This window comes from Escherichia sp. E4736 (genome assembly GCF_005781225.1).
Classification (GTDB): Bacteria; Pseudomonadota; Gammaproteobacteria; order Enterobacterales; family Enterobacteriaceae; genus Escherichia.
The window spans coordinates 1-57,671 of the sequence record NZ_VATT01000003.1; the positions used below are offsets into that span (position 1 = coordinate 1).

The 57,671-nt window shown below is 50.8% G+C and carries 46 protein-coding genes, 1 tRNA gene and 1 pseudogene (1 of these 48 running past the window's edge); 14 read left to right on the forward strand and 34 right to left on the reverse strand.

What is annotated here, in order from left to right; all coding sequences use genetic code 11:
* Window positions 1-195 (reverse strand): annotated as a pseudogene (locus tag FEK46_RS02075) (glutamate decarboxylase); the annotation flags it as partial.
* Window positions 196-696: 501 nt separating this feature from the next.
* Here FEK46_RS02075 and FEK46_RS02080 point away from each other — a divergent pair.
* Complete coding sequence (locus tag FEK46_RS02080) at window positions 697-2,346, forward strand: alpha,alpha-trehalase (RefSeq protein WP_135559188.1); 1,650 nt, start codon at window positions 697-699, stop codon at window positions 2,344-2,346.
* Window positions 2,347-2,396: 50 nt separating this feature from the next.
* Here FEK46_RS02080 and FEK46_RS02085 read toward each other — a convergent pair whose 3' ends face one another.
* A complete protein-coding gene (locus FEK46_RS02085; RefSeq protein WP_064527789.1) occupies window positions 2,397-2,999 on the reverse strand; it encodes a response regulator transcription factor in 603 nt (200 codons plus the stop codon).
* A gap of 515 nt (window positions 3,000-3,514) precedes the next feature.
* On the opposite strand from FEK46_RS02085, the gene FEK46_RS02090 reads away from it, so the two are divergent.
* The 3 genes from FEK46_RS02090 to FEK46_RS02100 all read left to right on the forward strand — a co-directional run bounded on the left by FEK46_RS02090 (window position 3,515) and on the right by FEK46_RS02100 (window position 7,209).
* Window positions 3,515-4,414, forward strand: coding sequence for a LysR family transcriptional regulator (locus FEK46_RS02090; RefSeq protein ID WP_205712850.1), 900 nt, complete (start codon window positions 3,515-3,517; stop codon window positions 4,412-4,414).
* 48 nt (window positions 4,415-4,462) lie between these two features.
* Entirely contained in the window at window positions 4,463-5,476 is a 1,014-nt protein-coding gene (yhjD, locus tag FEK46_RS02095) for an inner membrane protein YhjD (RefSeq protein ID WP_130210132.1), read from the forward strand.
* A 410-nt stretch (window positions 5,477-5,886) separates the two neighbouring features.
* The gene (locus tag FEK46_RS02100) at window positions 5,887-7,209 is read left to right on the forward strand and encodes an MFS transporter (protein ID WP_130210130.1); all 1,323 of its coding nucleotides are present in this window, start codon (window positions 5,887-5,889) and stop codon (window positions 7,207-7,209) included.
* 109 nt (window positions 7,210-7,318) lie between these two features.
* On the opposite strand, the gene FEK46_RS02105 is transcribed toward FEK46_RS02100, so the two are convergent.
* Complete coding sequence (locus FEK46_RS02105; protein WP_135559186.1) at window positions 7,319-9,379, reverse strand: AsmA family protein; 2,061 nt, start codon at window positions 9,377-9,379, stop codon at window positions 7,319-7,321.
* A 68-nt stretch (window positions 9,380-9,447) separates the two neighbouring features.
* Complete coding sequence (pdeH, locus tag FEK46_RS02110; RefSeq protein ID WP_130210126.1) at window positions 9,448-10,215, reverse strand: cyclic-guanylate-specific phosphodiesterase; 768 nt, start codon at window positions 10,213-10,215, stop codon at window positions 9,448-9,450.
* A gap of 232 nt (window positions 10,216-10,447) precedes the next feature.
* Here pdeH and kdgK point away from each other — a divergent pair, with 232 nt between their 5' ends.
* The 3 genes from kdgK (at window position 10,448) to FEK46_RS02125 (ending at window position 14,748) form a co-directional block, all read left to right on the forward strand.
* Complete coding sequence (gene kdgK, locus FEK46_RS02115) at window positions 10,448-11,377, forward strand: 2-dehydro-3-deoxygluconokinase (protein ID WP_130260942.1); 930 nt, start codon at window positions 10,448-10,450, stop codon at window positions 11,375-11,377.
* Window positions 11,378-11,471: 94 nt separating this feature from the next.
* Window positions 11,472-12,677, forward strand: a complete 1,206-nt coding sequence (locus FEK46_RS02120; RefSeq protein WP_135559185.1) for a DUF3142 domain-containing protein — start codon at window positions 11,472-11,474, stop codon at window positions 12,675-12,677.
* Between the two features lie 442 nt (window positions 12,678-13,119).
* A complete protein-coding gene (locus FEK46_RS02125) occupies window positions 13,120-14,748 on the forward strand; it encodes a hypothetical protein (RefSeq protein WP_240731109.1) in 1,629 nt (542 codons plus the stop codon).
* Between the two features lie 124 nt (window positions 14,749-14,872).
* On the opposite strand, the gene FEK46_RS02130 is transcribed toward FEK46_RS02125, so the two are convergent.
* The 9 genes from FEK46_RS02130 to bcsR form a co-directional block, all read right to left on the reverse strand.
* Entirely contained in the window at window positions 14,873-16,369 is a 1,497-nt protein-coding gene (locus FEK46_RS02130) for a pitrilysin family protein (RefSeq protein WP_130210118.1), read from the reverse strand.
* Between the two features lie 219 nt (window positions 16,370-16,588).
* On the reverse strand, window positions 16,589-17,875 hold the full coding sequence (gene dctA, locus FEK46_RS02135; protein WP_130210116.1) for a C4-dicarboxylate transporter DctC: 1,287 nt from the start codon (window positions 17,873-17,875) through the stop codon (window positions 16,589-16,591).
* A gap of 182 nt (window positions 17,876-18,057) precedes the next feature.
* Complete coding sequence (hmsP, locus tag FEK46_RS02140) at window positions 18,058-20,046, reverse strand: biofilm formation regulator HmsP (RefSeq protein WP_130210114.1); 1,989 nt, start codon at window positions 20,044-20,046, stop codon at window positions 18,058-18,060.
* 82 nt (window positions 20,047-20,128) lie between these two features.
* Entirely contained in the window at window positions 20,129-23,602 is a 3,474-nt protein-coding gene (bcsC, locus tag FEK46_RS02145) for a cellulose synthase complex outer membrane protein BcsC (RefSeq protein WP_135559184.1), read from the reverse strand.
* Window positions 23,584-24,690 carry a cellulose synthase complex periplasmic endoglucanase BcsZ gene (gene bcsZ, locus FEK46_RS02150; protein ID WP_135559221.1) on the reverse strand — a complete coding sequence of 369 codons (1,107 nt, stop codon included), beginning with the start codon at window positions 24,688-24,690 and terminating at the stop codon, window positions 23,584-23,586. The genes bcsC and bcsZ overlap by 19 nt, the downstream gene beginning before the upstream one ends.
* A gap of 6 nt (window positions 24,691-24,696) precedes the next feature.
* Entirely contained in the window at window positions 24,697-27,036 is a 2,340-nt protein-coding gene (gene bcsB / locus FEK46_RS02155; protein ID WP_138194636.1) for a cellulose biosynthesis cyclic di-GMP-binding regulatory protein BcsB, read from the reverse strand.
* A 10-nt stretch (window positions 27,037-27,046) separates the two neighbouring features.
* On the reverse strand, window positions 27,047-29,665 hold the full coding sequence (gene bcsA / locus FEK46_RS02160) for a UDP-forming cellulose synthase catalytic subunit (protein ID WP_130210108.1): 2,619 nt from the start codon (window positions 29,663-29,665) through the stop codon (window positions 27,047-27,049).
* Complete coding sequence (gene bcsQ / locus FEK46_RS02165) at window positions 29,662-30,414, reverse strand: cellulose biosynthesis protein BcsQ (protein WP_130210106.1); 753 nt, start codon at window positions 30,412-30,414, stop codon at window positions 29,662-29,664. The genes bcsA and bcsQ overlap by 4 nt, the downstream gene beginning before the upstream one ends.
* Before the next feature lie 11 nt (window positions 30,415-30,425).
* The gene (gene bcsR, locus FEK46_RS02170; protein ID WP_064527810.1) at window positions 30,426-30,614 is read right to left on the reverse strand and encodes a cellulose biosynthesis protein BcsR; all 189 of its coding nucleotides are present in this window, start codon (window positions 30,612-30,614) and stop codon (window positions 30,426-30,428) included.
* A gap of 273 nt (window positions 30,615-30,887) precedes the next feature.
* On the opposite strand from bcsR, the gene bcsE reads away from it, so the two are divergent.
* From bcsE to bcsG, 3 genes are read left to right on the forward strand one after another with little or no spacing between them, the layout of a single operon-like run.
* Window positions 30,888-32,459, forward strand: a complete 1,572-nt coding sequence (bcsE, locus tag FEK46_RS02175; protein WP_130210104.1) for a cellulose biosynthesis c-di-GMP-binding protein BcsE — start codon at window positions 30,888-30,890, stop codon at window positions 32,457-32,459.
* Entirely contained in the window at window positions 32,456-32,647 is a 192-nt protein-coding gene (gene bcsF, locus FEK46_RS02180; RefSeq protein WP_130216286.1) for a cellulose biosynthesis protein BcsF, read from the forward strand. The genes bcsE and bcsF overlap by 4 nt, the downstream gene beginning before the upstream one ends.
* Window positions 32,644-34,323 (forward strand): cellulose biosynthesis protein BcsG, encoded by a 1,680-nt coding sequence (gene bcsG, locus FEK46_RS02185; RefSeq protein ID WP_130210100.1) that lies wholly within the window; start codon window positions 32,644-32,646, stop codon window positions 34,321-34,323. Before bcsF ends, bcsG begins: the two co-directional genes overlap by 4 nt.
* Window positions 34,324-34,408: 85 nt before the next feature.
* On the opposite strand, the gene FEK46_RS02190 is transcribed toward bcsG, so the two are convergent.
* The 3 genes from FEK46_RS02190 to FEK46_RS02210 all read right to left on the reverse strand — a co-directional run bounded on the left by FEK46_RS02190 (window position 34,409) and on the right by FEK46_RS02210 (window position 35,480).
* A complete protein-coding gene (locus FEK46_RS02190; protein ID WP_002431793.1) occupies window positions 34,409-34,516 on the reverse strand; it encodes a type I toxin-antitoxin system toxin Ldr family protein in 108 nt (35 codons plus the stop codon).
* Between the two features lie 374 nt (window positions 34,517-34,890).
* Complete coding sequence (locus FEK46_RS23370) at window positions 34,891-34,998, reverse strand: type I toxin-antitoxin system toxin Ldr family protein (protein ID WP_074399497.1); 108 nt, start codon at window positions 34,996-34,998, stop codon at window positions 34,891-34,893.
* Window positions 34,999-35,372: 374 nt separating this feature from the next.
* Window positions 35,373-35,480, reverse strand: a complete 108-nt coding sequence (locus FEK46_RS02210) for a type I toxin-antitoxin system toxin Ldr family protein (RefSeq protein WP_002431793.1) — start codon at window positions 35,478-35,480, stop codon at window positions 35,373-35,375.
* Between the two features lie 74 nt (window positions 35,481-35,554).
* Here FEK46_RS02210 and FEK46_RS23540 point away from each other — a divergent pair, with 74 nt between their 5' ends.
* Both FEK46_RS23540 and FEK46_RS02220 read left to right on the forward strand, forming a co-directional pair.
* Window positions 35,555-35,725, forward strand: a complete 171-nt coding sequence (locus tag FEK46_RS23540) for a hypothetical protein (RefSeq protein ID WP_167852363.1) — start codon at window positions 35,555-35,557, stop codon at window positions 35,723-35,725.
* Between the two features lie 230 nt (window positions 35,726-35,955).
* A complete protein-coding gene (locus tag FEK46_RS02220; RefSeq protein WP_130210096.1) occupies window positions 35,956-37,227 on the forward strand; it encodes an amino acid permease in 1,272 nt (423 codons plus the stop codon).
* 16 nt (window positions 37,228-37,243) lie between these two features.
* Here FEK46_RS02220 and FEK46_RS02225 read toward each other — a convergent pair whose 3' ends face one another.
* The 17 genes from FEK46_RS02225 to FEK46_RS02310 form a co-directional block, all read right to left on the reverse strand.
* A complete protein-coding gene (locus FEK46_RS02225; RefSeq protein WP_130260127.1) occupies window positions 37,244-38,251 on the reverse strand; it encodes a HipA domain-containing protein in 1,008 nt (335 codons plus the stop codon).
* The gene (locus FEK46_RS02230) at window positions 38,251-38,562 is read right to left on the reverse strand and encodes a HipA N-terminal domain-containing protein (protein ID WP_130210092.1); all 312 of its coding nucleotides are present in this window, start codon (window positions 38,560-38,562) and stop codon (window positions 38,251-38,253) included. Before FEK46_RS02230 ends, FEK46_RS02225 begins: the two co-directional genes overlap by 1 nt.
* Window positions 38,547-38,870 (reverse strand): helix-turn-helix transcriptional regulator, encoded by a 324-nt coding sequence (locus FEK46_RS02235; RefSeq protein WP_130260126.1) that lies wholly within the window; start codon window positions 38,868-38,870, stop codon window positions 38,547-38,549. The genes FEK46_RS02230 and FEK46_RS02235 overlap by 16 nt, the downstream gene beginning before the upstream one ends.
* Window positions 38,871-39,093: 223 nt before the next feature.
* On the reverse strand, window positions 39,094-40,107 hold the full coding sequence (gene dppF / locus FEK46_RS02240) for a dipeptide ABC transporter ATP-binding subunit DppF (protein WP_135495341.1): 1,014 nt from the start codon (window positions 40,105-40,107) through the stop codon (window positions 39,094-39,096).
* Entirely contained in the window at window positions 40,104-41,087 is a 984-nt protein-coding gene (gene dppD / locus FEK46_RS02245; protein ID WP_001196445.1) for a dipeptide ABC transporter ATP-binding protein, read from the reverse strand. Before dppD ends, dppF begins: the two co-directional genes overlap by 4 nt.
* 10 nt (window positions 41,088-41,097) lie before the next feature.
* Entirely contained in the window at window positions 41,098-42,000 is a 903-nt protein-coding gene (gene dppC / locus FEK46_RS02250; protein WP_135559183.1) for a dipeptide ABC transporter permease DppC, read from the reverse strand.
* Window positions 42,001-42,009: 9 nt separating this feature from the next.
* The gene (gene dppB / locus FEK46_RS02255; RefSeq protein WP_000938857.1) at window positions 42,010-43,029 is read right to left on the reverse strand and encodes a dipeptide ABC transporter permease DppB; all 1,020 of its coding nucleotides are present in this window, start codon (window positions 43,027-43,029) and stop codon (window positions 42,010-42,012) included.
* Between the two features lie 307 nt (window positions 43,030-43,336).
* A complete protein-coding gene (dppA, locus tag FEK46_RS02265; protein WP_016262652.1) occupies window positions 43,337-44,944 on the reverse strand; it encodes a dipeptide ABC transporter substrate-binding protein DppA in 1,608 nt (535 codons plus the stop codon).
* A gap of 809 nt (window positions 44,945-45,753) precedes the next feature.
* Window positions 45,754-45,830, reverse strand: a tRNA-Pro gene (locus tag FEK46_RS02270).
* A gap of 91 nt (window positions 45,831-45,921) precedes the next feature.
* A complete protein-coding gene (gene eptB / locus FEK46_RS02275) occupies window positions 45,922-47,613 on the reverse strand; it encodes a kdo(2)-lipid A phosphoethanolamine 7''-transferase (RefSeq protein ID WP_130260123.1) in 1,692 nt (563 codons plus the stop codon).
* 252 nt (window positions 47,614-47,865) lie between these two features.
* On the reverse strand, window positions 47,866-48,390 hold the full coding sequence (gene lpfE / locus FEK46_RS02280; RefSeq protein WP_135559182.1) for a long polar fimbrial protein LpfE: 525 nt from the start codon (window positions 48,388-48,390) through the stop codon (window positions 47,866-47,868).
* A 5-nt stretch (window positions 48,391-48,395) separates the two neighbouring features.
* Window positions 48,396-49,448, reverse strand: coding sequence for a long polar fimbrial protein LpfD (gene lpfD, locus FEK46_RS02285; RefSeq protein ID WP_240731110.1), 1,053 nt, complete (start codon window positions 49,446-49,448; stop codon window positions 48,396-48,398).
* Between the two features lie 10 nt (window positions 49,449-49,458).
* Window positions 49,459-51,990 (reverse strand): outer membrane usher protein LpfC, encoded by a 2,532-nt coding sequence (gene lpfC / locus FEK46_RS02290; RefSeq protein ID WP_130210076.1) that lies wholly within the window; start codon window positions 51,988-51,990, stop codon window positions 49,459-49,461.
* 23 nt (window positions 51,991-52,013) lie between these two features.
* Window positions 52,014-52,700 carry a long polar fimbrial biogenesis chaperone LpfB gene (lpfB, locus tag FEK46_RS02295; protein WP_130210074.1) on the reverse strand — a complete coding sequence of 229 codons (687 nt, stop codon included), beginning with the start codon at window positions 52,698-52,700 and terminating at the stop codon, window positions 52,014-52,016.
* An 83-nt stretch (window positions 52,701-52,783) separates the two neighbouring features.
* The gene (lpfA, locus tag FEK46_RS02300) at window positions 52,784-53,308 is read right to left on the reverse strand and encodes a long polar fimbrial major subunit LpfA (RefSeq protein ID WP_130210072.1); all 525 of its coding nucleotides are present in this window, start codon (window positions 53,306-53,308) and stop codon (window positions 52,784-52,786) included.
* A gap of 323 nt (window positions 53,309-53,631) precedes the next feature.
* Window positions 53,632-54,834, reverse strand: coding sequence for an MFS transporter (locus FEK46_RS02305; RefSeq protein ID WP_131161479.1), 1,203 nt, complete (start codon window positions 54,832-54,834; stop codon window positions 53,632-53,634).
* Between the two features lie 228 nt (window positions 54,835-55,062).
* On the reverse strand, window positions 55,063-55,761 hold the full coding sequence (locus FEK46_RS02310; protein WP_135559181.1) for an autotransporter outer membrane beta-barrel domain-containing protein: 699 nt from the start codon (window positions 55,759-55,761) through the stop codon (window positions 55,063-55,065).
* 157 nt (window positions 55,762-55,918) lie between these two features.
* Between FEK46_RS02310 and tag the strand changes: the two genes are divergently transcribed.
* Both tag and FEK46_RS02320 read left to right on the forward strand, forming a co-directional pair.
* Window positions 55,919-56,482: a DNA-3-methyladenine glycosylase I gene (tag, locus tag FEK46_RS02315; protein WP_135559180.1), complete on the forward strand. Its 564-nt coding sequence runs from the start codon at window positions 55,919-55,921 to the stop codon at window positions 56,480-56,482.
* Window positions 56,479-56,919, forward strand: coding sequence for an N-acetyltransferase (locus FEK46_RS02320; RefSeq protein WP_135559179.1), 441 nt, complete (start codon window positions 56,479-56,481; stop codon window positions 56,917-56,919). The genes tag and FEK46_RS02320 overlap by 4 nt, the downstream gene beginning before the upstream one ends.
* Here FEK46_RS02320 and bisC read toward each other — a convergent pair.
* Window positions 56,888-57,671 carry the 3' end of a biotin sulfoxide reductase gene (bisC, locus tag FEK46_RS02325; RefSeq protein ID WP_135559178.1) on the reverse strand. Its footprint extends 1,550 nt past the window's final position, so the window shows 784 of its 2,334 coding nt (coding positions 1,551-2,334); its start codon lies off the right edge, out of view — the gene reads right to left on this strand; its stop codon occupies window positions 56,888-56,890. The genes FEK46_RS02320 and bisC overlap by 32 nt on opposite strands.

Below are 57,671 nucleotides of genomic sequence, written 5' to 3' on the forward strand. Positions count from 1 at the left end.
CTGGCAAAAAGTTGCCAGATTCTGACGAGCGTTACCGTCGAGAAATAATTCATCATTGATAATTTGAAATGCGACATCATCACGCATTTCATGCAGCGGAAAACGTTTTGATTCCGCGATAGTAGAAATTGCCTTCGCGCCAAAACGCGAGTCGAGTAGTTCTGAGCGGAAATCCGTTAACAGCTTCTGGTCCATTTCGAACTCCTTAAATTTATTTGAAGGCAATAAAAAAGTAGGATTTATCTGGAATGGACGCAAGGGGTTACAGGTATAATTTAAATAACAAAATCCTAAGCATGAAATTGATTTATCTATATAACAAACTAACACCAATAATATTTACACCAGAAAACACCAGATTAATTTTAAATATATATTTAAGGAATTCCTGTTATTTATTTTAATAATCAAAAAGAGTTTACTTCCTTCTGCATTCTTACACTGATTACCGCTACTCTTATTTGTAATAACAGCGATACACCTGCTTTTATCATGGAGTAGCGTGAATGTTCCGAAAATGAAATTTTGCAAAAAAAACGTTTATCACTCATTTTCTTTGTATATTAATGGGTTATATTTTTTGACACATTAATAAACGTGATCTTCCGCACACTTCATCCCCCATCGACCGTAGCGAATGACTACTCTTAAAGGAAAGCCCGATAATTAGAGACGAATTTCGGAGGTCGGATCCTTATGCTCAATCAGAAAATTCAAAACCTTAATCCAGATGAACGGATGATCGAAGTCGATCTCTGCTATGAGCTGGATCCGTATGAATTAAAACTGGATGAGATGATGGAGGCAGAGCCAGAACCCGAGATGATTGAGGGGCTACCCGCCTCTGATGCGCTGACCCCTGCCGATCGTTATCTCGAACTGTTCGAGCATGTCCAGTCGGCGAAAATTTTCCCTGACAGCAAAACCTTCCCTGACTGCGCCCCCAAAATGGACCCGCTGGATATCTTAATCCGCTATCGTAAAGTGCGCCGTCATCGCGATTTCGACTTACGCCAGTTTGTTGAAAAGCACTTCTGGCAGCCGGAAGTCTACTCCAGCGAGTATGTATCGGACCCGCAAAACTCACTGAAAGAGCATATCGACCAACTATGGCCGGTGTTAACCCGCGAACCCCAGGATCATATTCCCTGGTCTTCCCTGCTGGCGCTACCGCAATCGTACATTGTCCCGGGGGGCCGTTTTAGCGAAACCTACTACTGGGATTCCTATTTCACCATGCTGGGGCTGGCAGAGAGCGGGCGTGAGGATTTACTGAAATGCATGGCCGACAACTTCGCCTGGATGATAGAAAACTATGGCCACATCCCCAACGGCAACCGCACCTATTATTTGAGCCGCTCGCAGCCACCGGTTTTTGCGTTGATGGTGGAGCTATTTGAAGAAGATGGTGTGCGCGGTGCACGCCGCTACCTTGATCATCTAAAAATGGAATATGCCTTCTGGATGGACGGCGCAGAATCACTGATTCCGAATCAGGCCTATCGCCATGTGGTGCGGATGCCGGACGGTGCCCTGCTCAACCGTTATTGGGATGACCGCGACACGCCGCGCGATGAATCCTGGCTGGAAGATGTGGAAACCGCGAAACACTCCGGTCGCCCGCCTAACGAGGTGTATCGCGATTTACGCGCAGGTGCCGCTTCTGGCTGGGATTACTCATCACGCTGGCTACGTGACGCGGGCCGTCTGGCAAGCATTCGCACTACCCAATTCATCCCCATCGACCTTAATGCTTTCCTGTTTAAACTGGAGAGCGCCATTGCCAACATCTCGGCGCTGAAAGGTGAGAAAGAGACAGAAACGCTGTTCCGCCAGAAAGCCAGCGCCCGCCGCGATGCAGTTAACCGTTATCTCTGGGATGATGAAAACGGCATCTACCGCGATTACGACTGGCGGCGCGAGCAGTTAGCCCTCTTTTCCGCTGCCGCTATTGTGCCGTTATACGTGGGCATGGCGAATCACGAACAGGCAGACCGCCTGGCAAACACCGTACGTAGCCGTTTACTGACGCCGGGTGGGATTCTGGCGAGCGAGTACGAAACCGGAGAACAGTGGGATAAACCCAACGGCTGGGCGCCATTGCAGTGGATGGCGATTCAGGGGTTTAAAATGTACGGCGATGACTATCTGGGTGATGAAATCGCGCGTAGCTGGTTGAAGACAGTGAACCAGTTTTACCTGGAACATCACAAACTGATCGAGAAATACCATATTGCCGATGGCCTTCCCCGTGAGGGCGGCGGGGGCGAATATCCGTTGCAGGATGGATTTGGCTGGACCAACGGTGTGGTACGGCGTCTGATAGGTTTGTACGGCGAACCGTAATATTTTAACAGCCAGCCACTAACAACCTGCTGGCTATAAAACTATCCTCTTCAGGAGGCGATATTTAACATCATCGCCGCCTGAGTGCGGTTTTTCACTTCCAGACGGCGATAAAGCGATTCCAGATGCGCTTTAACCGTTCCGGTACTGATATTTAACGCCCTGCCGATCTCTTTATTTGATTCACCTGCCGCCAGCATAGTTAAAATTTCCCGTTGGCGGGCGCTTAGCGATTTGAGGTCTTTTGTGTCTTTTTCCGGTGTCGTTCGCCAGTCTCCGGGCAGAAACATCATTCCCATTGCCGCGCTATTTACCGCCAATGCAAACGTCTCGACGGCTGAATCACGCGGTACAATTGCCATCACGTTAAAATGGATAACTTCCTGTAACCATCGTTTGCTGCAATCTGTCGCCGTTATCAACACTTTAACATCAGGAAATTGCACTACGGTTTTTTGCAGTAACCAGTAGCAAAACTCACCATCCTGATCGCCATCAAGCATGACCAAGGCTTCAGGGGAGCTTTCCAGTTTTTGCCACAGTTCATCTGCCTGATCGACGCCCTGAATACTCACTCCAGGAATACGCTGCTGTAAGCTGATTTTCATTCCGTGAATAAATATTGACTGCCTGTCAAACATGATTATATGCATTACTGAATCTCCACCTGGATACGTTAAAACTCTCAAGTAGGGGAAGGGTATTACCCGAGAGGCAAAATAAGAATTCGCCATTTGGCGGTGGCCATTCTACAGATATGCAATGTGGAAAATAGTTACCGATATAAATAGTTACAGCTGACAGCCTGAAATTACATGTCGAGGGCATTATTTAAAACATTTTTGAGGAAATCCTTATATCTTCGTCTGACAAGCATTCAAATAAACTGTGATTTTCGCGAGAGCTGGCTAAATACCTGACCGCAAAATGATTAAATTGCGCACGAAAAGCCAATACTGCATTTACTATTTTGCAGGAAATTGCTGAAAAGACAGTCCTTCAAGCGTTATTTTTCCTTTCCAGTGAAGCTTATCAGCCATTTCCTTCTAAAAAATACCGGTATTAATCATTACTACATTGTGAAACCTTGCATTAGATGCTAGAAAAAACAATAAATAATGCGCTATGCGCGTTACTGTTTCGCTGTGAACAACAATCGGTCAAAGAAATGGATAAAATTCACGCAATGCAGTTGTTCATTAAGGTCGCAGAGCTGGAAAGTTTTTCCCGTGCAGCGGATTTCTTTGCTTTGCCAAAGGGAAGTGTTTCGCGCCAGATACAGGCACTGGAACATCAGCTTGGCACCCAGTTGCTGCATCGCACTACGCGGCGGGTCAAACTTACCCCCGACGGCATGACCTATTACCAACGAGCGAAAGATGTGTTGAGTAATCTCAACGAACTGGACGGCCTGTTTCAGCAGGATACCACCAGCATCAGCGGCAAATTACGCGTCGATATCCCGCTCGGAATTGCGAAAAACCTGTTGCTGCCGCGCCTGCCAGAATTTCTTCATCAGTACCCAGGGATTGAACTGGAATTAAGTAGCAGTGACCGGGCGATTGATATTCTTCGTGATGGCTATGATTGCGTGATGCGCACGGGCTCGTTGCCCGACGAGGGTATTATTACCCGCCCCCTCGGCAAACTGACGATGGTCAACTGTGCCAGCCCGCACTATCTGACGCGTTTTGGTTATCCGCAAAGTGTGGACGATCTGACTTCGCACGCAGTGGTGCATTACACGCCGCATTTGGGCGCGCATCCATTAGGTTTTGAGGTTGCCACCAGTAATGGCGTCCAGTGGTTTAAGTCCGGCGGCATGTTGACGGTAAACAGTAGCGAAACCTATCTCGCCGCCGGCCTGGCGGGTCTGGGTATCATTCAAATCCCCCGCGTCGCCGTACGCGAAGCCCTACGCGCCGGGCGGCTTATTGAAGTGTTGCCCAACTACCGCGCCGAGCCGCTATCCATTTCTCTGGTTTATCCCCAGCGTCGGGAGCTTTCCCGCCGTGTAAATCTGTTTATGCAGTGGCTGGCTGGCGTAATAAAAGAGCACCTGGACTGACCGACTATACTTTTTAAGACAGACAACGACAGAAGGACTAAAGAGCGGATGACGCAGGAAAACGAGATCAAACGTCCCACCCAGGATCTGGAGCACGAGCAAATTAAACATCTGGATAATAGCGATAAAGGCAGCAAAGTCAGTCAGGCGTTGGAAACCGTTACCACCACTGCCGGGAAAGTCCAACGTCAACCCATCATCGCGCACCTGATACGCGCAACAGAACGCTTCAATGATCGGCTGGGTAACCAGTTTGGCGCGGCAATCACTTATTTCTCGTTTTTATCGATGATCCCGATTTTGATGGTGTCGTTTGCCGCAGGGGGCTTTGTGCTGGCCTCCCACCCGATGCTGCTGCAGGATATCTTCGACAAAATTCTGCAAAACATCAGCGATCCGACGCTGGCGGCCACATTGAAAAATACCATCAACACCGCCGTTCAGCAGCGAACGACCGTAGGGCTTGTCGGCCTGGCGGTGGCGCTTTATTCCGGGATTAACTGGATGGGAAATTTGCGTGAAGCAATTCGCGCTCAATCGCGTGATGTTTGGGAACGTTCACCGCAAGATCAGGAGAAGTTTTGGGTTAAGTATCTGCGTGATTTTATTTCACTAATTGGTTTATTGATTGCGCTGATTGTCACGCTTTCAATAACCTCGGTTGCCGGTTCGGCGCAGCAAATGATTATTAGCGCCCTGCACCTTAACAGTATTGAGTGGCTGAAACCGACGTGGCGGTTGATTGGCATGGCGATTTCTATCTTCGCTAACTATCTGCTTTTCTTCTGGATCTTCTGGCGTCTTCCGCGTCATCGCCCGCGTAAAAAGGCGCTGATTCGTGGAACATTCATCGCGGCTATTGGTTTTGAAGTCATTAAAATCGTGATGACGTATACCCTGCCGTCGTTGATGAAATCCCCGTCTGGCGCGGCATTTGGTTCCGTGCTGGGGCTGATGGCGTTTTTTTACTTCTTTGCCCGTCTGACGTTGTTTTGCGCGGCGTGGATTGCCACCGCCGAATACAAAGACGACCCGCGAATGCCGGGGAAAACGCAGCATTAAAATAGGTCGGATGCGGCGTAAACGCCTTATTCGGCCTACGAATTTATTCGACCTGGCTCGCCGTAGGCCGGATAAGATGCACCAGCATCGCATCCGGCTATGATGCGCACATAACCACCTGAAACTCTTCCCCTGGACCTCTTCAGCCATCTCTTTGGGAGCCAACAATTTCACATCAACTCATAAACCCAGCATATAAATCCAGTTGGTAACTTTTATTTAACCTGAAACCAGTTTTATCCACCATTTATGAAATTGTGTGAAGCATTTCATAGAAGAAAAATCACTAGTCTAAACATTATCCGCTTTTTGCCTGGTTTTTAACCTTTTCCGCGATTTGTTACACATTGAAATATCACTTTTGCTGTGCGTAATATGGCTATTCGTTCGCCAAAAAATAAGAAAAGATTATGCAAGCAACAGCCACAACACTCGACAACGAGCAAGAATACAAGCCGATAAACTCACGTAATAAAGTCCTTGTCGCCTCCCTCATTGGCACGGCCATTGAGTTCTTCGACTTCTACATTTACGCCACTGCGGCCGTTATTGTGTTCCCGCATATCTTCTTCCCGCAGGGCGATCCCGCGGCAGCGACGCTACAATCGCTCGCCACCTTCGCCATCGCCTTCGTCGCACGCCCAATCGGTTCTGCCGTATTTGGTCATTTCGGCGATCGCGTTGGGCGTAAAGCGACGCTGGTCGCCTCGTTGCTAACGATGGGGATTTCAACAGTGGTGATTGGTCTGCTGCCGGGCTACGCCACGATTGGTATTTTCGCCCCGCTGCTGCTGGCACTGGCTCGATTTGGTCAAGGTCTGGGATTAGGCGGTGAATGGGGTGGCGCAGCGCTGTTGGCAACCGAGAACGCACCACCGCGTAAACGTGCGCTGTACGGCTCCTTCCCACAGCTGGGCGCACCGATTGGCTTCTTCTTTGCTAACGGCACTTTTCTGCTGCTTTCCTGGCTGCTGACTGATGAGCAGTTTATGAGCTGGGGCTGGCGCGTGCCGTTTATCTTCTCGGCGGTGCTGGTCATTATCGGCCTGTATGTTCGCGTGTCGCTGCATGAGTCGCCGGTGTTTGAAAAAGTCGCTAAAGCGAAAAAGCAGGTGAAGATCCCGCTGGGTACACTGCTGACCAAACACGTGCGCGTCACGGTACTCGGCACCTTTATCATGCTGGCAACCTACACGTTGTTTTATATCATGACCGTCTACTCAATGACCTTCAGTACCGCCGCCGCGCCAATTGGGCTTGGCCTGCCGCGCAATGAAGTGCTGTGGATGCTGATGATGGCAGTTATTGGTTTTGGCGTGATGGTACCAGTAGCCGGATTGCTGGCCGATGCCTTTGGGCGGCGTAAAAGCATGGTGATCATCACGACACTAATCATCCTGTTCGCGCTGTTCGCCTTTAATCCACTGCTCGGTTCTGGCAATCCTATTCTGGTTTTTGCTTTCCTGCTGCTGGGGTTAAGCCTGATGGGGCTGACCTTCGGGCCGATGGGCGCGCTGTTACCAGAGCTGTTCCCGACAGAAGTGCGTTACACCGGAGCATCATTCTCTTACAACGTAGCGTCGATTCTCGGGGCTTCCGTTGCGCCATATATCGCGGCCTGGTTGCAAACTAACTACGGGTTAGGTGCGGTGGGGTTATATCTGGCGGCAATGGCTGGCTTGACGTTAATCGCCCTGCTGCTGACGCATGAGACGCGACATCAGTCGTTGTAATAAGACTGAAAAGCCTGATGCGCTACGCTTATCGGGCATGAACAAAGCGCACTTTGCCAACAATCTAAATCTGTTTAATTGCCGGATGCCAGATATCCGGCAATTTCCATCACTTCTTCATCTGCGACAAAATTGTCCGGCACTGATTAGCCTCCCCTTCGGAAGGCGAGATCAGCGCCAGCAAGGCCGCAGCTGGCGTCACCAGCGTTGCCAGTGCCGCCGCAACGGCACCTCGGGCAATCAACGGCCCGGCTTTCACCCCAGCCTGCGGATTTTTAAACGTCCCACGCACATACAGCGGCGAACGCAGTGTGATAATCCGAATCCCTTTACTCTCCGGATCAATAGTCAAATCCAGCTGTTCCGAAGCAAAACTTGCCGTGCCGGTAACATTAATCAACGCGTTCTCAGTATCAAAAGCAAAAATCTGCGGACGCGCCACGCCATTGGCAATATTCAGATTTGCTGCCGCGCAGTTCACCCGCACCTCATCATCACCGAAGATCGCACCGACAATGTAGTTACCGACGTTCAGCCCGACAATCTCCATCAGGTTGCGGCTCACCAGCCCGTCATTCATCAACAGTTTCAGGTTACCGTTACTGTTCCCCAAAAGCGCCGCCACTGAGTTACCGCTACCGCGTAGTTCCGCATCACCGTTCATTTCCCCCAGCGTCTTCTGCATCAATTCCACATCCGGCATCAGTTCTTTCAGTTTCAGTCGACGAGCCTGAATATCTGCCCGCCCTTGCATCGGCTTTTTATCGCCTTCCAGATGAATATTCGCCGCAATGCTGCCGCCCGCCATGCCAAATTTCAGCGGTTGCAGGCGTAGGTCAGCGTTTTTGAGGATGATATGGGTAGAAAGATCGCTAATCGGCAGGCTGCTGCCATGCTCAATACGACGGCCTTTGAATCGAACATCGGCATCCATGACGTCCCATTTATCGGTTTCGAAGCGGTCATACGGCAGCACTTTGCCCGCAGGCTGAACGCTTTTTTCGCCCTTCTTCTGTTCAGACCGTTTCGACTTTTCCGCCCCTTTACCGGAATCAACGCCAATTAACGGTCCTAAATCTGCCAGCCGCAATTGGCGCGACTCGACGTCACCTTCCAGTTTTGGCCGTGGCTTACCGGTGGTGTAGACCAGAGAACCGTGAATATCGCTATCGCCAATACGCCCGTTAAAGCCACGATAATCAAAGACCGACGGTTTTTCCGTGTCGATTTTCGCTACCAGCCGACCATCGGTTTCAAACGGTGGGGTATCAGGCAGCAGAACGCCCGTCAGTTCATAGAGATCGCCCAGCGAATCGCCGGAAAATTTAAGCCGTAAATCGACGCCGCCCATTTTCATTGGGTCATTCACGACGCCATCAAAAGCAACACGGGTGTTACCAGAGCGGAAATCAGCCTGTACCGGAAACGGCGTCCCTTCGCCACGCAGCGCCAGCATGCCGCCAATTTTTCCCGTGCCTGTGAGCGGTTCGCCGTTATAACGTCCCTGCGCCTTCAGGCCAAAAACATAATCGCCCACCTTTTCTTTCTCGTTCTTACCTTTCGATCCGCTGACTTCACTGAACGGTAACGGCTTGCCTAATGGATCGACAAAAATTTCCAGATCCGCTTTGCTTACTTTGTCATCAATGGCGATCCGCCCTTGATCGAACAGAATATTATCCAGCCGAAACGACCACGCCGACGGCTTTGCATTCGCGTCTTTGTTGTCATCGCTGGCGAGATTAAACGTCCAGTTGTTATTCTTTTCTGAGAGGCGAATCAGGCGTGCGTCGGGCTTTTCCAGTTTGATCCACGGTAGCCAGACCGTTTTGGTCAGCAGCGCCAGAGGGGCCAGCGTTGCTTCTACCCGTGGCAGATGCACCATTGTGACTTCGGGAATGTCTGGCGGGTTGCCGAGAATGATGTCTTCCGCGTGTACATGGGGCCACGGCACCCAGCTGCGCCAGCCGGTTTCCTGTTTTTGCCGCTCCCATACCACGCTCAGATCGCCACGAATAGCGAACGGGCGATTCAGCTCCGCAGAGACTTTCTGGTTGATGGTCGGTTTGAGTCGATTCCAGTCAAAAGTCGCAATCAAAATGATCGCCACGACGAGCAACAACAAGAAAGCACCTGAAATCGCGGCGGTTATTTTGCCTGCCTTGCTCATAGTTCGCTTCCTCATATTCTTCCTGGGCCAGTCCTAAAGATAGTCCAGCCAGGCGGAAAATGAGGCGGCTACACCACCAGAGCCACCGTATCCAGCGTTTCTATCGGTGCCGGACGCGAAAGAAACCAGCCTTGTGCGGCGAATGCGGGCGAGTTCTGTACATCGCGCCACTCTTCCGGCGTTTCCACGCCTTCGACGATCACCCCGCGACAATAGCGATTCATTAGATGTAAAAGCTGCGAAAAGAGCGTGCGGCCTTCCGGCGACTGGCGCAGCATCACAAACAGTTCGCGAGCGATTTTAATGTAGTCATAACGGACTTCACTGAGCGCGGAGAAATTTGCCATCCCAGTGCCAAAATCATCAAGCCATAGCGGACCAAATTCGCACATCGAGGCAAAGGTTGAATCTTTTGGCAGGCGGATATGTTCTACCAGTTCAAAACGCAGCCAGGGAAGGCGGTCAATCTGACGCAAAATTTCCGGCTGCTGACGTAGGGCGAGAAGTGTCGGACCATCGATATTAACCGATGCCAGCAGGCCATGCTCAACAAAGAACACGGCTTTTTGCGCCAGCAAATCAATCTGTTCTTTCACCACATCCATACGATGTCTGATGGTGATTTCAGCAAAATAACGATCCGGCGGCAATCGTTGCGAAGGATCCTCGGGATGAGTAACGACCGTTAATAGCTCTACGGCCATCAACCGACCGGATGTCTGGTAAATCGGTTGCCAGGTGTAAGCACGTTCACACTGCAACCAAAAGCGTCGTTCCTGCAAGCTTTCGATACTTGCTTCAGGATGGCTTATTCGCTGAATAACCTGCCTTATCATCGAAGATGTCCTGTGTTTAAAAGTGATGCTGCCCGGACTCGACAAATGTTATCGGCGCGCAACGCCAGAACTTTACCGCCCGAAGCGGCTAAATTTGCCCGTCCTGCGGCGAAATCGTCCAGGAATACGTTCTGGCTCAAAAAAATAATGGAACAGTGTTTTAATATAGTTGACCAACAAACCACCACAGCGCAAACTAACGCTAATTTTTTTACAGATCAGGTTCACGACTATGTCCAAAAAGATTGCCGTGATTGGCGAATGCATGATTGAGCTTTCCGAGAAAGGCGCAGACGTTAAGCGCGGTTTCGGCGGCGATACCCTGAACACCTCCGTCTATATCGCCCGTCAGGTCGATCCTGCGGCATTAACCGTTCATTACGTGACGGCGCTGGGAACGGACAGTTTTAGTCAGCAGATGTTGGACGCCTGGCACGGCGAGAACGTTGATACTTCCCTGACCCAACGGATGGAAAACCGCCTGCCGGGCCTTTACTACATTGAAACCGATGACACTGGCGAACGTACGTTCTACTACTGGCGTAACGAAGCCGCGGCCAAATTCTGGCTGGAAAGCGAGCAGTCAGCGGCGATTTGCGCAGAGCTGGCGAAATTCGATTATCTCTACCTTAGCGGGATTAGCCTGGCGATTTTAAGCCCAACCAGCCGCGAAAAACTGCTTTCCCTGCTGCGCGAATGCCGCGCCAATGGCGGAAAAGTGATTTTCGACAATAACTACCGTCCGCGCCTGTGGGCCAGCAAAGAAGAGACGCAGCAGGTGTATCAGCAAATGCTGGAATGCACGGATATCGCCTTCCTGACACTGGACGACGAAGACGCGCTGTGGGGTCAACAACCGGTGGAAGACGTCATTGCGCGCACCCATAAAGCAGGCGTGAAAGAAGTGGTGGTGAAACGCGGGGCTGATTCTTGCCTGGTGTCCATTGCTGGTGAAGGGTTAGTGGATGTTCCGGCGGTGAAACTGCCGAAAGAAAAAGTGATCGATACCACCGCAGCTGGCGACTCTTTCAGCGCCGGTTATCTGGCGGTACGTCTGACAGGCGGTAGTGCGGAAGATGCCGCGAAACGTGGGCATTTGACTGCAAGTACCGTTATTCAGTATCGCGGCGCGATTATCCCGCGTGAAGCAATGCCGGAATAATGGTTTTTGACGGAGAACGGATAGATATTCGTTCTCCGTTAATAGTTACAGCGGTACACTATCAGCCTGTTGATAATCGTAATGCCGTAACAATATGCCATCTTGCAAAAGGATTTTTGCAGCTTCACTTCTTCTGATCGGCCTGGGCTACGGGCTGCATATTTTATTTACCCCTTCACAACCGCTTCGCTTTGATCAGCAAGTCTATATCTGGCAACGCGTCTGGACAGCAGAACATAACGAGGCACTAAAACGAAGCCGCCCACTTTTCTCTACGCTACGCATACTTGGGATGCAATTTCACCCGCAAGAAGGCATCCGACACTTTACGGTTAATACTTCACTTATTAAGCAAGATGGTCGCCCGGTCTGGCTGGTCGCGCGACTCGATGGCCAGCTTACACGGTTTAATAACCAGCAAGTTATCCAGCATATTCAACAGACCCTACGTGAGTGGCAAAAGGCAGGTATTACGCTGGCAGGTGTGGAAATTGATTATGACGCGCCAACAGCAAAATTGCCGGAATATCTGACACTTCTTAGTGCGTTACATCAGACGCTTCCTGCAAATATAAAACTTAGCGTTACCGCCCTACCCACCTGGCTTGAATCACCACATCTCGTCCGATTATTGCGCATTGCGGACACTTCGGTTTTACAAGTACATAACGTGCTTTCGCCCGAAAAAGGCCTGTTAGATGCCGGTCTGGCGCAGCGTTGGGTAAAGCAATATGCCAGACAAACCTCGCATCCTTTTTTCGTCGCATTGCCCGCTTACGGTTCTGCGCTCACCAGTGATAATCGCGTCGAGAGTGAAGCTCCGTTATACGTTGCCGAAGAGATGCGTGAATTAAGTGTGTCACCGCAAACCATTGCCGATTTCATTCAATATTTAGAACAGCAACCACCGCGTGGATTACAGGGGCTGGTATGGTTTCGGCTACCGTTAGCAGGCGATCGCCGCGCCTGGTCACTGACGACGCTGGAAGCCGTGATTCAGCATCAACCGCTGACCCCACGCTGGTCGTTAATTATTGCTCAACATGCAGACGAACAGCTTTTTGATCTGGCTATTAAAAACAGCGGCGAAATTGATGCGCCGTTGCCGAAACAAATAATTCTGCCCAATGCAGATTGTCTATTCGCTGATGGAGCCAGCCACTATCAGGTGCAACCCGGGCCATCCAGCCTGAATTTTGTGAGAGGAAGCGCCAGGCAACTGCGCGCCGGAGAAAGCAGTCCGCTGGGATGGGCGCGCTGCAATCAAAAACTACAAGGAGAGTTTAATGTTACGCCATGAGATATCGCGGATTGCCAGCGTTGTGTTATTCACGCTGATTTGCGAGAACGCTTATGCTTGCGGGCCTTATGCGCCGAACTCACTTTTGCATGATCGACAACACACATTAACAGAAATGCCTAATGGCAGTTTCATATATGAAGCTCGCCATTTAGTCGAACGCGATCCACGTTTACCTTTATAGCAGCCAGAGATCGAACCAAACGATTTAGAGGACTATTATCAGTACAGAGAAACGCAAAAGGATACCGATTATCAGCATTACACTCGCGAAAAACGTCTACAAGAGATAGCAGAGAAACTGAAGACAAAACTACCTACAGCAGAACGACTCTATTATCTGGGAGCCATAGACTTTTATCACTTCATCTACGACAGCCCCTGGTTCGATAAATTATTAGCCTTACCCAAAAGCGAACAAGGTGAATGGCGGCTGAAGGCAATGTATACCCAGGCCCGTAAAATATTCGATTCAGGTGAAAATGACGAGTTAGCTTATAATACTGGCGCGTATCATAGTGAGGAATCCATAAAGGGGATTAAACTTTATCAACAAATTATAGAAGAAGTTCGCAATGGTGAGCCAGACCCCGAACAACTCTCTCTCGCCAGCTTGGGGCAGTTAGGTTTTTACCGGCTGAATAAAGCAGATATGAATGGAGCCATCACATATTATGCGCAACAGGCTGCACAAGGTTCCCCCGTAGGTAAAATCTCATTACGTAGAATTGCACTGTATCTGACAAATGAAAAAAATTTCGCCCTTTTAGAAAATATTATTGATGATCCCATAGTTCAGAAACTGGTCATCGCAGAGCTTTTTATTCGTCACGACAGAGGGTATAGCCAGGATGGGTGCATTACCGAAAACAGTGAATATTTCTGCACAACACAACGTGAAAAATTGATCAACTTGTTGGTGAACCATCGGATAAAAGGATTTTCTTATAGCGATCGACTGGCCGCATTAGCTTATCGTAATGGTGATTACTCGTTAACGAAAGTCTTATTAGAGGATGCGCCAGAAAGCGGCCTCCGCGAATGGTTAAACGCAAAAATGGCGCTGCGTGAAGGTAATATTCCTTTAGCGACCCGCTATTATGCCAGTGCGGCAAAATTCTTCCCGGAAAATGAAACGTGGGGCAACCCGATGACAGAAAGTGATTACTACCACGGTAATGAGATCATTATGCCATCATGTCGTATTGCTGGCGAGCAAGCAATTCTGGCGTTGAAGCGCGATGATTACTTGCAAGCAATGACGCTGTTTTATAAAGGCAAAGATACTTATTGGGCAGATTTAGCTGATGTGGGGGAAAGTGTATTAACGTTACAGGAGTTAAAAACGTTTGTTGATAAAAATGTACCACCGCCCAGCCAACAGCTAAAACCCTTTAATTTGCAGTCATCTGAAAATGATTATGACAGAGAATATAGCGGTTACTTCGTTCCCCCAACGCTCATTCCAACTGACGTAAAATTACGTGCATTACTGGCCAGAAGGTTTATTCGCAATGGTCAATATCAGCAAGCCGTCAGCTACTTTGATATTCCAAATTACCGTAAAATGGCGCAGCAACTGGCAGATTTAATGGAAAAAAGCCAAAATAATAATATCAATAATCAGGAGCGCGCGCAGGCGCAATACGAGGCGGCAAGATTATTACGATATAATGGCATCGAACTCGTCGCCTATGAAATGTATCCCGACTATGCTATTACCAGCGGAGCATATTCCACACCTTATTCCTACACTAATGATAGCGGCTGGATAAGTGAGAAAGAAAACCGTCGTTTTGCTAATGCAGTACCTGACAAAAATAATCACTTCTTGCATTACCGCTGGCAGGCTGCGGAATGGGCCGGACAATCTGCCGATTTACTTCACCCCAAAACCCAGACATGGGCCGCCGTGTTATGCCATGCTGCAAGTTGGGTCAGATACCTTGATCCAGAAACCGGTGCATTAATTTATCAACGCTACGTGAAAAACGGTAAAGCTTTTGACTGGGCTGCACATTTTGGTCGTGATTGTCCTGAACCAGTGTTTAAGAAGGATCTGAAGAAATAACCTTACAGGGATGAGAAAGGCTCTCCTTACGGACTGGCGAAAACTGCTGACGCATATCATTCAGACTACGTTATTCATTACCGTTAATCCCGGCAGCGCAGAAGAAACGCTGCCGGGTTATTTATTACTGCGCGGGTGGAATATCCGAAACTTCAGGATGGACGTCATCCGTGGCTACGGATGTAGTCACAGCCGCAGTCGATGGGGCCATGATTTGATCCCATGCGGCCTGCAACTCTTTCATGTTAAATTCCGGCTCACCTTTCGGCTGCAACAGAATTAACGCCATGTCGTTCGACAGTTGCTGACGCAAATCCTGATTTAACATTTCTACCGTCAGGCTGTTGAGGAAATCCTGACGCAGTTTCTGATATTGCTCCGGCGCGATATCGACAACCTGATTTTGCAACGAACGCATCCGCTGGCCCATCAGAATATCGGTATCAGCTCGCGCATAAGCAGCAAACAATTTCTGCAACTCCAGTTTCTTTTGCGCAACCAGAGCGTTGAACTCTTCTTCCGGCAGACCTTTATCACGAACTTTCGCCAGCTCACGCGCCACCAGATTAAGGTTGCTGTTCAGCTTGTCGTTTGGTGACTCGATGTTGATGGCACACTGCGCACGCAGATACAGCACACGGCAGTCAAATCCAAGACCAATGTCTTTACTGTTACTGGCGCTTAATGCTTGCTGAACGTGCCAGAACAGCGCCTCACGGGCCAGGTCCGCACGCCAGTAGCGCAGCAGTGCGGCTGATTCACGAATCGGCTGCCACGGCGTATCCCACATGATGGATAACCGATCCTGACGCACTGCGTCGGTCATAATGCTCACCGCTTCCGCACGCAGAGGAGAAAGCGTCGGCACCGGAGCCGGTGTTTCACGTTTGCCTTTCAGTTCGCCAAACGTTTTGTTGATTTGGTCTACAACCGAGCGCGCATCAACGTTCCCCACCACCAGCAGCGTCATTGCATCCGGGGTGTACCATTTCTGGTAGAAATCTTTAATCTTTTCCGCTTCAACGGGTTGTTTCAGCGGATCGGCAGGATCGTGACCTAATAAAGTCGATCCCTTCAAGCGATAACGCCACCAGCCTTCTTTGGTGTCGGCAGGCCAGGTTGCCACCATGTCCTGACTTTGCAGCGCGTGGTTGATGGTTTCTGGTGTGATGGTCAGTTTGCCACTGGCATTTGCCAGATAAGAGAGCGCCTCTTTCAGCAAGTCGTTACGGTTATTTGGCAGACTAAGATTAAACAGCGTGGTGTCGTAAGAGACGATCACCGGTGGCATCGGGCGCTTAGGGTCGATCCCCTGTTGCCACAATGAACGTGCCTGTGCCGCTTCAAGGCCACCGCTTTGCGTCAGCGCGATGCGGGGAATGGCATGACTATAACCGCTCTGTTGGGTACTTTCGGCGAGCGAACCAGTATTAACCAGCAGGCGAATTTCAACACGATCGCTGGGACGCTGGGGCGTGGTCAACACTTGCCACTGTAAACCGTTGGAGAGCGTCCCCTGTTGCCATGCTGGATCAGGCTGGAGCGCATCTGCCTGCACATAGCCAGCAGTGGCCATCACCAGCAAACCGCCCGCTAAAAGTCGAATTTTTGTGCCCTGCATGTGAACCCCTGATCAACTATCCTGGTAATAAAAGACTGCCCGTTATCGGTCAGTCTGAATAACGTTAAAAACACTTCGTGTTAGACCGCAAGAACATGGAAATGTCACGGAAGAAGTGAAATAAACCTGAACTCACCCAGGTGGTAAGTTCAGGCACAGGGGGCAATTATGCGCAAACACCCGCACTCGGGGAAGGGAGTGCGGGCATAAGAGGTGAGATTAAGAGGATAATTCGTGCGTTTTGCCTTCTGGCGCACGATTATTCAGCACATCGTCCAGTTTTTTGTGGTCCAGTTCTTTAACCCACTTAGCGACCACGATGGTTGCTACACCGTTACCGACCAGGTTAGTCAGCGCACGGGCTTCCGACATGAAGCGATCGATACCGAGGATCAGCGCTAGCCCCGCCACCGGCAAATGGCCTACGGCTGAAAGCGTCGCCGCCAGCACGATAAAGCCACTGCCCGTTACCCCTGCCGCCCCTTTAGAAGAAAGCAGCAACACGATTAATAGCGTGATTTGGTGGAAGATATCCATCTGACTGTTGGTAGCCTGGGCGATAAATACCGCCGCCATCGTCAGGTATATCGATGTGCCATCAAGGTTAAACGAGTAGCCTGTCGGGATGACCAACCCCACCACCGATTTCCGGCAGCCGAGTTTTTCCATCTTGTCGAGCATACGTGGCAGCGCCGATTCGGAAGACGATGTTCCCAACACAATCAGCAGTTCTTCACGAATGTAGCGGATAAATTTGAAGATACTGAAACCGGTCGCTTTAGCGATTGAACCCAGTACCAGCACCACAAACAGGATACAGGTGATGTAGAAGCAGATAATCAGCTGCCCCAGCTGCACCAGTGTTCCGACGCCGTATTTACCGATGGTAAATGCCATCGCCCCAAACGCCCCAATCGGTGCCAGGCGCATGATCATATTGATGATGCCGAAGATGACCTGCGAGAAACTTTCGATAACGTTAAAAATCAGCTGGCCTTTGCTGCCCAGACGGTGCAACGCAAAACCAAACAGTACGGCAAACAGCAGCACCTGCAGAATGTTACCGCTGGCAAACGCGCCAATGACGCTCGCCGGGATGACATCCATAATGAAGGCGACAATGCCCTGGTCTTTCGCCTGCGCGGCGTAAACGGCTACCGCTTTCGCATCCAGACTCGCCGGATCGACGTTCATTCCAGCACCTGGCTGTACAACGTTAACGATAATAAGACCAATAATCAGCGCGATGGTACTGACTATCTCAAAGTAAAGCAGTGCGACTGCGCCGGTACGACCGACCGCCTTCATGCTTTCCATGCCCGCAATGCCAGTGACGACGGTACAAAAGATGACGGGAGCGATGATCATCTTAATGAGCTTAACGAAGCCGTCGCCAAGCGGTTTCATTTGCTCGCCTATTTCAGGGTAGAAATGGCCAAGGAGAATACCAATGGCTATCGCTGTCAGGACCTGAAAGTAAAGGCTTTTAAACAGAGAGGTTTTCATAGGGTGTCCTTTAGTAAAACCACAGGTCTTGTAAGGTTATGGGGTACCTGCGGCCTTAAAATAACACCCAGACAACATCACAGAAATGTACCTGGATCATAATTGAAACAAAAATGTTAAAAAATTTGAGCTGGCTCGCACAAACCAGCACTTTTTAAAGTTTTGTAATCAGTTTGGGGTAGCTATTTTTCTTCCAGGTAACTTTCTTCGAAGATTTCAATGGGAAGTGGACGTGCAAAGAGGAAGCCCTGGGCAATACCAACGCCCGCCTTTGCCAACCAGTCACGTTGTGCTTCTGTCTCTACGCCTTCAGCAATGATTTGCAGATTCAGGCTTTTCGCCAACATGATAATCGCGGCAATCATGCTGCTATCTTCCGGTAACCCATCAATGAACATTTTGTCGATTTTCAAAACGTCCACCGGGAGAGATTTCATATGCTGCAACTGACGCAACCCTGAATAGCCCATACCGAAATCATCCAGCGCCACCTGTACTCCGGCGTTGCGCAGCGGACGAAGGATTGCCACCGCCGCGTGAGGGTCATCAATGCGTCGGCTTTCTGTCACTTCCAGAATCAGCGTTCCTGGCTGAACACGATAGCGCGTTAGCAGTTCCAGCATATCCGCCACCATATTCGGGTGCATCAGTTGCAGAGCTGAGATGTTCACCGATAATGGCAGCATAATGCCGCGCTCCTGCCAGGCGGCAAGCAGTCGGCATGACTCTTCCAGCACCCAGTGACCGACGGTAACCATCAGTCCACAAGACTCAATACGATCAATTAACCCATCCGGTAGGTCCCAACTCCCATCCGGTTGCTGGATACGCAATAACACTTCCGCGCTGACTAACTTGCCGCTGGTCATCTCAACTTGTGGTTGTAGCCAAATCGCAAATTGATGATTTTCAAGCGCATTAAGGATATCGCTCTCTTCCGTCAGCCGCTGTTGAGCGGCTTCCATCTGCTGCGGATCATAGAACTGAATCTGATTCTTCCCTTTATGACGCGCGGTAAACGCCGCAGAAATAGCACGACCATAAAGTTGTTCGGCGGTGATATCGCCATAGAACATCGCCACGCCGATGTTACAGTGTGGGCGCAGTTGAATGCGATCAATAGGCAAGCGCTCGCTCATGATAGTGAGTACTTGCTGACCTAGCGTAATAGCGTGCCACGGCTCCTGCACACCGTTGGCGATAACAGCGAAGTCATAGCCACTGACCTGCGCGAGAACCATGCGCGGCGACAGCACCGACTTGAGTTTTTCCACCAGCGTAAGTAGCAGGATTTCCCGCTGCGCCTCTTTCAGCACACCGGCGGTGTCGCGCAGGGTTTCGCAGGTGATAATCATCAGCGCAGTAGTCTGTTTACGCGTCACCACCTGTTCCAGCATCTCCATCAGCAGGGCTTTGTTTGGCAAATCCGACACCGGGAAGCGCATCGCGTTTTCGATCTGCTCTTCATAATGGCGCTGCAACAGTTGCTGGTTAAGGTTATAACTGCGCACCAGCATGCCTATTTCATCGTCCTGATGCAGACGCGGCAGCGCCAGCTGATGGCCGATAATCTCTTGCGGTGGAATGGCGTTCAGCTCACGAGCAATATTGCGTAAAGGATGTAATATCAGTCGGTTAATACACCAGCTAATCGCCACTGTCAGGATGAGCGACAAAAGTAAGTAAATGGTCACTAACGTGGAGAGCGTACTCATCACGAACTTATACATGCGGAAGGAATCCGCCTGTAACACCAGATAGGCAATCGGTTGTGGGTTTGCCGGGCGCTCCAGCGAGTAAACGCCCAGCGAGATTTGCACCGGTAGTTCGAGCAGTCGGGTAACCATTACCGGCACCGGGCGTTCAGGAATAAAACTTTTACGCAGCGCCTGGAACTGGTTAGGCAGCACCACATCTGCGCGGCTGACCACGCCCGCAGGTTTGATGCTGGAGAGAATGGCCTCCGCCTGGGGAATATCCCCTTTGAGGATGGCTGAGGACAAGGGTTCGCGGACAGAACGAGCAATGCTTTCCAGTTGCGTAGCCGTGTTATAGCGATTCTGCTGTACCAGGTGGAACAGCAAAACGGTGCAAAAAACAAAGACAAACACCAGAACAACGGCCGCCACCATTGCCATCTGCTTGATTGTTAACGAACGACTAACGCGCAAATTATCTCTCCCCCGGAAATCCCAGACTGCCGCCCGAGTATACCCGATCGCAGCGGCATTAAGAGAGGCGCTATCTGAAAACTTACCAGTCGGCGTAAGGTATCAGCGGCTGTGGCGGTAAATCCATATCGCCCTGCCATCCGGCGGCAGAATACCGTACGTAGAGCAGGAAATGGCTTGGCGCATAATCTTTCGCCTGTTGGATATCAATCGCCGTGCCGACAAACCAGTTGGATGTGACGCGTCGTTCAAGTAACGCCCGCGCCGTGTAGCCAAAACCCTGGCTGCTGCCGCCACCGTTGGTCTGGTCAGCGGCGTCGTCTTTCCAGTCATTCGGAATCAGGTTCATCAGCGGATAACGCGGCATGGTTTTGGTGCGCGAGTGCGACCATGAGCCAGACGCGCCCAGCTCCCATGACCAGTTTTCTGTGCGCTCACGCCACATCACCGGTACGGCAAACGACAGATATTCCTGCGGGCTGTAGTAGCCGCCCTGCCCAAGTGAGTACCCACTCAGGTCTTTGTCGTAATGCCAGATCATGTTGTTCAGGCCGATAGTGACGCGGCGATTATTCTGGTTGATGACTTTATAGTAATAGCCCGTCATCCAGCGCACGCGCCAGTTATCTTCGACATTTTTTCCGGTTAACTGATCACCGCTAAGTGATGCCCAGACGCCGTTTGCCTCGCCTTTATCATAGCTCAGACTTAACCCCACACCATCGGCACGTACGCCGCCCCATTTTTTCCCGGTATTGCTCGGAGAGTCTTTCTGTCCGCCGAAGGCAAGTAATGAACTGGAAATAGGTCGGCGATGGGCGTTAACGGTGTAGCCAAGCGGCCCGATATCATCGCTGTAACTAACGCCACCGACCACGTCCACGACATTGAAGCCCATCGGCGTGGTGCCAATATCCCAACTCCAGACGTCATTTCGCCAGCCGACCGCCACGCTTGCGCCAGAATCCGACTGACTGCGATTGCCGCTACAATCTTGTAACGTACAGGTCCCCCAGTTGTTGTCCCACGTGCCGTCGTCGTTGGTGGAGAAACTGCCGACATTCATATTGACGAAATCGCTGCGGAAGAACATTCGTCCGTCCGCATAGGGTGCATCTACCTGCAACATGGTGGTGTGCGCTTTCAGATCGGAGTATCCGCCAGTGCCGCTCGATCCCCAGTAGTCGTGCTCCAGGGTGACGTTAAGATCCTGCTGACGATAAAGGTCCGCCGCATCGCTACGTACACCGCGTTTCAGCCAGTCATCTTTCTCGTCGTTGCGGGTCAGTCGGGTAAAGGTGTCGTTATCCTGCGGACGCGTCGTGGTCACACCAGATGCGACCATCGCGTCTTTGTAGGTTTCCAGCGCCTGCTTTGGATCGCCCGCCTGTGCTTCAAACTTCGCACCATCGCGCAGTACCATCGCGCTTTCCATCGACGGCGGCTGAGATTTTGCCTGCGGGATCAGCTTGTTAAATGTCTGCTGCGCCGCTGCGGTATCGCCAAGCTGCGCCTGCGCCAGCGCCACGCGCCGCTGAGTGTTCAGAGAGGCGTTATCGGTGGCGGGCAGTTTCGCCAGCTGGCTACGTGCCGCCGCTTTGTCACCAGCAGCGATATCCACTTCCGTCAGACCAAGAATGGCGTCGACGTTATTCGACTCGCGCGTCAGGACGTTCTGATAAGCCGCGCGGGCGGCGGTGTAATCGCGCCGTTGCTGCGCCCAGTCGGCCAGGGTGAGATCAATGCGTGTGGAAGGTGGCTGCTGACGCAGCATCGCTTCCGCTTCGGCCTCTTTGCCGCTTTCCCGCAGGCGATTCGCAGTCTCCAGCACCTGATCGCTTTGCAGGCGATTAACCAGCTCCTGAATATTGCTGTTCCACTGCGCGCGCGGCAGGCTGTTGATATGCGCCAGTGCCGCCCGGTCTTGATCATGACCGGAGAGATACAGCCCGTAGGCATAAACCTGCTCCGGGTCGTTCGGCTTCTGCTGCGCCAGATTGCGCATCAGAGTATCAGCCTGGCTGCGTTGTCCGGCCTGCCAGAGATCCTGCGAAAGTCGGTAAGTAATCCACACACTGCCGGGGTCCAGTGCCAGTCGCTGGCGCTGAAGTGCTGCTGCTTGCGCCCATTTGCCCTGTTTTTCCAGCGCTTCGGCCTGCTGTGACAAACGGTCGTTTTGCAGACTACGTTCAATATCGTCAACGCTGCGCCGCTGGCTGGCAGAGAGCGAGGCAATAAATGCTTCAGCCTTTTCCGGCGATTGCTGGCGATAAAGATTCGCCAGACCGCGCACGGCGTTGGTGTTGCCGCTGTCCATCCGCAGCGTCTGCTGATAATAACGTTCGGCTGCAGGGTAATCTTTGCGCGCCATCGCCACATCACCCAGCCCCAGCACCGCATAGCTGTCAGTATTATCTACATTGCGCGCCTGCTGGAATAACCGTTCCGCTTGATCAGGATTGTTCGCTTTAAGCGCGGCATCGCCCTGTTGGATCGCCAGCCAATAACGGTTCACTTTCAGCAGGCTGTTCCATTTGTCGTTGTTGCTGCTGTGCGGGTCCAGCGCGAGGGCTTTCTCCAGATTCGCCACCGCATTGGCGCGATCGCCTTTCTGAGAATACGCCTGGCCCAGCGCCCCCAGCGCTTCACTGTCTTTCGGGTTAGCACGCACCGCCAGTTGCAACTCGGGGATAGCTTTACCCGCCATGCCTGAATCCACCGCCGCTAAACCTTGCGCACGGGCACGGAAAGCAGGATCGGCCAGTTGTTTTTGTTGTTCTGCCAGTTGCGATTGTGCAGCAGCCACGTTGTCGCCATCGCTAAATACTGAGAGATATTTTTTCAGCGCCTGCACGCTGGCATCGCTGACAGGCATGTCTTTAATCTGCCCGTACCAGATTTTAGAAGCCCCCTCGCGCCCGGCGTTCGATTTCGCCATCTGCTCCAGTACGGCAAAACCTTCGTCACGGCGATCGCTGCTAAACAGCAATAGCGCCAGATTGTTTTGCAGGCCCGTATTGCCCGGCGTATCCGCATTGATGCGTTTTAGCTGATTAATCGCTTCGCCACGGCGAGCCGGAATTTTCGCCACGGTACTCCAGTACTCGACGGCAATGTCACCTTCCGGCGGCGCCCCGTTGAACAGTTTGTTGTAACCCGCCACGGCTTCTTCCGCATGCCCGGTGGTGGCCTGCAATCGTGCTTGTTGCAATGCCTGACGACCATCCGGCGTGGAAAGCAACATCGTCGTCCGCGACGATTTGTAAGCGTTTGAACTCGGCGCTAATTGCGACAATCGGTCGAGTTGTTTTTGCGCCCCATCAACATCACCCTGCCGTAACAGAGAGCGAAAACGGGCAGCAACGACGTCCGGGTTATTCGGATCAATAAGTTCCAGACGATACAGCGACTGCTGCACCAGGTCTTCGCGGTGAGTCGCTTCGCCAACTCGTACCTGCTCCAGTAACTGTTGCTGGGCGGTTGGCGCCGCCTCGACCATCGGCATCACAGCCAGACCGAGGGAAAGTGTGAGGATGTTTAGTGTGAATTTGCGCATTCCTGGCCCCAGTCCGGTAATAACTCACCTTTTGTCGAGAAGCGGAAACGGTGTTGATCCCAGCCTTGTCCGAACAGGGTCAGCACATAATTGTAATAGGCATCGCTGCCAGGAAAGTTATCTGCCACACGCTGGCGCTGTACAGCCTGCGCGTCACGGTCCTGAAGAAACGGCAACATAGCCGCAGAAAAACCTACCGGCCCTTGCCCCTGCGCTTTACCCGTCGCGACATCAACTTTCTCCGGCGGATAGCCGTTCTTCTCAGTAAATGTCGCCATCGGTTTAAAACGCGCTAACAGCCGTGCTTTTTGCGGATCAGTATCTGGCATCATGCCGACCCACATATAAACGCGAATGGCGTCATAGCTGCTGATCAGCGTTTTTTCAGCTTTCAGCTGCCAGCCTTTATCTTTTTCATAACGCACCCAGTCAGGCGAAAAACCTTTCGGGGCAGTTTCCAGCAGCAAACGTTGATTCGTTTCGCGCAGCGTAGTCCAGGGCGCGCCAAAGCGGGTGAAATACTGCGCCAGCGTCGGTGGTAGATAACTCGGGTTCAAACGCCAGCTGTTATTCTCGGCAAAGCCGACTTTTCCCGGTAACAGCATGGACCCCAGCCCCGGCACCGTCACCACTTCCTCTTGCGCAATGCGTTTTAACAATGCGCTGCCGATGTCGGTATAACGCTGCTCTTTCCACAATCGCCCCGCCTCAAGCAACGACCAGGCCATCCAGATATCACCATCAGAGGCCGAATTGCTGTCCAGCACTTCCCACTTGCTGTTCTCTTTTTTGCCCCACAGCCAGGCAGGCAAATGTTCGTTTAAGGACCCCTGAGCAAGATTGTTCTGGGTCCAGTCAAGTAGGTTGTCAAATGTCACACGATCATTAGCCGCCAGGGCAAAGAACATGCCGTAGCTTTGCCCTTCAGAGGTGGTAATTTTGCGTGCATCACTGGGGTCAATGACGCGCCCTTCCTGACTGATGTAATCCTTTTTGAACTGCTCCCAGGCAGGCCAGTTGCAGGCTGCCTGAACACTGAAGGCAGCCAACAGCAGCATCGTCACGATCCCACTACGCAAAACTTTCATCATCGATTACTCATTATCCGGATTAAGACGACGACGGCTGATGATGCGCAGCAGACGCCACAGTACCCATGCCAGCAGCACCACGCTGATTGCCGCCAGTATCGCCAGCAGAATCGGATGGTTCGCCAGTGCGTACCATAAACGTTCAAACCACGGCAGATGACCGACGTAATAGACGTCGCCAACGCGCAGGCTGTTAACACCGGACTCGCGAATCACCGCTACGGAACCAAACATAGTGGCGCGTTTACCGCTGTCGTTCACCGCATCGTTGAGCATCTCGTAACCGCGTGGACTATCCGCCAGTAACGCAATTACGCTGCGCTGGTCGTTATACGGTGACTGGAAGCCAATCACCGCCGCCATCGCACCAGAAGAGGTCAGCTTGGACTGAGTTTCTGCTGCGCGGTCGTTTTCGTCAGGTACAATGCCGGGGAACGGAGTCTGGCGCATCGGCGTTTTCACCCAGCTTTCGGTAGCCTGCACCAGCAGATCGATCTGCTTGTCATCTTTTAACTTGTCCGGGATACCGCCAATTATCATGATATCGGCGTCTTTCCCCTGAATGGTGCTGCCATCATCGGTCACCGTCAGGTTGATCGCCGGGAAGCCCGTCTGTGCACCAATAAAGCCCACCGTATTAAGCAGTGTTTCCATCTGCGCTTCGTTTGGTGTTTTTGGCATCACGGTAATGGTTTGCGACAAATCCGCCATCCGGCTGAACGGGAAGCCCGCATTAGCAAACGCGCGCAGATCCGGCATCGGGATGAAGTGGTAATACTTCGAGAAGTCGATGGTAGAGTCGTCACCAATCACGACGTGATTCTGCACCGGCTGGAAGGTAATACAGTTATCCACCGAACCACCCGGCATTGGGTTCATATACTCAAAATCGAAACGCAACTGGTTGGTCGCCCCCAGTTTCAGCGCCGGAATGGAGACATCGGTTTTACCATCTAGCAAACCTTGCAACACCGGGATCCGCAGCAGCAGGCGGTTCGCCTCCTGTTTACTGCTCAGGTTGAAAGATTGCAGGAACTGGTTGTTCAGGCTGATATCCATCCGCGAGCTATCTTTCACCGGCGGCATGGTGTAGCGATAGTTGATATCCATATCGATACCGGTGCTGCGCATCAGGTAGAGATCTGGCGGCAAGTTCAGCGAGATATTAATCGCTGCCGGCTCCAGCCCGCTGGACTGTAACTGTTCTTCATAGGTTTTCAGCTCACCAAAGGTGACCGGACGATCGGTTCGCACCCAGTTTGGCGCATCGTACGGTTTACGTGGCAATAGCGGTTTAACATCGTTCACCACTACGCTGTCACCACGGAACAAAATATTGCCCTGAGCAATGCCTTTCGCCGCCTGCAATAGATCTTTGTCATCACGCCCAAAGACCACCAACAATTTGACGTAAGGATTCTCCGGATGGTTGATCATCTCAATCACCGGGGCTTTTACTGCCGGATGATCGCGCAGGAAGTCCGGTCGCTTGTCATTGGTCGCAAAGACAATCGCATTGCGGTCCGGAAGCTGATTATAGAGTACCGGGAAGTTCTGTCCGCGCCAGCCAGAACGCGAACCAAACCACGACGCAACAATCGCCGAAGCCTGTTGCAGACCAACATCCGGCGCACCAGCAAAAACTATCGGCAACGTATTGGCTCGGTTATCCCTCGGGTCGAAAAACGGAATCGGGAAGTGCGACAGATCATTTTTCACATTCAGTGATTGATATGTCAGATCCAGTCCGCTACTGCGTCCAACATCCAGCCAGAGCGTTGTGCTGGCCGGGTTTTCACAGACATCCTGATAATGACCAACAAACTCCAGCCGCACGCGGTTGAAGTCGGTGATAAACAGCGGATTAATCGGCATTTGCGCCAACGTCTTTTTACCCAACTGCTCTTTGGTCACTGGCAGCACGCCCATCAACTCATCGTTCAGATAGACTTTCAACTGCGACTGTATCGGCAGCAGTGATGGCGACGGCGTATATTCAAGGTTAAGCATCGCCTTCGTCACCACTTCATCACTGCGCATACCAAACTCTATGCTGCCGTTTGGGTTAATGCCACGCAGTACCATGCTACCCGGCGGCGGCGCGATTTGCGCAAAGGTCAGCTTCACATCGCGCGAAGGGCCATTCTGCGCCACGATGGGCGCGTCCGCGCCCTGCACGCCTGGCATCACCTGTCCGACCCGCGGATTTTGCTCCGCCTGGGCAGGCACAGTTGGCTCAGCATTGATCAGTGGTTGCGTCGTCGGTGTCGCCTGCGTCATGAAAGAGGGGAACGCACTCATCCCCATAGCCACTGCACAAATCCAGAATAGTTTTCTTTTCATCGCGTTATCATCATTGTTGAGCCAAAGCCTGATCCGATGGTTGTACCGTTTCGCTCCGCTCCGGGCGACGCGGAATGAACGAAACAACCCAGGAAACCAGAGAAGTCAGCACACGGAAAATGCCCTTCACCGAAGAAGGCGCAAACTCCGCCAGATGGCGGTAGCCACGGAAGCCGAGCTTCAGAATATCCAGCAGACTTTCCAGCGGCTTATCTTCCGGGTAGCTGTCCTGCCAGAGCGCCCATGTATCCGCACGGGCAAACGTACACTGCACAAAATCGATATGTTGCTGGGTAGTGAGCGGCATCAATTGCAGCCCCACTTCGTTACCCATCACGCGCGCAACCTGAGTCGGGAAGGCATACTCTTGCTGACCGCGTTTGAGCAGCAGATTCACTTTCTGTCCTTCCAGAATCTGCGCCTGACCGTTGATCTTGATCCCCAGGCCGCCGTCAGAGAAGTCCTGAACGGTGCAGGAGAAAAGATGCCCATCCTCCCGGGCAATCGCCGCTGGCATGGTCATCTCAACACGGTGTGAACGACGTACCTGCTTGCTTTCTACCGATACCGCTACTGCGCCGCCGAGAATAATCAGGTTGTAGAACACCCAAACCATACTAACGACCACGGTGAGCATTTCAGTCGGCGGGCCATAGAAGTAACGCCAGATGCCGACAGCAACACCGACCAGGTTGAGTAATACGAGGAAGATGTACGGTCGCGAGATCACCCAGTCGACGTACTCTTCCTCCACCAGACCACCTTTGGCGGTGACGTTAAATTTGCCTTTGTGCGGGTTAATCAGCGCCACCAGCGTCGGCGGGGCGATATACCAGGCGAGCACCGTCTCGTAGATTTCACTCCAGAAGGAGTGGCGATATTTACCCTGAATCTTCGAGTTGGTCAGGCTGGCGTGAATCATATGCGGCAGCACAAACAGGGCAATCATCAACGCAGGCGCGTAAATGATGTAGGCGTGCAGCAGCAGGAACGCCAGCGGTGCGGTCAGGAAGATCAGCCGTGGAATCCCCGACAAGAAGTGGAACATAGCGTTGACGTAGCACAGCCGCTGAGCGAACTTCAGCCCTTTACCAGTAAGCGGGTTATCAAGACGGAAGATTTGCACCATTCCGCGCGCCCAACGGATACGTTGCCCAATGTGCGCCGAAAGGCTTTCAGTCGCCAGCCCCGCCGCTTGGGGAATACGCATATAAGCGGAAGTGTAGCCACGACGGTGTAAACGCAGAGAAGTATGCGCATCTTCAGTCACGGTTTCGACCGCGATGCCGCCAATCTCGTCCAACGGCTTACGCCGAATCACCGCACAGGAACCGCAGAAGAAAGTGGCATCCCACATGTCATTACCGTCCTGCACCAGACCGTAGAACAGCGTGCCTTCGTTCGGCGTTTTACGAAAACGCCCCAGGTTGCGTTCGAACGGATCTGGTGAGAAGAAGTGGTGAGGCGTCTGCATCATCGCCAACTGCTTTTCTTTCAGGAACCAGCCCATGGTCATTTGCAGGAACGAGCGTGTGGGAACGTGGTCGCAGTCGAAAATCGACACGAACTCGCCTTTGGCATATTTCAGTGCATTGTTGATGTTGCCTGCTTTCGCATGTTCATGCGTCGTTCGGGCGATATATTTCACCCCCACGTTTTGCGCAAACTGGCGAAACTCTTCCCTGCCGCCGTCATCGAGGATCCAGATGTTGAGTTTGTCTTTCGGCCAGTCGATACCCAGCGAAGCATAAATGGTGTTTTTCACCACGCTGAGATCTTCGTTGTAGGTCGGTACAAAGATATCCACCGACGGCCATTGCGACATGTCTTTCGGCAGCGGTACTGGCTGACGATTCAGTGGCCATACCACCTGGAAGTAGCCAAGCACCAGCACAATCCACGCATAAGTTTCCGCAAATAGCAGGATTAAGCCACATACCAGGCTGACCGGATCATCCCAGTTCAACGTCGAGGTATATCGCCACCAGATATAGCGACACGAGACAGTCAGCGACAGCACAATCAACATCAACGCCGAGAAGCGCCCTGGCATACGCCGCACCATTAGCGCCACGCCCCACAGCAACATCAGGAAGATAAATTGCGACAACGGGTTAAAAGGCTGAGTGACGCAAATTAGCGCCAGAATCAGCGAGAAAGTCACAATAACACCAAGAATAAAACGCCGTGCTCCGGCGCTCAGATGGCCAAGTTCTTTTTTCTCATCAAGATGTTGCGTGTTCTGGCTGACACGTTCTGGTAGTTTGTCCATCCATTGATGGTAACGCCCACGGATATTCTGCAGGCCAGAAAATGCCCGCCAGCGTGGTTTTGGCGTCTCTCTGCGTGAAGCGCCGATCAACAACCAGCAAGTCTGAATGACATAGCGGACTGGATCCAACGGGCGCGGACGCGAAGCGTTGATATGTGGGTAAAGGTTTTTATGTTCTGCGCGGATACGCTGCCAGCGCGGGTGTTCAAGCGGAATGAACACCCAGGCCAGGATCAGCCAAAAACAGCCAAGCGTCGCGCTGAAAGCCGATGCGCCGTGACGACGATAATCCCGATAACGCCCGATAAGACGCGCGTTGACCGGCGGGATAAGCAACCACCGGGTCAAGATACTCATGACGCGCTCCCGACTGGCTTTTTCAGACCGGAATAGTTCAACAGGCACCAGTTTGCCAGCGTCAGAACTTCCTCCGCCGCCAGCGCATCACTGCGGTATTCACCTAACGGCTGTTTCGCCGCCAGGCATTCAGCCATCGCTTCATCGCGATGAATCAACATTGGCAGTAACCGGCGCTGGCTTTGCAACCACAACTGGTAAATATCTTCCTGTACCTGGCTGCCGATGCGGAAATCATTAATCAATATATGCGCGCCAGCAGGCAGTGCTTGCTGATGCAGCCGAATATGGCAGTTAGCATCCACTTTAACGATTGCCAGCGAGTGATCGCACAGGCTCAGGATTTGATGCGTTATCTGCGAGGCGTCGCGCGGTAAGTCGATCAAAATCCATTGATAACGCCCACTGGCCTGCAGCTGCTGCAAGCCTTCGCAAATTGCACCCAACTGAGTTTGCCAGTGCTGGGGATTCTCTTGCTCTTCAATGGTTAACTGACCAAAAGGCAGCAGATCGAGCTGCGAGGTATAGCGCATCCCGGCATCTCGCCAGTCCTGACCATCCAGTATGGCTCTGGCCCAGCCCTGACGATGGGTAAAATCAACGTTGAACGACAAGCGCAACAAATTGTCCGGGCAGGCATCAACCACCAGGACATTTTCTCCCAACATTTGCAATGCCCAGGCCAACGCGGCGGTGATGGTTGTTGTACCCACCCCTCCCCGCACCCCCTGTAATCCCAGTACGGCCATTCACTACTCCCCTACTTCTGTTGCGCAAACTCAGCCAACAATGGCCAGCGTTTTAACGCCGCTGCTAACTGCTCACGCTGAGAAATATCGGCATAATCGATATCAGGCAGTGAAAACGCCTGCTTTAACGCCAAAATATCATTCTGAAAGATATAGCCTATCGCGGGATCAGGCAGAGTATCCTGTTCGTTGTTATTCATTATGCTTAATCTCGATAAAATATACCCGCCACGCATCAGTCAATTCTAATCGACAGAATTTTGCCCGTATAATGCCAGACGGCAATACGTAATCCGTTCATTTTTTAACTTTCATGTACGCAACTAACGAAAGTAAAAAACGAAAAGACTGATATCATAAGGCTTCCAGCCTGCTAAATTGATTCACATGCTAAATCTGATAAGTTTTAATTTCAATGGTAGGTTTATTTCTTAGCTTTCGCTAGTAAACTAATAATCAGACAAAATGGTGACTTGAGGGACGTTGTGGACCCTGTATTCTCTATCGGTATCTCATCTTTGTGGGATGAGTTGCGGCATATGCCAGCAGGCGGCGTCTGGTGGTTTAACGTCGATCGTCAAGAAGATGCTATCAGCCTTGTGAATCAAACGATGGCTTCTCAAGCTGAAACCGCGAAAGTCGCGGTCATTAGCATGGATAACGATCCCGAAAAAACCTTCAAATTAGATGATTCTCACGGACCGGAAAAAATAAAATTATTTTCAATGCTAAATCATGAAAAGGGGCTATACTATTTGCCCCGTGATTTACAATGTTCTATTGATCCCGAAAATTATCTTTTCATTCTTGTTTGTGCCAATAATGCATGGCAAAACATTCCAACTGAGCGGCTTCGTTCATGGCTGGATAAAATGAACAAGTGGAGCAGATTATACCATTGCTCACTGCTGGTAATTAATCCAGGAAATAATAACGATAAACAATTTTCATTGTTGCTGGAGGAATACCGCTCACTTTTTGGGCTTGCCAGTTTGCGTTTTCAGGGCGATCAACATCTGCTGGATATCGCCTTCTGGTGCAACGAAAAAGGGGTTAGCGCCCGTCAGCAACTCATCGTTCAGCAGCAAGAGGGTATCTGGACGTTAGTTCAGCGTGAAGAAGCGGAGATCCAACCACGCAGCGATGAAAAACGCATTCTTAGCAATATTGCTGTGCTGGAAGGCGCCCCCCCTTTATCAGAACACTGGCAACTGTTCGACAACAACGAAACTCTGTTCAATGAAGCCCGGACTGCACAGGCTGCAACCGTCGTTTTCTCTTTACAGCAAAATGGGCAAATTGAACCACTGGCCCGCAGCATTCATACCCTGCGTCGCCAGCGTGGTAGTGCGATGAAGATCCTCGTGCGGGAAAATACCGCCAGCCTGCGTGCCACGGATGAACGTTTGTTGTTGGCCTGCGGTGCGAATATGGTGATTCCGTGGAATGCTCCGCTCTCCCGTTGTCTGACGATGATTGAAAGCGTGCAAGGGCAGAAGTTCAGCCGCTATGTTCCGGAAGATATCACTACCCTGCTATCCATGACCCAACCGCTGAAACTGCGCGGTTTTCAAAAGTGGGATGTGTTCTGTGAGGCGGTCAATAACATGATGAATAACACGTTGTTGCCTGCTCATGGTAAAGGCGTGCTGGTCGCTTTACGCCCAGTACCGGGCATCCGCGTTGAGCAAGCCCTGACGCTGTGCCGTCCAAATCGCACTGGCGACATTATGACCGTTGGTGGAAATCGACTGGTCCTGTTCCTCTCATTCTGCAGGATCAACGATCTGGATACTGCGTTGAATCACATTTTCCCGTTACCTACTGGCGACATTTTCTCTAACCGCATGGTCTGGTTTGAAGATGACCAAATCAGCGCTGAACTGGTGCAAATGCGTTTACTTGCCCCGGAACAATGGGGGGTGCCACTGCCTTTAACTCAGGCCTCCATGCCGGTAATCAATGCCGAGCATGATGGGCGTAACTGGCGACGAATACCGGAACCGCTGCGACTGTTGAGTGATCCTGTGGAGCATTCATCATGATGACCATCAGCGATATCATTGAAATCATTGTCGTTTGTGCGCTTGTTTTTTTCCCGCTGGGCTATCTGGCGCGCCATTCCCTACGGCGCATTCGTGACACCCTGCGTTTGTTATTTGCGAAACCTCGTTATGTAAAACCGGCCGGTACGTTACGCCGTGCAGAAAAAGCCAGGGCTACCAAAAAATGACTCAATTTACCCAAAATACCGCTATGCCTTCTTCACTCTGGCAATACTGGCGCGGCCTTTCTGGCTGGAACTTTTATTTTCTGGTTAAGTTCGGCCTGTTGTGGGCGGGCTACCTTAACTTCCATCCGCTACTCAATCTGGTATTTGCCGCGTTCCTGCTGATGCCGATTCCGCGCTACAGCCTGCATCGCCTGCGCCACTGGATCGCCCTGCCAATCGGCTTTGCCCTCTTCTGGCATGATACCTGGCTACCTGGCCCGGAAAGTATTATGAGCCAGGGGTCACAAGTGGCAGGCTTTAGTCCCGATTATTTAATCGATCTGGTCACGCGCTTTATTAACTGGCAGATGATTGGTGCTGTCTTTGTTTTGTTAGTGGCCTGGTTATTCTTGTCGCAATGGATTCGCATCACCGTTTTTGTGGTCGCCATTCTGGTATGGCTGAACGTACTTACGCTGGCTGGTCCAAGTTTCTCCCTGTGGCCAGCCGGTCAACCGACCACCACGGTAACAACGACGGGCGGTAACGCTGCGGCAACAGTCGCGGCAACCGGCGGCACGCCAGTAGTTGGAGATATGCCAGCGCAAACTGCACCACCGACAACCGCAAACCTCAATGCCTGGCTGAATAATTTCTATAACGCCGAGGCGAAACGTAAATCGACCTTCCCATCCGCGCTGCCAGCGGATGCGCAGCCATTTGAGCTTCTGGTGATTAATATCTGTTCGCTTTCATGGTCGGATATTGAAGCTGCCGGATTAATGTCACATCCGTTGTGGTCGCATTTTGATATTGAGTTCAAGAATTTCAACTCTGCAACCTCATACAGCGGTCCGGCGGCGATTCGTCTGCTGCGCGCCAGTTGCGGTCAGCCATCGCACACCAATCTGTATCAACCAGCAAACAATGACTGCTATCTGTTCGATAACTTGTCAAAACTGGGCTTTACCCAGCACCTGATGATGGGACATAACGGCCAGTTTGGCGGCTTCCTGAAAGAAGTTCGCGAAAACGGCGGTATGCAGACCGAATTGATGGATCAAACAAATCTTCCCGTCATTTTGCTGGGCTTTGATGGTTCGCCGGTTTATGACGATACTGCCGTGCTTAACCGCTGGCTGGACGTTACCGAAAAAGATAAAAACAGCCGTAGCGCCACGTTCTACAACACGCTTCCACTGCATGACGGCAACCATTATCCGGGCGTCAGCAAAACAGCGGATTACAAAGCGCGAGCGCAGAAGTTCTTTGATGAACTGGACGCCTTCTTTACTGAACTGGAGAAATCGGGTCGTAAAGTGATGGTCGTCGTAGTACCGGAACACGGTGGCGCGTTGAAAGGTGACAGAATGCAAGTTTCTGGTTTGCGTGATATCCCCAGCCCGGCAATCACTGATGTACCGGTTGGCGTGAAATTCTTCGGCATGAAAACACCACATCAGGGCGCACCAATTGTCATCGACCAACCAAGCAGCTTCCTGGCAATCTCTGATCTGGTGGTTCGCGTTCTCGACGGCAAGATTTTCACCGAAGACAATGTTGACTGGAAAAAACTCACTAGTGGATTACCACAGACTGCGCCTGTTTCCGAGAACTCGAATGCGGTGGTCATTCAATATCAAAATAAACCGTATGTTCGCCTGAACGGTGGCGACTGGGTGCCTTATCCGCAGTAATTACGAAAAAGGCCGCAGAGTTTCCCCCTGCGGCCTGGTCCGGGCGCAAATTGCCATTACGGCAGCCTGACGCCCGCATGGCATATTACTTCCGCTTATTCAGCCAGCTCACGATCAGGCTGGCGAGAATGCCAGCAATGACCGGAGCCGCTAAATCGTGCCAGAAGGCCATGCCCAACTCTGCGAGCGTCATATAGCCGCCTCTGTTGTAATGACAACGTTTCACGGCTATCCTTGAGTGGTCTAGGTTCAAGATTAGCCCCCGTGATGTTGTCAGGTGCATACCTGCAATGTGCGGGGGTTTTCTCTCTCCAGCAACCAATGCCACCAGGGATACAGCCCCCGCAACATTGCGCCTCACCGGAACCCTTCCGGCTTGCCGCTGATTCTACGACCGTTTTTGTGCATCGAAATCCATCACTTCTTCACTCTGTGCTGCGCATTCCGCAGAATATTATCCGCTTGCAACCGTTGCCTTTTTCTTACGAAAAAGGCCGCAGAGTTCCCCCCTGCGGCCTGATCCGGGCGCAACTTGCCATTACGGCAGCCTGACACCCGCATGACACGTTACTTCCGCTTATTCAGCCAGCTCACGATCAGACTGGCGAGAATGCCAGCAATGACCGGAGCCGCTAAATCATGCCAGAAGGCCATGCTCAACTCTGCGAGCGTCATATAGCCGCCTCTGTTGTAATGACAACGTTTCGCGGCTATCCTTGAGTCGTCTAGTTTCAAGAATGGCCCCCGTGATGTTGTCAGGTGCATACCTGCAGCGTGCGGGGGTTTTCTCTCTCCAGCAACCAATGCCACCAGGGATCAAGCCCCCCGCAACATTGCGCCTCACCGGAACCTTCCGGCTTGCCGCTGATTCTACGACCATTTTTGTGCTTCGAAATCCATCACTTCTTCACTCTGTGCTGCGCATTCCGCAGAATATTATCCACTTGCAACCGTTGCATTTTTCTTACGAAAAAGGCCGCAGAGTTTCCCCCTGCGGCCTGGTCCGGGCGCAAATTGCCATTACGGCAGCCTGACACCCGCATGGCATATTACTTCCGCTTATTCAGCCAGCTCACGATCAGGCTGGCAAGAATGCCAGCAATGACCGGAGCCGCTAAATCGTGCCAGAAGGCCATGCCCAACTCTGCGAGCGTCATATAGCCGCCTCTGTTGTAATGACAACGTTTCGCGGCTATCCTTGAGTTGTCTACTATCAAGAATGGCCCCCGTGATGTTGTCAGGTGCATACCTGCAACGTGCGGGGGTTTTCTCTTTCCAGCAACCAATGCCGCCGGGGATAAAGCCCCCGCAACATTGCGCCTCACCGGAATCCTTCCGGCTTGCCGCTGATTCTACGATTGCGTTTTACCGTCAGCATCTGGCAATTTTCCTCACTGCGTGATGCCTTCCAGCTTAATTTCTTTGTTTACAATAGTTGCAGTTCATATCCGAGCTGACTCCAGACTGGTAGTGAAATGCGCAATTTTGTAGAATTGCGCCTCCTCGCAATCTCCCCAGTGAATCTGTTGTCTCATTCGTTACACACTGCGTATTCAACTTCTCTACCAGTTGCGCAAGAGAAGCTGGGGTTATTCATTTTTACGAGGCTGACTTCTTTCTGGACAGGACTTTATGCAGCACAACACACAACCATTACACGATCACAAATTGCCGTTTACGCGCTACGACTTCGGCTGGGTTTTATTATGTATAGGAATGGCGATTGGTGCCGGAACCGTGCTGATGCCGGTACAAATTGGCCTGAAGGGGATTTGGGTATTTATTACCGCTGCAATCATTGCTTATCCGGCAACCTGGATAGTGCAGGACATTTATTTAAAGACACTTTCGGAAAGTGATTCCTGTAATGACTATACAGATATTATCAGTCATTACCTGGGTAAAAACTGGGGAATTTTCCTCGGGGTTATCTACTTTTTGATGATTATCCACGGGATTTTTATCTACTCTCTCTCCGTGGTTTTCGACAGCGCCTCATACCTGAAAACCTTCGGTTTAACCGATGCCGATCTTTCACAATCTCTACTTTATAAAGTCGCTATTTTCGCCGTACTGGTGGCAATTGCGTCTGGTGGTGAAAGGTTGCTATTTAAGATCTCCGGGCCAATGGTGGTGGTCAAAGTCGGCATTATTGTCGTGTTCGGTTTTGCGATGATCCCGCACTGGAATTTCGCCAATATAACCGCCTTCCCACAAGCCTCCGTATTTTTCCGCGACGTCCTGCTCACCATTCCATTTTGTTTCTTCTCTGCGGTATTTATTCAGGTGCTTAACCCGATGAATATTGCCTATCGTAAACGGGAAACAGATAAAGTACTGGCAACTCGGCTCGCGCTGCGTACCCACCGGATTAGCTATATCACGCTCATCGCGGTGATCCTGTTTTTTGCCTTTTCGTTTACCTTCTCAATTAGCCACGAAGAAGCCGTTTCTGCCTTTGAACAAAATATCTCGGCACTGGCACTAGCCGCGCAGGTGATCCCCGGGCATATCATTCATATCACCTCTACGGTGCTGAATATCTTTGCCGTACTGACCGCATTCTTTGGCATTTACCTCGGTTTCCACGAGGCCATTAAAGGCATTATTCTCAATCTGTTAAGCCGAATTATTGATACCCAGAAAATTAACTCGCGTATGCTGACTCTGGCAATTTGCGCTTTTATCGTCATTACGTTGACGATTTGGGTTTCGTTTCGTGTATCGGTGCTGGTGTTCTTTCAGTTAGGAAGCCCGTTATATGGCATTGTGTCGTGCCTGATTCCGTTTTTCCTGATCTCTAAAGTTTCACAACTGAAAAAACTACGCGGGCTAAAAACATGGCTTATCCTGTTTTATGGCATTTTGCTGTGCTTTTCGCCGCTGTTGAAGCTGATTGAGTAAAAGTAACGGGGGCTGCTCACAGCAGCCCCAGACGATGTCGATAGCATTTCAGTACAGCCTGGATATGCTCCTGAGTCATAAAGGACTGTTCATACGTTTCCATAACAATGGCATTTTCTTTACGTATATCCTGAATGAGTTTTTCCAGCAATCTGGGCGCTAATCCCATCGATTCACCCAACAGCAAAAAGTCCTGCCCGATATACTCGCCATAATCACTTTCAAATCCAGGAGCCAGTTCCCGACCGCCTTCTTCTCGCATCAATAACGGCAGCGCCAGATAGTTTGAGAGAAAATATTCCGGATAGGGAGCTACAGAAACAAAGTCATACACCGGCGCTAACGCTGGCGTCAAACCATCGGAGTACACTAAGCCAAAGTTTCGTAAATGCATGTCGTTATTACCCAGCAACCAGGCGTAAACAATGCGACGAAAGAGATCGATTTTAAATGCGATGTTGTCGTTAACATGGGCAATTAAAAATCGGGCCAGCGTTTCATAGCTGACGTATTGCTCGTTATCATTTCCCGTTTTGCCATATTTATCTGTAATCTGCATCGCACCATCAAGCTGCTCCTGATGCACTGGCTGCCCCTTGTCATCCCGGTCATAGCGCCGGATAACAAACGCGTATTCAAGCTCCTCCTCTGATTGTGGTGCAAAACTCAGCAGGCCATGCACAGGTACGTCAAATCCCAAACGAGACATCAATGTCATTGTTGCATGTTCATTTTCGGCCAAACCGGGAAAGTCGGCTGGAGAGGGCTTAAGGATAAAATTTCCCTGATGATCTACGACGCGGAACTCTCCTTCATCCAGCACTAATTGCAATTTGGGCTGGTAACCGGAAATACTCATCCCTTTTTGTTGACGCGGAAGTTCCTGCACAAACTGAGTTCGCGTAAACCCCAGCCGAGGATTCAATTTTGCAGTGCCGCTCAGGCGCTTCAACCCTTGTGTCGAATATCCGCGCTGTTCGTCACGTTCATTCAGCGGCGTTAACAGAATGCGACAATTCGCCATTATTCCTCCCAAGGTAAAATCTGGATTGCCCCCAGCAGATTCTTGCCGTTATCAATAAGCATTCCCAGCGGATCGTTTTCGTCACGATGCTGTATCTGGCTGTAGCGTTGACGCAGCCATCCTTCTGGCGCCAGTGAGGCAAAATAAGGATGCAACGTCTCACTGGGAAACTGACGCTGTGCGACGGGCAGACTGATTGAGATTGCCGGTCCGTGGTAATCCGGGGCGTACTGAAACAAAAAACCACTGTCGTTCTGAGAGAGTTCACCCACTACCTGACCATAGAGCAACACTTTCACTCGTCGATGCATAGTTTCACTCCAAGAACGTTCGCCACCGCAAACACACTGCCGAATTTAACCTGTTCAGGATCCTTAAAAAGTCGCTTTAACGTGGACGTTGAGATCCCCGTTTGTAGTTCAAGGGTGTATAAATCAATGCCCAATTCTTTGCGACGTGCATTCAGTTGTTCCCCCAAATGACGAGGAGTCTCAATGGTCCGGAGGGGGCGTGGTTGACTAATATTCGGCCCCTGAATAAGTTTCTTCTGCAACTCCTGGAGCTGGTCGCCGATCGCTTTCAACTCTTGAGCCAGATTCTGTGACCCCGTGTAGATCATTAAAGAACCTTTCAATTGATTAAAGACAAAAAAAGATCATTTATGGTTAAAGAAGTTCGTTAAGCATCACAAATGAACTATTTTTTATTAATTATTATAATTTAGCTCATATATAATCCATTCGCAACAACAATGGTCAAAAAAGATCTATAAGTGATAGTTAAAGCACAAGAAGGTCATATTTGACATGAGACCAGCATGAAAGCCGGTCTCATCGGGTGGGTTATACAGCAGGCTTCTGCGGATTTTCATCCTGATCAACAGCAAAGCAGGCAACCAGTTGACCGCCGTAGTCTTTTAGCTGCGGCTGCAACTGGGTGCAGGGGCCGAAGCGTCGACGACAGCGGGCGTTGAAGGCGCAGCCCGGCGGTGGATTCAGCGGGCTTGGCAGTTCACCGGTGAGCTTGATGCGCTCGCGGCGATCGTCCGGGTTCAGGCGCGGCGTCGCGGAGAGTAGCGCCTGGGTGTACGGATGACGCGGGTTATTAAAGATTTGGTCCTTCGTTCCCTTCTCCACGCAGCGGCCCAGGTACATTACCATCACTTCATCAGCAATGTGCTCCACCACCGACAGGTCGTGGGAGATAAAGACATAAGACAGCCCCAACTCCTGCTGCAAATCCATCATCAGGTTCAGCACCTGCGCGCGCACCGAAACGTCCAGCGCGGAAACTGGTTCATCGGCAATCACCACATCCGGGTCGAGCATCAGACCACGGGCAATGGCGATACGCTGACGCTGACCGCCGGAGAACATGTGCGGATAGCGGTCGTAATGCTCGGTTTTCAGGCCGACTTTCGCCATCATCGACAGGGCTTTTTCCCGACGCTGTTCTTTGCTTAAACTGGTGTTAATAAGCAGCGGCTCTTCGAGAATTTGCCCGACTTTTTTACGCGGATTCAGTGAACCATAGGGGTTCTGGAAGACGATCTGGATTTTCTGCCGACGCAGCTTCTGCGCCTGCGGATCGTGCTTGAGCAGATCCTGCCCCTGATAATACAGTTCACCGCCGGTAGGCGTTTCAATCATCGTCAGTAACCGACCAAGCGTCGATTTACCGCAACCGGATTCACCTACCACCGCCAGCGTTTTGCCACGTTCAAGGGTAAACGAAACGCCATCCAGCGCCTTCACCAGACGTTCCGGCGCGAACATGCCTTTCTTCACCGGATAATGTTTTTTCAGGTCGATAGCCTGCAACAATGGTTGTTGCGAGGTGGCCTCTTGCGTACTCATAGTGTGGGCCTCCCGGCATCATCAAGTGGGTAATGGCATTTGGACTGACGCCCGTCCGCGAGCATATTCAGCGCCGGTTCTTCAGCGCGGCATTTGTCAGTGGCATAGGGACAACGCGGGTTAAGCAGGCAGCCGTTCGGGCGGTCGTATTTGCCTGGAACGACGCCAGGCAACGATGCCAGACGTTCTTTGTCCTGAGCAAATTCCGGCAATGCACGCAGCAATGCCTGAGTATACGGGTGACGCGGCGCACGGAAGATGGCGTGGGCATCACCTGTTTCCACCACCTGGCCTGCATACATCACGATGATTTTATGCGCCGCCTCCGCCACCAGCGCCAGGTCATGAGTGATCAACACCAGCGCCATGTTCTCTTTCTGCTGCAACTCCAGCAGCAGTTCGATGATTTGCGCCTGAATGGTCACGTCCAGCGCGGTAGTCGGTTCATCGGCAATCAGCAGTTTTGGCCGACAGGCAATTGCCATAGCGATCATTACACGCTGGCTCATGCCGCCGGAAAGCTGATGCGGATAAACGTCCAGACGCGAGGCCGGGTCAGGAATGCCGACCTGATTCAGCAGGTCAATCGCCCGCTGACGGCGGGTACTTTTGTTGCCGCCCTGATGCACCTTAATCGCTTCCATGATCTGGAAACCCACGGTGTAACACGGGTTAAGGCTGGTCATCGGGTCCTGGAAGATCATTGCCACTTCGGCGCCCACCAGATTGCGGCGCTCTTTTTCTGAGATACGCTGCAAATCCTGGCCGTTAAACTCCAGCTTTTCTGCCATCACGCGGCCCGGATAATCAATCAGCCCCATAATCGCCAGTGAACTGACCGACTTACCAGAGCCAGACTCACCCACAATCCCGACCACTTCGCCCTGTTTTACGCTGTAGCTGATGCGGTCTACGGCGCGGAACGGTGCGCTTTCGTCGCCGAAATGCACCGATAATTTATCTATATTTAATAACGCCATCTCGAACCTCTTACTGCTTCAGTTTGGGATCGAGCGCGTCACGCAGACCGTCACCCATCAGGTTAAATGCCAGCACCGTCAGCAGGATCGCCAGACCCGGGAAGGTCACGACCCACCAGGCGCTTTGCGCGAACTGCAACACATCGGAGAGCATGGTGCCCCACTCCGGTGTTGGCGGCTGCGCCCCCATGCCGAGGAAACCAAGAGCAGCCATATCGAGAATGGCGTTAGAGAAACCGAGCGACGCCTGAACAATCAACGGTGCAAGGCAGTTGGGAAGAATATTGATAAACATCTGGCGCAGCGCCCCGGCACCTGCCACGCGAGACGCGGTGACGTAATCGCGATTCACCTCCACCAGCACGGCGGCGCGGGTTAAGCGCACATAGTGCGGCAAGGCAACGAAGGTTAGCGCCAGCGCGGCGTTACCAATCGACGGGCCGAAAATCGCCACCAGCACCAGCGCCAGCAGCAGACTTGGCAGCGCCAGCATGATATCGACCACGCGCATGATGATGTTATCGACCAGACCGCCAAAGTAACCGGCGATCAGGCCGAGAATAACGCCCATAATCAGCGATAACACCACCACCAGACAGCCAACCAGCAGCGACAAGCGCGCGCCGTACATCAGGCGCGACATAACGTCACGACCGACGTCATCTGTACCGAGCAAGTGCGCCATGCTGCCGCCTTCCTGCCAGGCTGGCGGGGCGAGTAGCGCATCGCGGAACTGTTCCGCCGGGTTATACGGCGCAATCCAGTTGGCAAAGATCGCGATAAACAGCACGATGACGACGTAAACCAGCCCGACAACCGCGCCTTTGTTGCGTTTAAAATAGTGCCAGAACTCCTGTAACGGGGTCATCGGCACCGGTGCGATAATCACTTTATTTTCAGTAACCTGTGACATGATGTCCCCTTACTTCTTATGACGAATACGCGGGTTCACCACGCCGTACAGCAGATCGACCAGCAGGTTGACGAGGATAATCATCGTCGCCACCAGCAATACGCCGCCCTGCACTACCGGATAGTCGCGGCGTTGCAGTGCGTCAATCAACCAGCGCCCAAGACCGGGCCACGAGAAGATGGTTTCGGTCAGAATCGCCCCCGCCAGCAATGTTCCCACCTGAAGGCCGATAACAGTCACCACCGGCAGCATCGCGTTACGCAGCGCATGGACGATAATCACCCGCATCCGGGTTAGCCCTTTAGCGCGCGCGGTGCGGATGTAATCCTCGCCCAGCACTTCCAGCATTGAGGAGCGCGTCATACGAACGATAACCGCCAGCGGAATTGTGCCCAGCACCATCGCAGGTAAGATCATATGCGCGACGGCATCGATAAAGTTACCGTCTTCACCCCAGATAGCGGTGTCGATCAGCATAAAACCGGTTAACGGATTGGAATCATCGAGGAACACCATGTCGCTCACGCGACCGGAGACGGGCGTCAGGTTCCAGTGCACCGAAACCAGCATGATCAGCATCATGCCCCACCAGAAGATCGGCATGGAGTAGCCGGTCAGCGCCAGGCCAACCGCAGTGTGATCGAAAATGGAACCGCGTTTAACCGCAGCCAGCACACCAACCGGAATACCGACTGCCGTAGCAAAAATCATCGCACAGACACCAAGTTCCAGCGTGGCCTGGAAGCGCGGCACGAACTCTTCCCAAACCGGGATGCGGCTTTTCATCGAAATGCCTAAATCGCCGTGCATTACGCCCCAAATGTAATGGAGATACTGCTGCCACATCGGTTTATCCAAGCCGAGTTCTGCCAGCAATTGCGCGTGACGCTCTGGGGAGATCCCACGTTCGCCCGCCATGATCATCACCGGATCGCCCGGGATCATGTGGACAAAGGCAAATGTGAGAAGGGTAATACCGATAAACGTGGGGATGACGAGTCCCAAACGTCGGAGAATAAACTGCAACATAACCCGGATTCTCTGTAGTGACCCGCAGCCTGGAACTGCGTGTCTGTATTGCTCACAAATCAATTCCCGCCCGTGTCGGACAGGGAATGAAGTATTGCTGCCGGATGGCGCTGCACGCAGAGGCACAGCGCCACCGGGTATACAGATTGTTGACAAAGTGCGCTTTGTTTATGCCGGATGCGGCGTTAACGCCTTATCCGGCCTACAAAATCGTGCAAACTCAATACATTGCAGAATTTTCGTAGGCCAGATAAGCGGAGCGCATCAGGCAGTTTTGCCTTTGCCATCAGTCTTGTATGGCTTTTAATTATTCGATAGAGACGTTTTCGAAGTGATGTTTGCCTAATGGATCAACCACATAGCCTTTAACTTCTTTGCGTACCGGTTCAAACACGGTGGAATGAGCGATGATCAGTGCCGGAGCCTGATCGTGCATCACCACCTGTGCTTGTTTGTACAGTTCAACGCGTTTGTTGTGGTCGTCGGTAGCACGCGCCGGTTGAATCAGATCTTCAAACGGTTTGTAGCACCATTTTGAGTAGTTGGAGCCTTGTTCAGAGGCGGCGCAGCTGAACAGGGTGGCGAAGAAGTTATCCGGATCCCCGTTATCGCCAGTCCAGCCCATCATTACCGTCTGGTGCTCGCCATCTTTCGCACGCTTGAGATACTCACCCCATTCGTAGGTGACGATTTTGGCCTGCACGCCGACTTTCGCCCAGTCAGCCTGAATCATCTCTGCCATGCGGCGAGCGTTCGGGTTATACGGACGTTGTACTGGCATAGCCCACAGGTCGATGGAGAAACCTTTTTCCAGACCCGCTTCTTTCAGCAAGGCTTTCGCTTTTTCAGGATCGTAGGTGTAGTCCTGAACGTCATCGTTATAGCCCCACATGGTTGGCGGGATCAGGTTTTTCGCTGCCACGCCCGCGCCCTGATAAACCGCTTTGATGATCGCGTCTTTGTTCACCGCGTAGGTCAGAGCCTGGCGAACTTTCACGTCATCCAGTGGTTTTTTCTGCACGTTATACGAGAGATAACCGACGTTCAGCCCCGGCATTTCCATCAGATTGATGGATTTATCCTGCTTCATGCGAGCGATATCTGCCGGGTTCGGGTACGGCATTACCTGGCATTCATTTTTCTGCAATTTAGCGTAACGCACGGAAGCGTCAGGGGTAATAGAGAAGACCAGCGTATCGATCTGCGGTTTGGTGCCCCAGTAGCCATCAAACGCTTTGTAGCGAATACGGGAATCTTTTTGATACTGCTGTAACTGGAACGGACCGGTGCCGATTGGGTTGAGGTCCAGTTTTTCCGGCGTACCGGCTTTCATCATCGCGTCAGCATATTCTTTTGACAGAATAGAAGCGAAGTCCATTGCCAGGTCAGCCAGGAACGGTGCTTCAGGGCGAGTCAGCACAAACTGAACGGTGTTGTCGTCCACCTTTTTCACTTCGCTGATCAGCTCCGGCAAGCCCATGCCTTCGAAGTATTCGTAGCTACCGCCAGAAACTTTATGGTACGGGTTTTGCGCGTTTTTCTGACGATCGAACGAGAACACCACGTCATCGGCGTTCAGTTCGCGCGTCGGTTTGAATTCTTTGTTGTCGTGCCACTTCACACCTTTACGCAAGTGGAAGGTATAGGTTTTACCGTCATCGCTGACTTCCCACTTTTCAGCGAGGCCCGGGATCACTTCAGTGGTGCCAATTTTAAATTCAACCAGACGGTTATAAAGCGGTACGGAAGAGGCGTCATAGGTGGTGCCGGAAGTAAACAGCTGCGGGTTAAACCCTTCCGGAGATCCTTCTGAGCAATAAACCAGAGTTTTAGCCTGAACACTTGCTGCGACGGTCATAGCCACCAGGCTGAGACCAAGCTTCAGCATCCCTGACTTTTTCAAGGAAATACGCATTATTCTGCTCCAATTGTGATGTTTGTTGTTTTAACCCTTTGCAGTGGGTTGTCGCTGCCTGACCTTTTTTGTTTTTTGCCCGGTCGGGTCAACGTTATGAGGTGGGGATGCCGTACTAATTAACATCAGTGTTACAGTGCGGATCCTCCATAAAATGCCCCTCGTGACCTACAATCTGTCAACAGAATGTGAAAACGTCAATACAGCCCACCGGGATTTACACCAACGGTGAGAATCCACAAACAAAGATTAAAAAAACTTCAAACAACTATTTGCAGCAGAGAAATTTGTGCTACGCCAACATAACCAGAACAATCAGCTTAATATTTAGCAACAATTGGTGATTAAGTTTTATGCATTTAATGAAAAAAATCTGAGGAAAAGGTGGATATCTGAGCGATTAATACCATGAACGCTAAACCGCACAGCGGAAAATGCCAGCGCCAGCCATAAGTAACGCAAAAAAAGATTTAAGCAAATATAAAAAAAGACAATGGATTCTGTCACAAATCCGTTAACGGATAGTGAGGTGTGGGGCGCAAATTTGGCAGGGAAATGTGTGCTGCCATTGCCTGATGCGACGCAGCCGCGTCTTATCAGGCCTACGTTCGAGCGGGTTACAGAAAGCAAAAAACCAGCCCGTAGGCTGGTTTTTCTAAATTGGTCGGTGATAGAGGATAATCACGTTGGGTGCGTTTGAACTCAGTCATCATCACGTTCTCCGGATTTAAGTCAGGAACGTGTCAACGCTATTCAGGACGGGTCAACAAATGCAAAAAAGCCTGCTCGCTGAGCAGGCTTTTCGAATTTGGTCGGTGATAGAGGATTCGAACCTCCGACCCCTTCGTCCCGAACGAAGTGCGCTACCAGGCTGCGCCAATCACCGAATGCGGGGCGCATCTTACTGCTCAGATACGCCTTCGTCAATCCCTTAATAGCAAAATGCCTTTTGATCGGCGAGAAACTCAGCAGTGCATTTAGTTAGCTTCTGCTTTCTTCGCCTGAGGGATTCGACACCAGTTGTTGTTTTCGTTGATACCACCGTCCGGTGAAGTATAACCAAGGCAACCTAAAATGGTGTCGTACAGTTCTACATGACGGCGTGGCACTTTTATATCCGCCTCTTTTTTCAGCTGCGCGAATGCCTGCGCGTTGGCCGGATTCTCCAGATATTTATCCGACATCCAGACCATCATCGGTACGCGGAACTGCTCCGGCGGCGCATATTCACGTGGTGTGCCATGCAAGTGCTCACGCTCATTAATTGATTCACCGTGGTCCGCTGCATAGAAAATAATGGCCTTCTTATCGCGGAATTTGTCGATAACCGTGTCGATAAAATGATCGACGTAGGTGATTGAGTTATCGTATGAGTTAATCATCGGCGCTCGTGGGCATTTGCGGTCAATGGCATAGCACTCTGGCTTCCACTGGGCAAACTCACGGGGATAACGTTGAGTATAGTTGTAGTGCGAACCTTTGGTATGCAGGACAATCAGATGCTTACCTTCTGGTTTTTTCTCCAGCGAACGCTCGATTTCATTGACCAGTAACATGTCGTCCACCGCTTTCCCACGGTTACGCGGCTCTGCTGCAATTTGCTCGCGATAGGCAATGTTGTCAGCCATGGTGTTGCTGTAGAACCACATCTCACTCTGCATGGCGTACAAATCAGAGCTAAAGCCCAGCTGTTTGAGAACCGCAAATACGTTCTGCTCTTTAAGCGTACGTTGTGGGTTATCTTCCGTTCCACCTTCACGTACAAACATACAGCGTAGTGATAATTTAGTCGCGGTATCACAAGAATAACCACGGTACATCACCAGGTTTTTCTCTTTGGCCAGCTTCGGCGTGGTATCGCGCTCGTAGCCCAGCATCCCCATATGATCCCAACGCGTAGTTTCGCCAATAATGAAAACCACATAGGTGTCGTCGAGATTTTGCGTCGGGGTATAGGTGAATTTTTTTGCCGGATTCATCAGCGACCGATTGTCTGACGATTCATCCACTTGCGCCCAGGCATACAGCCCCAGCGCAGAAAGCCAGTTCGAAGGCAGATAAGAGTTCGCCAGCACGCCGCCGTAGCTTGGCATATCCACTCCGGCCAAACGGTCTGCACGCTTTTGCACTACATCCATCAGACGAATTGGGCCCCATACCAACAAGCCCGCCAAAAGCACGGTAAGCGCACTACGCCAGCGAGTTTTCGGGGTACAAAGTTGGCGCCAGAAAGTGTCTTGTGAACGGTTCATCCAGATAAATAGCAACGGGATAATACTCACCAGTACAACCCATGCGATAAGCGTCCAGCCAACCACTTCTTTCGACAGGTCAATGTCGGTGGTCATCACCGAAGCAACAATCCCGTAGCCAATCATGACATTCATAAATGTCATGTAGTAGCTGGCTCCGGCAGAAATCAGCACCAGCAATGAAGCCAGCACTTTCCAGGCCGTTCTGCCAAAGAGTGAAATTAAGCGCAAAAAGAAGAAGGTTGCCAGAACCGTCCCTGCCAGTTCGATAACCGCCGAGACGCCATTAAGAAAAGTGAAGTTATGCGCGTAACCGTCAAACCGACGGAAATAGACTGCGCAATTCATAAACAGACCGATATAGACAGCGAGCAAAAAGCTTAGCTTTTGCTGCGTTATCGTTTTGATATATCTCATGCAAACAAACCCTGGAAAAACAGGTGATAACACCCTGCATTATGGCCTTTCAAGCCAGGCAAGGGAAAAGTGCGAAGGTCGTCAGATAAGGAAAATCTGCACACGCTGATAAGTAGACCACAGCAAAGGGAAAAAGTGTGGGGAAAGAGTGTACTTGAAGCACAAATTTACAAAAATACAAGTATGAAAAAAGACTTTAGCGTTACAAAAAGCAGTAAAAAGGGCCAGTTTCCTGGCCCCGAAGATGCGAAATTATTCGTACTGAACGGTAAAATCGACCGTTGCATCCGCGCGACCAATGGTTGCATCAGCGCGAATTGGCACATAGCTGGCGATATAGTTCAGTTGATGTGCGCCATCACCGTTAATTGCAAACTCAACCGGTGTCGGTGTCGTATTTTCCGGGAACTGTTGTACTCCCGCGGCGGTTTTGATTTTCAGCCCAACGCCCGTAGCGCCACCCGCATCCAGCGCAAAAAGATTCGGGTCGTCCGCATTGGGCGTACCGTCCATAGTGACGTAGGCTCTGACCACTTCGCTACAGTTTTTCAGACCGATGGAAAAAGTTGTGGGATTAAGTTCTGTTCCGATTCTTACCGGCTGTTTAAGGACAGCCCTTCCCAGGTCTACCTCAATATTGTCTTTTACCAGTTCACAAGCACCCTGGCTAATTTTAAGGGTGAATTTCAACGTTCCTTTCGGCCCTAAATCCGTGGTTGCCGCCAGTGACGAAAAGGAAAGAGGCAGCAGACATAACGCAAGTATTGTTCGCTTCATGGCTGTTACTCCAGTTCGACATGCATGGTAGCAATGCCGCTATAATCACCGGCAGCGGGTAATTTTCCGGTCGTGCTAACGGGATAAGCGGTAATTGTGGTTGTCGCTTTGCGTTTGACATCTTCGTACAGCGAACCGGGATTCATTTCTAATAAGCTATTACTGTCATTCGGCTTGAGGATATTACCTTTACCGTCCTCAATGACTGCACCAACATCGGCGTTACCTAAATCAATTGCGCTGGGGTAAGCATTATTCGGTGTTGCATCAATACTGAGATAAATTTTAACGCCATCTGAAATATTATTGCAGTCAAAACTCAGTTCTTTTTGTACCTTCCGAACATTTTGTGGCGGTTGCCCGGCACGCCCTTTAAAGTCATGGGCCTGATATTCTCCGAATGGAATATCCAGCACGGTGCCAGCGGCAAGTTCACAGCCTTGAGTGACAGTGATTTTCCCCAAAATACTTACTGTTGCCATTGGAATACTGCCGTAAGATGAAGCTTTTTTTGAACCATAAAGTGCAGCAATTTGAGTTTTTGGAATATCCAGTTCACCAGTAAAAGGCTTGGTTATTTTTATTAATACATTACCTTTACTCCCTGTCGTCCAACCCGTTGACAATCCCCGCGTACACTCCAGACCAAGAGTAACATTATCAATGTCCGTAAATGGAACAATATAATCCCCACGTCTAAAAATATAAATCTTCGTTAATACTGATATATTATTATTCAACTTGTAATAATTTGACTGGGGAGTTGAATCCAAAAGAGTAGATTCTCCTTTAAATCTAGTTACTACTCCCGTTTGAGGTATAGGATCAGGGCACTGACAATAAGCGGAATAAGTATACCCTAGATCAAATGGAATACTGACGATTTTACCTGATTTATTTTCAGTCGGGACCATAATGGTTTGCGTTATATCAAACCAATAGTCGTGAGGTATTCCTGAATCAGTCTGACAGGGTCCCCAATCCGCTGCATAAGTACTCGTAGAAAATAAACTTAAGGTTATTAATACAGCACCAAACACTAATTTCACAAAGCTCATCTGCATATCCTTATTTCTCACATACCGCATTAACCATCACGATAGCCGAATTGTCCTTTTTCTCTGGCAAACGGAACGGCACACGGCAACGTTGCGCCTGCTCATTCCCCCAGCTCACCTGTAACTCGCCCTCTTCCGGCATCCCGCTGATATAGAGCTGCCCCTCTTCACCCACAATGCTGCTGGCTGGTTTGCTGTCATCACTTAATGCTGCGGTAGCACCGAACGGTACAGCGTTGCCATTCGCCTGTTTTAAACTCATCAATACGCGGTAACCAACGCGCGTTTCAAAGCGGGAACGCACAACTGCGCCACGCGTTGGCACGACTTTCTGGAACGCTTCCTGTAGTTCAACGTTTTGCCCCAGCGTGTCGCTACGCAGTTCCACAATGGTTTCACGATATGGCGTGAGATACGGCACCACCGCGTTACCCATCCAGTCAACTTCTACGCCGCTGCTATTAACCACATGTCCACCACGCGCGCCCGGAGCAGAAACAATCGCCAGACTTTCCCCTAAGGGCTGCGAAAGCGTTATACCTTCACTGTGAACGATGACACCGCCGCGCACGCCATAGTTAACCTGTTGGTTATCTTTGGAATAGTTATAGCCCATGTCGATGTTGCCAGAGCCACCCATATACCCCATATTGACGCTGCCACTGTAGCCAACGCCATTACTGGTGTAACCCTGCTGAACGTTATAGTTCAGGTTACGATCTTCCAGTAACGTGCCGCTGACAGAGGCCTGTTGCGACGTCCTGCCATTCTGGTCGGTGGTCATGCGATAACTGCTCCACGCGCCCCCCAGAGGGATCGAAACACTGAATGACCACAGGCGATCGTCTTCTTCCCATTCCGGGCTTCTCGTCCAGGTATAGGCCACACTGTAATTCACCCGACCAATATGACCGTGATAACCAGCGCTTAAGGAGTTCTCCTTACCGTCAACGTTCCAGTAATCCTGCTGCGTCATATTGAAATAAACAGAGCCGTAGTCTCCCAGTTGCTGAGTAATGTTGCCCTGTATCTGGCTACGCTTGTGATAACGACGGTAATCACTGTCGGCGTCACTGCGAACATCGGTCGCTTCCTGGAAGGTGTAATAGCCGCTAGTTGAATACTTGTAGCCCAGCAGGCGCAAGTCAGTGCCGCCGTCAAAACTTTTCGAATAGAGGAAACGATAAGACTGGCCTTCCTCTTTTTCATTGTTGCGTAACTGACTTTTCGCCTGGGTGACATCCACCGATACCGCGCCAATGGTGCCGAAGTTTTTCCCCAGCCCCAGCGCTAAGGCGTTGTAGTCAGCCGATAACAATGCACCACCATAGGCGGTCATTCCCCACGGCAAGCCGTACATGGCGGTAAACTGCCCGAATCGCGATTTATCGCTGTCGTAATTACCCGCACGATACTCACCGGCAGCCAGGCTATATTTCAGATACCCTTCACGCTGAAAAATCGCCACCGCCGAAAACGGCTGGATGAAACGTTGTTCACTTCCGTCGGCTTCTTTAATGATCACCGTCAGGTCGCCGCTGCCGGAGGTTGCGTAGAGATCGTTAATCTCAAATGCGCCCGGCTGAACAAAAGTGCGATAAATGACATAGCCGTTCTGTTCGATACTGACTTCAGCGTTGCTTTTGGCGATGCCGCGCACCACCGGAGCAAAGCCACGCTGGCTGTCCGGCAACATCTCATCGTCAGATGCCAGTAACGCCCCGCGCATTTGTACGCTGTCAAAAATCTCGCCAGGCGTGGCGGTATCACCCAGTGTTATCTGTGACTTAAGTGGAATAATCGCCCGGTTTAACGATGTACCAACGTTATCCCATTGGTTTTTGCCATCGGTACGGTTCCAGATACTGTTATTACGTAAACGCCACGGACCGACGTTCAAACCGCTGCGCAGGTTCAGGTAATAACTGTCACTGGTAGAGTCTGAAGATGAACCTGTTCCTTCATTGCGCCCATTGCTGCCACTAAAGCTGTAATCCAGCAACAGCGCGGGTATTCCTTCGTCCCAGCGAGAAGGATCAACCGTGCCACGAGCGGTCATCATCATTGCCGCCTGCGGGAAGGAAAGATGCAGCGTCTGAGTATTAAAATCAAAGCGGCTGGTGGCCTGGGGAATGATTTCATCAAACGCCACACAGGCTTCCGGTGGTGACATCTTCAGCGCCGGAAAGCTGTCAACACGCACGCCCATTTCTTCCAGTTGCACCCGGCTAAGGCAAGGCATAAGCGACTCACCGCTGGCTTTGCGTTTCGCTTCGCTGGCGGTACTAAAATCCAGCGTCCGGGAAGCCATTTTTTCTTCGTTTACAAACACCGAAACCCGGTATTTACCGGGTATTTGCTGGCCGACAGGTGAGTCGTATACCGACAAGTCGACGTGTTGATCGATACCCTGAACGTTTTCGAGAAATTTAGGGTTAAATTTTCCGCCATACGCAGGTAACGAGCTGGCAATCGTTAATGCCAGCAGTGAGAAAGAAAAATGCGCTCTGTAGTGATAGAGAGGTAAATGCATCCAATGCATAGTAAAAGCGCCTTGTAAAAGGATCAGTTAATCGGCTTCGTCAGCATTTCGCCAGCAACACCGAAATCATTAATAATGCTGTATTTCACTTCGTTCGCATTGCCTGTACCGGCTGGAAGGTTAATGTTTAACTTTCCTTTCGCGAGAACCATTCCCGCCCGTTCAATCTTTTGTCCATTAACGGAAAACTGATTAAAGGTCAGGTTATAAGCGGAGTCGTTATTAACCACAATTTGGTTATTTTGACGTTGAAAACGTAACTGCTTCATTGCCTCAAGATTACTTCCCGGTAAGCCTTTCGGACGGTAGAACAACTTCAGACGGGTGCGAACGGCTATCTGTAAGACGTTTTTATTTTCATTTTCAGCGCTTTTCGCAGGAATCGCTTTTACATTAATCCAGTAAACAGATTCACGATCTTTAGGTAAAGTATCTTCAATATTGACGATACGTAAGACGTTATTTTTATCGGGATCAAGTTTGAATAATGGCGGTGTAATAATAAACGGTGTTTTTTTATTGCCATTCACATCATCAATCCATGACTGGATCAAAAACTCTTCATTTTTATTGTGATTTTCAACGGTCAGCGACGCTTCTTTCTTGCCGCCATCATAAATAACACGCGTCGTGCTTAAGGCTATGCCACCAGCAAAACACTGTTGTGCGGTCATTAAAAGTGCCAGCACGGCAAGGCTAATACGTTTCATGATTCGGTCCCTGAGTCATTGGTGCGAATAATGGCAACAGATAATCTGTTGCCATTGAGAGATGATCGTTCCGTCAGGCTCGATTAGTTGTAAGTCAGGTTGAAGTCGACTTCGGCGTTACCGTAACCGATGGTTACTGCATCTTTAGTAGAGACATAGTTAGCGGTGAAATACAGAACGGTCTGGCCTTGTTTCAGAGTAGTTTTGGATTTACCAGTATTCAGTTCAACCAGCGTATTGGTGTTATCATAAATACCAATACCTACGCCAGATGCCGCACCTGGTTCAGTGCTCACAGAAATCAGTTTGCTGTTGTCTGCATCACCAACACCGTTAAAACTGATATCCACATTTTTGAACGTGGAGATATCGCAGTTTTCCAGTTTGATTTTGAACGGAGTTGCTGTGGATTTATCACCAGTAGCAGTAAACACAGACTTGTTCACCTGGCCCAGAACAACTTCTTGTTTTTGAGTGTCTGGAGACACAACACAAGCGGCGTCAACAATCTCACCAGTGAATTTAACAGTACCGTCGCCCGCATCAGCTGCGAATACGGAAGTAGAGGTCAGCGCAAGCGCAGATAAGGCAAACAGAACCTTTTTCATTTATAACTCCATTTATATAGATAAATATGCTTGATGTTGTTCATAACAACGGGGGGGCAGATTATACAAACGGTGCTAAAAAATAAAATTATTTTACTGAAGGTGTATTTTGGTAACAAAGTTAAATTTACTTCAACTTCAATGCATTACAAATAACACATCAAATAGCCACTGTGTTTTTAGGAATATATTTATATTTATGATTTATATTAAATAACAAAACACATTCTTTATATGAATATTATTGCTCATTTAATATTCGATTATAAAAAAGGGAGACGCTGACGTCTCCCTGTGGGATTTATTTCAGTAGCCACATATTTCTAAATATGTGCTTCACGCAATACTTCCTGCTCTGGCTGGCGAATGGTAGTAGAAAGCGCCAGAGACAAAATCAGCAGGGCAAAAATGACGTAGAAAGTCACATAGAAGCCGCCAAACAGTGAGGCGATAAGCGAGCCGCAAATGCTGCCGATACCGAAACCGAGGTAAATCACACCGTAGTTTTTAGCCAGGTTATTAAGACCGAAAAACTCACTGACCAGTGACGGGAACACAGTAATCGTGCCGCCGAAGTTAAACGCCACACAGGCAATCGCCGCAAAGAATGTCACTGCATTCAATGGTGCAAACAGCAGTGCTGCCATACCCACCAGCGAAATCACCTGTCCAATAGTGATGACGCGGATACGGGCGATTTTGTCAGACAGAATGCCCAACACCAGACGACCAGAAAGGTTAGCAATAGAAATAACCGTCACTGCGTTGGCCGCGGAAATTGCATCAAGATGCGCCAGACTCTGAGCAATATCTTTCGCTACACCAATCACATACAGGCCGCTCATGCAGGCAGTGAGGAACATCACCGCCAGCATCCAGTATTGCGGTTTACGCATTGACTCGGCCAGAGTGAAATCATTTTCCACTACACCATTATGGGTTTTGACTTCCTGTTTCGGTGCATCTTTCATTAACGTCGCGCCAAAGACAATCATCACCAGCGCAATCGCGCCCCAAATCACAAAGGTTTTTTCCAGACCCACCGTCTCCAGCAGATGCGAGTCGATAAATTTGAATCCCAGGCTACCCAAACCATAGGAACCAATGGCAAACGCGGAGATCAGCCCTTTACGCTCCGGGAACCACTTCACACAGTTAGAGAGCGTCAGCAGATAACCTGCGCCATCTGCCAGACCAACCAGCACACCAGCGCTCAACCACAACATCATCAGGCTGTTGGAGTGCGCGGTAAGAAAGAACCCCAATCCCAGCAGAACACCGGAAGCCATTGTGACGCGCTTGACACCAAAACGTTCCTGTAACTTGCCAGCAACAGAAGAAGAAATTGCCAGTCCCAGACTCAACAGGCCGAAGGAGAAAGCAACCTGACTGACCGGCGCATCCAGTTTGGCAGAGAGCGCGCCATTAAACAGGCTCCAGGTATAAACTGACCCCAGCGCAAACTGGGTGATAATGGTACCGATAAGGGTTAGCCAGCGGGTACGCTGATAGTTTGAAGGTGTCATGGCAGTGTCCTGCAGTAGTAAATTGGAAGATTCTCTGCCGACAACCATAACGAAGTGCATTTTATGCCAGGGGAAAAACGGCATGAAATGCCATCAGAACGGAATGAAATGCTTTAACTAAGGAATGAATGACATGACAAACATTCATTAAAATTATTATTTGAGTGAGTTAGCACCCACTATCATTACAATGATTGTTATTGCCGGGCTTTGATTGTGACCAATTCGTTAAAATCTGGCGCTAACGCCCATGGTATACAAGTAATCACTATCATTGGCGCTATTCTCCGCCTGGGATAACGCGGCATAGGCGGCAATATGTTGGTTAAGCAACATATCGGCTCCTACGGTCACATCGAGCCAGTTACCATTCTGATTTGTCGCTGTCATGCGACTTAGGCCTGATTGAGCCTTCCAGATATTTTCACCAAATTGCTGGTTGTAGCTGATTTGCGCCCAGGGGCGGAAATCGCCAAGTCGGGAATCAACACGCCAGCCTAACGTACTGACGCTGGCATGCCATAACGGATCGGTCAGCATTGCCGTGCTGTCGCCAAACTCGTTATACATCGAAGTGGTCGTACCGTCGTAATGCAATGCGGCAACCGGACCAGTCGTAACGTGTTCATATAAAGGGAAATTCCAGCCCATACTCATGCTGCTGGTTACATCCGCAGGCGTTTCTTCCGCCAGATTAACGTCCAGTCCCAGCACTCTTTGGCTGCTTTGAATACGTTGCGACAAAATATCGTTGTAATCCGGTTGGTGATCGCTATCCCAGGTGTAACGCTCCGTGGTATGTCCGGGTTGCGTATCAACGATATATTCTTGTTGCCAGGCGTAAGCTGTGTTGAGAAAAAAGGAATTGATTACCACGCTCGCCAGTAGACTTAACGTCTGGCAACCACCACATTTTTTTATGATCATTAACACGACTCCAGGGAAGAGCCGAATTCGGCATTATTATTGTCATTGTATGAAAGATATCGGGCATAGTAGTCCTGTATTAAATATTGACTTTTTCACCGGTGCGTCAAGAAAAGCCGGTGAAATTTTTACGAACAGGTACATAGCGAGGGAAAGTATGGAACGTTGCGGCTGGGTGAGTCAGGACCCGCTTTATATTGCCTACCACGATGAAGAGTGGGGCGTGCCTGAAACTGACAGTAAAAAACTGTTCGAAATGATCTGCCTTGAAGGTCAACAAGCGGGGCTGTCCTGGATTACCGTCCTCAAAAAACGAGAAAATTATCGCGCCTGTTTTCATCAGTTCGATCCAGTAAAAGTTGCGGCAATGCAGGAAGAGGATGTCGAAAGACTGGTTCAGGACGCCGGGATTATCCGCCATCGCGGGAAGATTCAGGCCATTATTGGCAATGCGCGTGCATACCTGCAAATGGAAGAGAACGGCGAACCATTTGCCGATTTTGTCTGGTCGTTCGTAAATCATCAGCCACAGGTGACACAAGCCACAACGTTGAGCGAAATCCCCTCGTCGACACCTGCCTCCGACGCACTCTCTAAGACATTGAAAAAACGTGGTTTTAAATTTGTAGGCTCGACGATTTGTTACTCCTTTATGCAGGCGTGTGGGCTGGTGAACGATCATGTGGTTGGCTGCTGTTGCCATCCGGGGAATAAGGCATGATTAGACAAGCGCAACGTTCTGAGCTGCCCGCGATCCTTGAACTGTGGCTGGAAAGCACAACCTGGGGACATCCCTTTATAGAAGAGAGTTACTGGCGTGACTGCATTCCACTGGTGCGTGATGCATATCTTGCTAACGCACAAAACTGGGTGTGGGAAGAAAGCGGTGAATTTCTCGGTTTTGTCAGCGTAATGGAAGGGCGATTTCTGGCAGCGATGTTTGTCGCACCGAAGGCTGTCAGGCGCGGTATCGGCAAGGCGTTAATGCAACATATGCAACAACGCCATCCCCATTTATTGCTGGAGGTTTACCAGAAAAACCAACCAGCGATAAGTTTTTATCATGCGCAAGGCTTTCGCATTGTCGACTGCGCATGGCAGGAGGAAACTCAACTCACTACCTGGATTATGGACTGGCAGGCGGATCAAACGCCGTAAGCGTAAGTTCAGGGCCAGTGTATTTTTCCAGCCACGCCAGCGCCGTGTTACCTGCACAGCCATTCCCCAGCCGCGAGCTTGGGAGGTCTTTGGTCAGCACATTCACCGCACCGTTCTTACAAATCCCGCCAGCAGTAAAATCCAGATCCGGCCATGCCCCTTCGTGAATGCACATCACACCGGGTTTGATACCTTCGCTAATCACCGCTCCGGCAAGGATTTGCCCGCGTGAGTTCCACAGCCGAACAGTATCGCCATCTTGTATACCGCGCGCCTGTGCATCTACAGGATGAATGGTGACAGGTTCTCGATTTGCCACCGCGTACAATTCGCGCAGGGAACTGTAATTCAACTGACTGTGCAGACGATGCGCCGGATGAGCAGAAAGTACCTGCAACTGTTCCGGTTCGGCGTTGCCCTGCCACTCATCCGGCTCCAGCCACATGGGATGCCCTGGACAATCCGGGTAACCGTAATCCGCGATACGCTGCGAGAAGATTTCAATCTTACCACTGGCAGTTTTTAACGGATGCGCCTGTGGGGCGCGGCGAAAATCAGCAAACCGAATAAACTGTTCGCTGGTTGGGTTTTCTGGCATCTCAATTAACTGGTTGGCTTCCCAGAACTCGTCAAACGGCGGCAAGTGTACCTGCTGACTTGCCCCACGTTGCCGCGCAACGTTATAGAACGTTTCCAGCCATTGCAGCTCACTTTTCCCTTCCGTAAACCGTGTATAGCCGCCCTTCTCCCAG

What these genes read in the sequence shown, in the direction of transcription:
- FEK46_RS02105 (WP_135559186.1), bottom strand. Translation starts at nt 9,379, where the DNA reads ATGAGCAAGGCAGGCAAAATAACCGCCGCGATTTCAGGTGCTTTCTTG.
- FEK46_RS02125 (WP_240731109.1), top strand. Translation starts at nt 13,120, where the DNA reads ATGTATACCCAGGCCCGTAAAATATTCGATTCAGGTGAAAATGACGAG.
- FEK46_RS02235 (WP_130260126.1), bottom strand. Translation starts at nt 38,870, where the DNA reads ATGATCTACACGGGGTCACAGAATCTGGCTCAAGAGTTGAAAGCGATC.
- dppB (WP_000938857.1), bottom strand. Translation starts at nt 43,029, where the DNA reads ATGTTGCAGTTTATTCTCCGACGTTTGGGACTCGTCATCCCCACGTTT.
- bcsZ (WP_135559221.1), bottom strand. Translation starts at nt 24,690, where the DNA reads ATGAAAGTTTTGCGTAGTGGGATCGTGACGATGCTGCTGTTGGCTGCC.
- FEK46_RS02210 (WP_002431793.1), bottom strand. Translation starts at nt 35,480, where the DNA reads ATGACGCTCGCAGAGTTGGGCATGGCCTTCTGGCACGATTTAGCGGCT.
- tag (WP_135559180.1), top strand. Translation starts at nt 55,919, where the DNA reads ATGGAACGTTGCGGCTGGGTGAGTCAGGACCCGCTTTATATTGCCTAC.
- dppC (WP_135559183.1), bottom strand. Translation starts at nt 42,000, where the DNA reads ATGTCACAGGTTACTGAAAATAAAGTGATTATCGCACCGGTGCCGATG.
- FEK46_RS02190 (WP_002431793.1), bottom strand. Translation starts at nt 34,516, where the DNA reads ATGACGCTCGCAGAGTTGGGCATGGCCTTCTGGCACGATTTAGCGGCT.
- dppF (WP_135495341.1), bottom strand. Translation starts at nt 40,107, where the DNA reads ATGAGTACGCAAGAGGCCACCTCGCAACAACCATTGTTGCAGGCTATC.
- FEK46_RS02085 (WP_064527789.1), bottom strand. Translation starts at nt 2,999, where the DNA reads ATGCATATAATCATGTTTGACAGGCAGTCAATATTTATTCACGGAATG.
- dppD (WP_001196445.1), bottom strand. Translation starts at nt 41,087, where the DNA reads ATGGCGTTATTAAATATAGATAAATTATCGGTGCATTTCGGCGACGAA.
- lpfA (WP_130210072.1), bottom strand. Translation starts at nt 53,308, where the DNA reads ATGAAAAAGGTTCTGTTTGCCTTATCTGCGCTTGCGCTGACCTCTACT.
- bcsF (WP_130216286.1), top strand. Translation starts at nt 32,456, where the DNA reads ATGATGACCATCAGCGATATCATTGAAATCATTGTCGTTTGTGCGCTT.
- FEK46_RS02090 (WP_205712850.1), top strand. Translation starts at nt 3,515, where the DNA reads ATGGATAAAATTCACGCAATGCAGTTGTTCATTAAGGTCGCAGAGCTG.
- FEK46_RS02100 (WP_130210130.1), top strand. Translation starts at nt 5,887, where the DNA reads ATGCAAGCAACAGCCACAACACTCGACAACGAGCAAGAATACAAGCCG.
- FEK46_RS02320 (WP_135559179.1), top strand. Translation starts at nt 56,479, where the DNA reads ATGATTAGACAAGCGCAACGTTCTGAGCTGCCCGCGATCCTTGAACTG.
- yhjD (WP_130210132.1), top strand. Translation starts at nt 4,463, where the DNA reads ATGACGCAGGAAAACGAGATCAAACGTCCCACCCAGGATCTGGAGCAC.
- dctA (WP_130210116.1), bottom strand. Translation starts at nt 17,875, where the DNA reads ATGAAAACCTCTCTGTTTAAAAGCCTTTACTTTCAGGTCCTGACAGCG.
- dppA (WP_016262652.1), bottom strand. Translation starts at nt 44,944, where the DNA reads ATGCGTATTTCCTTGAAAAAGTCAGGGATGCTGAAGCTTGGTCTCAGC.
- bcsR (WP_064527810.1), bottom strand. Translation starts at nt 30,614, where the DNA reads ATGAATAACAACGAACAGGATACTCTGCCTGATCCCGCGATAGGCTAT.
- bcsQ (WP_130210106.1), bottom strand. Translation starts at nt 30,414, where the DNA reads ATGGCCGTACTGGGATTACAGGGGGTGCGGGGAGGGGTGGGTACAACA.
- lpfE (WP_135559182.1), bottom strand. Translation starts at nt 48,390, where the DNA reads ATGAAGCGAACAATACTTGCGTTATGTCTGCTGCCTCTTTCCTTTTCG.
- FEK46_RS02220 (WP_130210096.1), top strand. Translation starts at nt 35,956, where the DNA reads ATGCAGCACAACACACAACCATTACACGATCACAAATTGCCGTTTACG.
- lpfD (WP_240731110.1), bottom strand. Translation starts at nt 49,448, where the DNA reads ATGAGCTTTGTGAAATTAGTGTTTGGTGCTGTATTAATAACCTTAAGT.
- FEK46_RS02230 (WP_130210092.1), bottom strand. Translation starts at nt 38,562, where the DNA reads ATGCATCGACGAGTGAAAGTGTTGCTCTATGGTCAGGTAGTGGGTGAA.
- bcsB (WP_138194636.1), bottom strand. Translation starts at nt 27,036, where the DNA reads ATGAAAAGAAAACTATTCTGGATTTGTGCAGTGGCTATGGGGATGAGT.
- FEK46_RS02305 (WP_131161479.1), bottom strand. Translation starts at nt 54,834, where the DNA reads ATGACACCTTCAAACTATCAGCGTACCCGCTGGCTAACCCTTATCGGT.
- lpfB (WP_130210074.1), bottom strand. Translation starts at nt 52,700, where the DNA reads ATGAAACGTATTAGCCTTGCCGTGCTGGCACTTTTAATGACCGCACAA.
- FEK46_RS23370 (WP_074399497.1), bottom strand. Translation starts at nt 34,998, where the DNA reads ATGACGCTCGCAGAGTTGAGCATGGCCTTCTGGCATGATTTAGCGGCT.
- FEK46_RS02130 (WP_130210118.1), bottom strand. Translation starts at nt 16,369, where the DNA reads ATGCAGGGCACAAAAATTCGACTTTTAGCGGGCGGTTTGCTGGTGATG.
- FEK46_RS02120 (WP_135559185.1), top strand. Translation starts at nt 11,472, where the DNA reads ATGCCATCTTGCAAAAGGATTTTTGCAGCTTCACTTCTTCTGATCGGC.
- eptB (WP_130260123.1), bottom strand. Translation starts at nt 47,613, where the DNA reads ATGAGATATATCAAAACGATAACGCAGCAAAAGCTAAGCTTTTTGCTC.
- bcsG (WP_130210100.1), top strand. Translation starts at nt 32,644, where the DNA reads ATGACTCAATTTACCCAAAATACCGCTATGCCTTCTTCACTCTGGCAA.
- FEK46_RS02080 (WP_135559188.1), top strand. Translation starts at nt 697, where the DNA reads ATGCTCAATCAGAAAATTCAAAACCTTAATCCAGATGAACGGATGATC.
- lpfC (WP_130210076.1), bottom strand. Translation starts at nt 51,990, where the DNA reads ATGCATTGGATGCATTTACCTCTCTATCACTACAGAGCGCATTTTTCT.
- FEK46_RS02225 (WP_130260127.1), bottom strand. Translation starts at nt 38,251, where the DNA reads ATGGCGAATTGTCGCATTCTGTTAACGCCGCTGAATGAACGTGACGAA.
- FEK46_RS02310 (WP_135559181.1), bottom strand. Translation starts at nt 55,761, where the DNA reads ATGATCATAAAAAAATGTGGTGGTTGCCAGACGTTAAGTCTACTGGCG.
- bcsA (WP_130210108.1), bottom strand. Translation starts at nt 29,665, where the DNA reads ATGAGTATCTTGACCCGGTGGTTGCTTATCCCGCCGGTCAACGCGCGT.
- pdeH (WP_130210126.1), bottom strand. Translation starts at nt 10,215, where the DNA reads ATGATAAGGCAGGTTATTCAGCGAATAAGCCATCCTGAAGCAAGTATC.
- bcsC (WP_135559184.1), bottom strand. Translation starts at nt 23,602, where the DNA reads ATGCGCAAATTCACACTAAACATCCTCACACTTTCCCTCGGTCTGGCT.
- FEK46_RS23540 (WP_167852363.1), top strand. Translation starts at nt 35,555, where the DNA reads ATGTTGTCAGGTGCATACCTGCAACGTGCGGGGGTTTTCTCTTTCCAG.
- kdgK (WP_130260942.1), top strand. Translation starts at nt 10,448, where the DNA reads ATGTCCAAAAAGATTGCCGTGATTGGCGAATGCATGATTGAGCTTTCC.